Below are 52,598 nucleotides of genomic sequence, written 5' to 3' on the forward strand. Positions count from 1 at the left end.
CCCCCGGCCTCTCCGGTGCCCTGCTTGCTCTCGGGCTCTGCCTGGGCTGGTTGGAGACCCCTTGGGTGGGCTGGGCACTGGCCACGGCTTGCGGTGTGGTGTTCAGCGCCCTGACCATCAATCCGACCATGCTGCACAAGCCGATTGCCCTGTCGCTGGGCCTGATGGCCATCGGAGCCTTTATGGACTCGCGCCTGACGACCCAGTCCTATCCGGCCCAGCTGTTCTTCAGCCAGTCGCTGCTGGCCTTTGCCTCGGGCATGTTTTTGGGGCCGGCCATGATTTCCGGCATCGTTCAGGTGTTCCAGAAGGGCACCCACAACCTTGTCAGCTTCATCGTGCTGTTTGCCCTGTCGAACAATATCGCGGGGCTGGCCGGACAGTCCTTTGTCCTGACGCTTCAGGCCGTGCGTACCCGCTATCACCAGATCCATCTGGCCGAGGGCATGCTGGCGGGCAATCCAAACATCGAGCTTCGCCTCAAACAGCTGTCGGCAGCCTATGGCAGCGTCATCGGCGACAGCAGTGTCCGCACCGCCGAGGGCTATGCCCTGCTGCAACAGCAGATCAACCAGCAGGCCAATATCCTGGCCTACAACGACGCCTTTTTCGTCGTGGCCCTCATCGCCGCCGCCGGCTGCATCTGGACCACCATCCACCATTTCCGCACCCGACCGCCCGCGACACCGCCTGCGCCGCCCGCGCGGTCCTGATCGTCCGCCGAGAACCTCATGACTGACACGCCCCCCACCAACGATCAGCCCCAAGCCGCACCACCCGCACCGCCTGCGGCCACCCCTGCGCCGCCCACGATCAATGTGCCGCCGCGCAAGCGCATCCTGTTCGCCGTCGTCATGGCTGCGCTGGCGCTTGTAGGCATCGCGCTGATCATGAAGGCGTGGGCCTTGCCGCCGTTCAACAATGGCGTCCAGCACACCGACAACGCCTATGTACGCGGTCAGGTGACCACCATCGCACCGCAGGTGTCGGGGGCCGTGACGCAGGTTCTGGTGCAGGACTTCCAGACGGTGAAGGAAGGCGATCTTCTGGCCACCATCGACGACCGCATCTACGTCCAGAAGCTGGAACAGGCCAAGGCCGACCTGCACGCCGCCGAGGCCCAGCTGGCCAACTCGGCCCAGTCCCAGAACTCCGCCCGCGGCGGCGTGGCCCAGAGCCGCGCCAGCATCGCCAGCGCACAGGCCAATGTCACCAAGGCGCGCGCCGACCATGACCGCGCCCGTCGCCTGTTCGAAGGCGGTTGGGTCTCGCAGGCACAGGTTGATGTAACCCGCACTGCGCTGCAGGCCGCAGAGGCGCAATTGGCCGCCGCCCGCGCCAGCGAGGGCATCGCCGAGACGGGCGTGACCTCGGCCGTCGTCAATCGCGGCACGTTGGAAGCGGCCGTCGAAAGCGCCCGCGCCAAGGTGCATCTGGCCGAGATCGATCTGGCCAACACCCGTATTCTGGCCCCGCGTTCGGGCCGTCTGGGTGAGATCACCGTCCGCGTCGGCCAGCAGGTCCAGACCGGCAGCCAGCTGATGGCCCTTGTCCCGACCGATCTGTGGGTGGTCGCCAACTTCAAAGAAAACCAGATGCGCAACATCACCATCGGCCAAAAGGTCGAACTGGCAGTGGATGCGCTGGGCGGCCAGACCCTGACCGGCAAGGTCGAGGTCATCTCGCCTGCCACGGGTTCCGAGTTCGCGGTCATCCGGCCCGACAATGCCACCGGCAATTTCACCAAGGTGGCCCAGCGCGTTCCGGTGAAGATCAGCATCGATCCGGACCAGCCGCTGGTCCAGCGCCTGCGCCCCGGCCTTTCGGTCACGGCGCGGGTCAGCACCCGATAAGAGAAAGGCCCGATCATCCGATCGGGCCTTTTGCTTTTTGAGATCAACCCTTGGCCAGTTCGGCCAGAACCTCGTCCTGATGCTCGCCCGACTTGGGGGCGGCGGCGGGTTCGTTAAAGCGGCGGCCATCCATTTCAATCGGCAGGGACGGCAGGCGAACCACCTCGTCGTTCGGCATGGTCACGTCGACCAGACCGCCCGTGTTCAGGTGGGGGTCGTCGAACAGGTCCTCCGGTCGGGCAATCGGCGCGAACGGCAGACCGCTGGGCGACAGCATGTCGATCAGTTCCTCGCGGGTGTATTGGCCCACCACCTCGCGCACGACGGGCAGGATCTGGTCACGCGCCGCCACGCGGGCATTGTTGAGCGCATAGGCCTCGTTTGCCTTCAGCTCCGTCAGGCTGAACAGGTCACAGAACACCAGCCACAGCTTGTCGGTGACCACGCCGATGAACACGCCTTCGCCGTCCTTGGTCTGGAAGACGTCATAGATGGACCAGGCCGAGATACGCTCCGGCATCGGACGTGCGGCGGTTCCGGTGACAGCCTTCTGCGCCATGTGCTGGCCGACGAGGAAGGCGGTCGTTTCGTAAAGGGCGCTCTTGACCAGCTGGCCACGGCCCGTGCGGCGGCGCTCTTCCAGCGCGGCCAGAATACCGATCACGCCGAACATGCCGCCCGTCACGTCGATGACCGAAGCCCCTGCCCGCAACGGACGCCCCGCCGGACCCGTCATATAGGCCAGACCGCCCATCATCTGGGCCACTTCGTCCAGCGCCGTGCGCTGTTCATACGGCCCCGGCAGGAAGCCTTTTTCCGAGCAGTAGATCAGGCCCGGATTGACCTCGGACAGTTCTTCATAGGACAGCCCCAGACGGTCCAGCGCCCCCGCACGGAAGTTCTCGATGATGACGTCCGCGCCCGCGCACAAAGCCTTGGCCGTGGCCAGACCGTCCTCGGACTTCATGTCCAGACGGATGGAGCGTTTGTTGCGGTTGTACATGACGAAATAGCCCGCGCCCGACCCTTTCAGGTCGCGGGTCGCGTCGCCATTGGCGGGCTCGACCTTGATCACATCGGCACCCAGATCGGCGAGGATCACACCCGCCGCCGGCCCCATGACCATGTGGGTGAACTCGATGACCTTGAGTCCCGCGAGCGGACCTTGGCGAACGGCTTCTTTCATGACGCTTAACCCCTCAAAGCATCGGCCCGATGGGCCATAACTGTCCTAGACCGACAGCGATAAACGATCTAATGATATAATAATAGATCATTTGAGGGAGTAAGTGGTGGGGACCCCCATTCTTGTCAGCGAAGTCGGCCCGCGCGACGGTCTGCAAAGCATCAAATCCATCCTGCCGACCGAGCAGAAGAAGCGCTGGATCGACCTGCAGGTCGCGGCAGGCTTCAAGGAAATCGAGGTCGGCTCGTTCGTGCCTGCGCACATCCTGCCGCAACTGGCCGACACCGCCGAGATCGTCGAATACGCCCGCCAGATCGAGGGTTTGACGGTCGCGGTTCTGGTGCCGAACGTGAAGGGGGCCGAGGCCGCCATCGCCGCGGGCGCACACAAAATCTCCCTGCCCCTGTCGTGCAGCGAGACGCACAGCCTGAAGAACGTGCGCCGCACCCACGAACAGATGATCGAGGCGGCCACCACCATAGCCGAACTGATCAAGGCCCAGCCCGAAGGCAATCGTCCGCATTTCGAGGGTGCCCTATCGACCGCCTTTGGCTGCACCATCGAAGGCGAGGTGCCGGAAGCCAAGGTGGTCGAATTGGCCGAGCGTCTGATGAAGGCGGGCTGTGACGAGGTGGGCCTGTCGGACACCTCCGGCTATGCCCATCCGGTTCAGGTGAAGCAGCTGATCAAGGCCGTCCGCGCTGCCGTGGGCGACGAGAACCTGACGGGCCTGCACCTGCACAACACGCGCGGGCTGGGCCTCGCCAATGCCATGGCGGGTCTGGAGCTGGGCATCACCACGCTGGACTCCTCGCTAGGCGGCGTCGGCGGCTGCCCCTTCGCACCGGGGGCCAGCGGCAACATCGTCACCGAAGACCTCGTCTTCATGCTGGAAGCCATGGGCTACGACACCGGCGTCGACATCGAAAAAATGATCGAACTGCGCAGAGAAGTCGCCGCCATGCTGCCGGATGAAGAGTTCTACGGCTTCCTGTCAGAGGCTGGCCCGCCCAAGGGCTGGCGTGGGTTCTAAAACGCCAAAGGGGGCCAGATCGGCCCCCTTTTTTTCTGCCCGCTATTGCATCGCGCATAAGCTTTACCATATCGCCGATATTCAACAATTGACATAGGTGAAAATTGGCAACTTACATAGCTCGCATCGTACTGCACGACGCTAACATTGGGCACTATACTGAGCTACATGAGTCGATGGCTCTGAAACTCAGGGCCAAGCGCACCATCACATCCGGAAAGGGTGTTGAGTATGATCTCCCAGACGGCGAATACTACATCAAAACAAGCAAAGAACGCAGTGATCTGTGCAACGAGATCTACCAAGTCGCTGATGCAATCCGCTCTAAGCCGTGTGTTCTAGTTACGGAATCAAATGGCTCTTCATTCCGATTGAAAAAAGTGCCTGGTGACTCCTAAAGGTACACCCACGGCCTCTGCCCCTGATCGCCTGCGATGAAGGCGTCGATGGCTTCCTTGTGGAGCAGGGTCAGGTCCACGGCATCGTAGCCGTTGAGCAGGGCGATGCGGTCTTCTTCGTTATTGAGGGTGAAGCCGTATTCGCTGCCGTCGGGGGCCGTGACTTTTTGGGCTTCCAGATCGACGGTGACCTTGGCGTTGGCGGGGTCGGCTTCGACCTGTGCGGCGATCGTGGCGACCACATCGGCGGGCAGGATGACGGGGCACAGGCCGTTGCGGACGCAGTTGTTGTAGAAAATCGGGTTGAAGCTGGGGGCGACCACAGCGCGGAAGCCGTATTCGTGCAGCGCCCAGACGGCGTGTTCACGGCTGGAGCCGCAGCCGACATTTTCACCCGCCAGCAGGATGCCGACACCCGCATATTCCGGCTGGTTCAACACGAAGTCGGGCTTGGGGTCGCGCCCGCCCACGACGGTATAGCGCCAGCCCGCGAACAGGCCGTCTTTCAGCCCCGTCTTGGAGACGGACTTCATCTCGCGCGAGGGGATGATGATGTCGGTGTCGATATTGGCCCGCACCAGAGGGGCGGCCACGGCGGTCATGCGAACGAAAGCTTCCATGATCTTTATCCTTATGCGGCCAGTTTGCGCGGATCGGCGAGGCAGCCCGCAATGGCGGACGCGGCCACCACTTCGGGGCTGGCGATGTGGGTGCGGGTTTCCGGTCCCTGACGGCTCTCGAAATTGCGGTTGGTCGAGGAGACGACGCGCTCTTTCGGGCCAAAGCTTTCACCACCGGCGAAGAAGCACATGGCGCAGCCCGGCTCGCGCCATTCAAAGCCCGCTTCGATAAAGACCTTGTCCAGCCCTTCCGCTTCCGCCGCTTCCTTCACCAGACCCGAACCCGGAACGCAGATGGCGCGCACGCCGTCGGCCACCTTCCGCCCCTTCAGGATGGCGGCGGCGCGGCGCAGGTCCGACAGGCGGCTGTTGGTGCAGGAGCCGATAAAGGCCGAGCCGATCTTCAGGCCCTCGACCGGCTGGCCCGGCGTCACGTCCATATAGGTGACGGCGCGCTGGTGGATTTCGGCACTGGCCTCGTCGGCGTGCGGCACGATGCCGTCGATGCTGATGGCCTGTTGCGGGCTGGTGCCCCAGGTGATCATCGGGCCGACTTCCGATGCGTCCAGCACGATCTCCTTGTCGAAGGTCGCGCCGTCATCGGTTTTCAGCGTGCGCCAATAGGCGACAGCCTGATCCCACAACTCGCCCTTGGGCGCATAGGGGCGGCCTGCCAGATAGGCGAAGGTCTTTTCATCGGGGGCGATGATGGTGCTGAAACAGCCCAGTTCCGCACCCATATTGCACAGCGTCAGGCGGGCCTCGATCTCCAGCGCCTCGATGGCCGTGCCAGCGAACTCGACGATATGGCCCTGACCACCGCGCGAGCCGTGACGCGCCAGAAGGGTCAGGGCCAAGTCCTTGGCGGTCACGCCCGTACCCAGCACGCCGTTGACGGTGATCCGCATGGTCTTGGGACGGTTGATACGCAGGGTGCGGGTGGCCAGCGCATGCTCGGCCTCGGTCGAGCCAATGCCCCAAGCCAGAGCGCCCATTGCGCCTTGGGTGCAGGTATGGCTGTCGGGACAGACCACCGTCAGGCCCGGCAGGACGATGCCCTGTTCGGGTGAGACGACGTGAACGATGCCCTGACGCTTGTCGCCGATGTCGAAAATGGTGATGCCCTCGGCGCGGGCCGCCTCGCGGGTCTGGACGATGAACTCGCGGCCACCGGGCATGCGCGTGTCGTCATTGCGGCCCACATGGGTATCGACGATGTGGTCCATCGTGCCGAACACGCGGGCCGGATCGGCCACCTGACGGCCAGCCGCCCGCAGGCTCTTGAGCGCGATGCCGCCCGTGCGTTCATGCAGGAAGACGCGGTCGATGGCGATCAGCCCTGCGCCTGCGTCACTCATCTGGATCAGGTGCTGCGCCCAGAGTTTGTCGAAGAGGCTGCTGGGTGCCGCATTAGGCGTTGTCATACACAATGTCCTTGAAGCAATAAGGTCCGGTGCCGCGCGGCACCTTGATTGGATCGGGGAGAAGAGTTTTGAGCGAAGAGGCGATCTGGCCGTTTCCGGTCCCGCTGCACCTCGATCCGGCGCTGCCGACGCCGCTCTATCACCAGATGTATCTGGCCATCCGCGCCCAGATCCGGTCGGGCGACATCCCGCCCGGTTCCATGCTGCCGGGCGAGCTGCATCTGGCGAAAATTTTCAATGTCTCGCGCATTACGGTGAAGCGTGCGCTGAGCGAACTGGCCGACGACGGGCTGCTGGACCGCCAGCGCGGGCGCGGCACCGTGGTCACCAGCGCCGTCCCCTCGCCCGTAGTCAAAGGCGCGTTCGACAATCTGGTCGAGAGCCTGACGCTGATGGGTCTGGAAACCCAGATCGAGCTGCTGGAAGCCGACACCGTCAGCGCCGAGGGGGCCATCGCCGACCAGTTGGAACTGGAGGCAGGCACGCCCGTGCAGCGCTCCATCCGCCGCCGCAAACTTCAGGGCGAGCCGTTTTCCTATCTGGTGAACCACATCCCCGCCGACATCGCCGCCAACTGGAGCCGCGATGATCTGGCGGGCACCTCCATGCTGGTGCTGCTGGAGCGGGCGGGTTTCAAACCCGTCGATGCCGACCAGTGGATCATGGCCGTGGCCGCCGAACCCGCCGTCGCCGCCGCACTGGATGTCGAGGTCGGTACGCCCCTGCTGAAGGTGGCGCGGGTCATGCGCGATGCCAGCGGGCGCGTCGTCCAGCTGATCCACTCGCACTACCGTTCGGACCGTTTCCAGTACCACGTCACCACCCGCGAACGCCGGCCCCTCGCCGACGACTGAAACCGCGATCTATCGGCAGAAAACTTTGCGACCGACCGCAGTTCGTTCTTGCAATCCTGCCACAAGCCAAATGATATATGAATAGATCATTTTGATCTTGCGGCCGCCTCTGAGGGGAGGCTTGGCCGGATTGTTAACGGAGGGCTTTGATGACGTCTGACCTGTATTTCGAACCGACCATGGTTCGGGAAAACCGCACCGCGCGCGAGATCTATGAAAGCATCAAGGCCAACCCGACCCGCGCCCGTTTCGGCTTTGGCAACAAGCTGGCCGTGCTGAACATCGACTTCCAGCAGGCCTATACCCGCCCCGACCTGTTCCCCGTCTCGGCCTATGTGACGGACCCAGACCAGATCAAATGGGTGAACCGCATCTCGGAACTGGCCCGCAGCGCCAACATGCCGGTGGCGTGGTCGCACGTGGCCTATAAGGCCGACGGCGGTGACGCTGGCGTCTGGGGCACCCGCACCAATACGCCCGACAGCCTGCAGAACATCAAATACGGCTCGGAGCGCCACGCCTTTGATCCGCGCTGCGATATTAAGGAAGACATCGACCTTGTGTACACCAAGCGCATGCCCAGCATGTTCTTCGAGACGCCGCTGCGCTCCTATCTGCAATGGCATGGCGTGGACACGGTGATCGTGACGGGCGGCTCGACCTCGGGCTGTGTGCGCGCGACGGCGGTGGATGCCCTGTCCTACGGCTTCCGCACCATCGTTCCCGAGCAGTGCGTGGCCGACAAACACGAGAGCTATCACTTCGCCAACCTGACCGACCTGCTGCTGAAATATGCCGATGTGGTCGATGCGCAGGAAGTCGTGGACTGGCTGACCGCCCGTCAGGGCTGATCGGGTCCCGCTCCATCAAAAAACCCCGACCGGAACGATCCGGTCGGGGTTTTTCTTTATCGCCCCGGTTGGGAGGGCGGGACGATCGGGGAGAGCCTTATTTGGCCGCGTCGGCGATCTCGGACGCCGTGGCCGACCACACCTCGGCGTCACCGCCGATGGTGTTCAGGATGCGGCGCACCGCATGGGCGCGGAACGGCAGGCCCGAGACATAGGGCGTCAGGGTGAAACCGATGGAGCGGCCACCGAAGCGGTCCTTCTCGGACTTCAGATAGTCCACCGCTTCCAGCACCTGATTGGCCCAGCTGTCTTCGGACTGGCGCTTGTCGATCAGCAGGTTGCGGTCGTCGATCTCGTTGGACAGCGGCACGGCCTGCACCACGCCCGCAGGCGTCGTCATCTCGACCGGCACATCATCCTGTTCCCAGTCGAGGCAGATGTCGAAGCCATGGCTGCGGATGATTTCCAGCGTGTTGAACGACTGTTGACGGGCGGGGCTCATCCACACGCGCGGCTTCAGGCCGGCGGCGTCAAAGCGGGCGCGGACCTCGGCCACCCATGCCTCTTCGGTCTCGCGTTCCAGCGCGCCGAAATGGATGTGGTCGGTCGACAGGCCATAGGCGGCGATCTCGTGGCCGTCGGCGATGATGGCATCCACCAGCGGCTTCAGGCGCTCCAGCTGGTTGGCGTTGACGGGGAAGGTCGCCTTCACGCCCGCCGCCTTCAGCGCCTTTAGGATACGGAACACGCCGACGCGGTTGCCATAGTCGCGCGTCGTATAGTGGCGCAGGTCCGGATAGGGCGTGACCATGGCGCCGGGGTGTTTGAACGGCTTGCCCGACGGGGTCAGGGTGTGGTGCTCGATCGGCACCACGACCATGGCCGCCACGGCCTGACCGTTCGGCCAGTTCACCTTGGGCCGCTCGGCCTGCTGGCGCCAGCCGTACAGCGACTGGTCCATGCCATAGGCGCGCTTGGGATAGGTCAGATAGGATTCAGGCAGGCTCATTTTTACGCACCCTCCCCGCTAAAGCCCGTGCCGCCGGTGGCCAGACCGCGACGCTCGATGTCGGCCTTGGTCTGGTCCCAGTAGGTCTCGCGGTAATAGCCTGCGATCTCGGCGGCGGTTGTGATCCACACATCGTCCGAATGGCTGGTGATGTGTTTAAGCGCTTCCTCGAACGGACGCACACGGTGGCTCTGGCTGACCAGATAGGCGTGCAGCGGGATGCACATGACCGTGCCGCTGTCCTCGCCCTCTTCCAGCAGCTGGTCGAAGTGGCGCTTCAGGATGTCGGCATAGCGCCACGGGTCCATCGACTGTGCGCCATAGGTGATGACGTCGTTCACTTCCAGCGAATACGGCATCGACATCAGCTTGCCGGACTTGGTCTTCACCGGCTGGGGCTGGTCGTCCTGGAACAGGTCGCAGGTGTACCAGAAGTCCATGTCCGCGATCAGGTCCAGCGTGCGCTCGGTGTGCGTCAGGGCCGGAGCCAGATACCCACGGATGCGCTGGCCGGTCGCCTTCTGGATGGTGTCGATCGAGTCCTGGATCATGGCGCGTTCCTGCGCCTCGTCCATGCCGTAGGAGTAACGGGTGTTGTAGATGCCGTGCGAGAAGAACTCCCAGTTCCGCTCCACGCAGGCCTCGATGATCTCGGGGTGGTGGTCGATCAGGGCCGTCGACAGCGAGATCGAGCCGCGCATGTTGTGGCGGTCCAGCATCTCCATCAAACGCCAGTGCCCCACGCGGTTGCCCCAGTCGCGCTGCGAGTAACCCACGACGTCGGGCGACGGCTTGGGCCAGCCCGCGCGCTTGTCATTCTTGGGCGGGTCGAACTCGTAGTATTCGATGTTCGGCGCGATCCAGAAGGCCAGCTTCTTGCCGCCCGGCCACACGACCTTGGGACGGTCCTGATACGGCCAGTAATCGTAAAGGTTGGGATCCGCGTGCACGTTGCCCCTCCGCAACTCACTAAATGGTATATTTATATATCAATTGATGTTCGCCGACTGGCAAGCACCTTTTCGCCTGCCACAGCCCTGAACTTGCCTTAGACCTGCACCTGTTTGGCGGCGGCCCGTCCGGCCAGCTTGCCCAATGTGGTCGCCGTCAGAAGGCCGTGGCCCGCCAGATATCCAGCTGGACCGGAGCCGGACACGCCACGCGCCGCGCCGCCGCCTGCAAACAGGTTCGGGAATACGCCGCCGTCCTTGCGCTTCACGCGAGCCTCGGCGTCGATATCCAGACCGCCCTGCGTGTGGAACAGGGCACCGACCACCTTGGCCGTGCGATAGGGCGCAACCAGCGGCGGCTTGCCGGTAAAGTCGCGGCCGAACTCGTCCTCGATCTCGCCACGGGTGGCGGCGGCGGCCTTCTCGACCGTCTCGCGCAGGGCCTCGACGGGGGTGGAGGTGATGGCCGCCAGTTCCTCGATGGAGTGGGCCGTCTGCACCGCGCCCGCTTCCAGCGCGTCGCGGTAATCCTCGAACTTCATCATCAGTTCGTGCAGGCGCTCATCAAGGATCGACCACGCATAGCCACCCGGTTGGGCGTTCACCTTGGCCGCCTGTTCGGAATAGCCCTTGGTCTCGTCCGAGAAACGCTTGCCCTCGGCATTGACCTGATAGCCGCCTTCCATGATCAGCGGCCACAGGATCGGCACACCATAGCCTGCGGCAAGACCGCCGTGGCCCTGATAGCCGTCCATGTCGGCCAGCGCCGCGCCCAGTTCCTCGCCCCACAGGACGGCCTCGCCCTGATTGCCGGGGTGGCCGTGATAGGGGATGTTGTTGATCTCGGGGATGTAGCGGCGCACGAGGTCCGGATTGGCCCCGAAGCCGCAGCAGGCGAGGATCAGCGTCTCGCAGCCAATATCCTCGTGCGAGCCGTCGGGACGCTCGATCCGCACACCGACCACGCGGTCGCCCTCGCCCACGAACAGATGGCGCACGGTCGCCTCGGTCAGGATGCTGACGCCCGCATTCGACGCCCCTGCCTCCAGCGCCGCCTGAAGTTCCGCGCCCGAACGCTTGGGCGTGGCAAACATCCGCATGCGGCTGTGGCCCGGATAGATGTAGTCGTCGATCAGGATGAAGGGCACGCCGTGGCTGTCGCGCAGCCATGCGATGGTCTCGGCGCTCTCGGTGGCCAGAAGGCGGGCAAGGTCCACATCCACGCGCCCTTCCGTCTTCTTGATCATGTCCTGAACGAACAGTTCGGGATTGTCGTCGATGCCGACAGCGGCCTGTTCGGGCGAGCCCGGCGCGGGGATCATGCCGGTGGACATGCTGGTCGAACCCAGCGGGGTCGGATCACGCTCCAGCACCAGCACCTCGGCACCGCCATCCGCCGCCGCCATCGCCGCCGTCAACCCACAGGCCCCCGCCCCGACGACCACCACCGGGATCACATAATCAAACTCAGGCACGTCACGCAGGATGGTCATGGGGAGAAGGGCTCCAAAAACTGCACAGTGGAGCCGGTCCCAGCCAAGCCCCTGAAATCTCGGGTCAACCTTGCCAAAGCGCGTCGTCGGATTCCGCTGCCGCAAGTTGAATCTCCGCCCTGTGACCACGCACCTTTGCAGAAAAGAAAAAAGCCCGCCCCAACTGTGGGACGGGCTCCGACTGGCGGTCAGTTTCGGACTATTGGGACAGTCCGTCGTAAATCAGATTGGGCAGGATCGAGTTGTCCCACTCCGGCGAGCGCGGAGGCGTTCCGCCCATACGCAGTACAATCGTATTCTCCTCGGGCATCACATAGACGACCTGATTGGAGTTGCCGTCGAACAGGTAGATGTCCTTGGCCTTATAGGGCTGGCTGTGCAGCACGCCGCCCGGAACATTGGGGCCGCCAAAGCCGCGCCGTTCGGTGTATTCGCCGCCGATCCAAAGGCCGAGACCGTAATAGGGGTTGGCCTTGGTGGGGGTACGCATCTGGGAGACATATCCTTCCGGCAGAAGGCGCTGTCCTTCCCAGACGCCGTCCTGATGGATCAGGATGGCCATCCGCATCCAGCTTTCCGCAGGCAACAGGATGCAGCACCCCGAGTGTGCCGTGCCCCCCGGACGATTGACCCAGATGTCGCCGCCCTTGGCTTCGATGGGCTTCAACACCTCGGTCGATACAAAGTCGCCATAGCGGACGCCGGTCGCGCGCTCGATAACCACCGCCACCAGATCAGCCGTGGCGTTATTGTAATTATAGCTGGTGCCCGGCGCGTGGGTCAGCGGATATTCGGCAACGATGATCTCGTCATGGCGCGGGTGCAGATAGGTCCGCGACCAGATGTTGGACGGCTCGCTTGACTGGTTCTGGGCCAAAAAGCCTGCCGTCATATCCAGCAAATGGCGGACCAGAATGCCCTCGCGCTTGGAGCCCTTCCATTCCGGAATGAAGTCGGCGACGGGCTGATCCAGCGAGGTGATCTTGCCCAATGCGATCGCGCGGCCAATGGCCAGGGATGACAGAGGCTTGGCCATGGAGCGCGAGATAATGCCCGTGTCGGCATCCGCACCGTTGAAATAGCTGGCCCGCTCCAGCGCGCCGTCTTTCCAGACGAGGAAGGCTTGGGAGTTGTTGGCTGCGGCATAGGCCTCGGCAGCATCCAGCGCAGAAGTGCTGATGGTGGCGCTCTCGCGCACCGGCAGGCGGCTGTTTACGCCGGGGACCGCTTCCAGCGTGTCGTAGGAATCGCGCGGCGCGCCGAGATTGTCCTGAAAGCGACGCAGATAGACGGCTTCGTCATCCCATTGGGTCTGGGCGCAGGCCCCCGTCGAAACCATGGCCCCCAGCATCGCCAGTGACAGCGCGTGTAGACGCATCGAAAATCCCCTTCCCTCAAAAGTCGGAAGTCAGATTAGCCAGCCCGCAAGCCCTGCCGCCCACAGGGATCCAAATGTTCGCGTGACGGATGGTCATCCCAATCCGAGCTGCTGGATAATGTGATTGGGCAGGGCGGAATCTTCCCATTCCCACGAGGCTTGGCCCATGCGGATAATCACCAGACCCGCACCGCGCGACACATAGGCGCGCTGACCGCCCGCACCGTCCCACACCAGCATATCGTCCAGCCTATAGGGCTGAAGAACAGGAACCGACGGACCAGCCGGATCGCCATAATGACGTCGCGGTGCCCACGCCTGTCCTCTCCACACATGCAGACCATAGGGGGCGTGGGGCGAGGCTTGCGCCATCTGGTCCAGCCATTGCGGCGGCACGATATCATCGCGCAAGAATACCGACGCCAGCCCCAGCCAGTCACGCGCACGCGCATCGAGTCCCGCAAAGAAACGCGGATAGCCGTTGGCGCTTTCCAGCTCCAACCTTGAGCGCCCCAGCCCCAACGGTTGCCACAGCCAGTCCTGCAGAGCGGCGGGATAGGTGGTGCCCGATCGCTCCAGCGCTCGCGACACGGCGATGCCCAGTATCTGGCTGTTCACATTGGCATAGCGAAAGCTTGCGCCCGGCGTGTCGGCCAAAGGTGTTTCCAGCGCCGTCGCGGTGGCGTGAGGTCCTGAGACCATGGCCATGGCCTGCGGTTCTTGTCGCGCCAGCGAATACAGATGTAGTCCGCTACGCATCTCCATGAGATGGCGCAGGGTGATTTCTCCTCGCGGGTCCGACTGCCATTCGTCGATGTAGCGCCCCACCGGAGCATCGAGATCGGACACCAAGCCCTTGCTGATGGCCAATCCCGTCATCAAACCCAGCACGGTCTTGGCCATGGAGAAACCGGGCAGAAGAGACGAACTGTCGGTGCCGTCCCCATAGTGTTCCAGCAACAGCTTGCCGTCGTGCCAGACCAGTAGCGCCTTGTGTCCCGTCAGGGCGGACAGGCGCACCGCTTCCTCAATCGCTTCCGCAGAAAAACGGTTTTCCGCGACGAGGGCGCGATCAAACCCATAGCCGCCATCCAGCCACACCTCGGCAGAGGTGCTGGACGCATTGGCTGTCAGCGGTGGAAGCGCCGCGGCGCTGGCCAGCCCGCCGATAATCAGGCGGCGCGATGGATTTACGGATCGGTGCATCATAATGTCGATGGAAGGTCATGCCGCAGTCTTTGCCCCGACTTATTTGGACCTTGGCCGCCTGATGGATAGGCGACGGTACATACGACCAACCCGTCGCATCCTGCGCCAGACTCCCTTCCATCCAAGGGAGGCATGAATGGATCGCCGAAGTTTTCTGATTTCCACCGCCGCATTGGCGACATTGACCGGATGGACGCGGACCGCCGTGTCGGTCGGCCATCTGTATGTGACTCACCCTAATGGCCGCCCCCTGAATCTGCGGCTGCTCCTCCCAGCGCGTGACACTGGTACAGCGCTGCCCGTGATCCTGTTTTCGCACGGAGCGAACTCCGCCGCCCATCTCTATGACGAGGTCCTGCGACCGCTCGCGGAATGGGGCGCGTTGGTGATCGCCGTCGACCATCTGGATGCAGGGGGCACGCCGCCGCCCGACCGACTGCCCGCTGAAGGGCTGTTCCAAAGCCGGATCGATGATCTGAAGCTGCCATTGGAGAAGCGAGAGCTGATCGACGCCTATTGCGCCGCGCGGGGTCATCACGTGGACTGGTCCCGAGTCTGCGCCATGGGCCATTCATTCGGCGGTGCGGTCGCCCAAGGACTGGCCGGTGCGACCATGATCTATGGGCCGAACCAAGCCGCCAAGGCGCGCAGGGTCGCAGCTGTCTCGGCGCTGATCACCCTGTCACCACCCGGACCGAGGGCCGGACTGGTACCTGAGGATGCATGGAAGACCGTAGACGTGCCATCGGTCGCAGTCACAGGCACAAGGGACATCCTGCCGGGCTTTATCGACGACTGGCGAACGCACGTCGCGGGCATGGAACACGGCGCAGAGAACAATCGATGGCGTGTGGTTGGCGAGGGTGTCGACCACTACTTCGGTGGCCTGATCTGCCGGTTGAAATCAGGACAGGAAGCCGCCCAACAACGCTCTGCCATGATGCAGACTGTCGATCTTCTGAAGCAGTTTCTGGAGGCGTGGGTGGGGGGCCAAGAGCTGCCCACACCACCGCAGTTCAGCTTGCTGGATATACAACGCTATTGAGGCTCAGCAAAAAGCCCCTGCCGCGAGAGCGACAGGGGCCATTTCTTCAAGCCGGATCAGTTGATTAGAAGCTGGCCTTCAGGGTCACGCCGACGGTCCGACGCTCGCCGAGGAAGGGCACATAGCCTGCCGAGCGACCGCCACCGACGCCGATCGTGAAGATGGCGTTCGAGACGTATTGCTCGTCAAACAGGTTCTTCGCCCAGATCTGCGCCGTATAGCGACCAGCGGTCAGGCCAGCGCGGACGTTGATCAGGGTACGGGCCGGAGCCCATGCCAGGCTGAACTCGTCAACATACTGCTTGGAGCGATAGTCGGCGTCACCGCGAACGTACCAGTCCCAACCGTTCGACAGGGTATCGGAGTATTCCACACCCAGTTGGGCTTCGACTGCCGGGCTGCGTTCCAGCTGGTTGCCACCGATGCCGGTGCCTTGAGCTGCCGTCGGGCAGACCACGCCGTCACAGTTTTGCGAGTTGGCGAAACGGAACGAGACCGAGTCGTCGGTGTAGGTCGCATTGCTGTACGACACGCCGTAGTCGACGCGGATGTTGTTGGTCGGCATCCACTGACCTTCAACCTCGATACCCTTCACCTCGACGCCACCGACGTTCGACATCAGCGACGGCGACGGCAGGCCCGGAGCCACGCCGGTGTCGTGGCGGGCAGCGGTGATCTGCAGGTTCGACCAGTCGACGTAGAACAGCGAGACGTTCAGACGCAGGGTACGGTCGAAAAAGTCGTTCTTCGAGCCGATTTCGTAGGTCCAGTTTTCTTCCGGCTCATACGACTGCTGGGCAATGTTCATACCGTTCGGGCAGGTCAGCGCCGTCGGCGACGGCGGGCACTGCGAGGCGAAGAAGAACGGTCCACCGTTGAAACCACCGGCCTTCACGCCCTTACCGATCGAGGTATAGAGCACGTTGTTGTCCGACAGCTTGTAGTCTGCGGTCAGACGCGGGGTGAAGTAGGTGAACTCGCGCTCTTGATAGTAGCCGCGGTCGTTGTTGCGGTTCGCAGCGCTGGCGCGGAAGTCATTCAGACCTTGGGTTTCTTCGGTGTAACGGCCTTCCAGCGCGACCTTGAAGCGGTCGGTGACATTGTATTCCGCCGCAGCGAAATAGCTGATGCCTTCTTCGGTACGCAGCAGGTCGGTGAACTGCGACAGAACAACCATGTCGTTCATCGTGTTCTTCAGACCGACTTCGGTGCGGGCCTGTTCAGCGGTCTCGACTTCCCACATGTTGATACCAGCGCTCAGGCGCAGGCGGTCAAAGCCGGTGTAGACGAAGCGCAGGTCGTGTTGCTTGCCTTCCAGATAGCCGATCGGCTGGGAGTCCGTGGAGACCATGTTGACATAGCCGCCGTACAGCGCCTGATCTGCCGGGCTCATGGCAGCAAATGCAGCGTCGTCCAGCGTCGGGTGTTCCGGGTCATAACCGCCACCACCGCGCGACGAGACGTCGCCGAAGGTGTTGCTGTACTGGTAGGACACCGTCAGGTCGTCGGTCGCATAAAACTCGACGTTGGCGATCTTCACCTCGGCCATGCCGCGTGCGCCGTACTGACGCGGATCGACAACCAGACCTTCCTGACGGCTGGTGCCCGGAACCACGACCGGCGAGGTCGGCAGCACGCCGCACCACAGACGGTTTTCCGCACCGGTCGAAGCACCGATGTTCGGCAGCGACGAGCAGTTCAGCGAGTTCACCGTGCTGGTCGGCGACGAGGTACCCAGCACATAGTTCGGCTGGGTTTCGTTATCCATCTCGTTGCGGAGATAGGTCAGGCCGATGCTGATACGGTCATGCGGGGTGAACTTCAGCTTGGCCAGCCATGCGTCCTTGTTGTAACCGCCAAGGTTGCCGCGGGTGTTGGCACCGGCTGCGTTGGCCAGCGAGTGGTTGTTTTCCCACGTACCGTCAAACTCGCCGTGACCGTAGGCCAGCAAACCGCTCAGCTTGCCTTCGATCAGCGGGCCATCGACGCTGAAACCATAGTCCAGACGCTCGTCGCTGCCGACGGTGGTCGAGATATTGCCCGACCAGACATCGCCCGGCTCTTTCAGCACATAGTTCACAACACCCGAGAAGGCGTTACGGCCATAGGTCGCCGACTGCGGGCCCTTGATGACCTCGACGCGCTCCATCGACACCAGCGAGGCGTCCAGCATGTAGGAGCGTTGCAGATAGGCACCGTCCAGGAAGGTGGCGACGTTCTGGACCGGGTTGGTCAGGCGGGTTTGGGTCATCCCGCGCATGGTCGGGGCACCCAGACCCCCCGAGTAGTTCTCGTACGAGAAGCCGACGACCTGGGCGGCGACGTCTTCCAGACCTTCGACCGACTTGCGCTCCATGGCCTCGGCGCTCAGAGCGCTAACAGCAACCGGAGCATCCTGTGCACGTTCGGCGACCTTACGTGCGGTCACCACGATTTCATCAAGACGCGATACTTCTTCTTGCGAACCGGCATCCTGCGCCAGAGCAACGGTGGACACACTGCAAAGCAGTGCCGCCAGACCAACAGAAAACTGAGTTACCTTAGACATCGGCAGATCTTCCCCTTCTCGCCGCCTTACAGGAGCGAGATGAACATTGATCCGACCACCGCTGTTATTATTTGGCAGTTATTATCGGTGGTCGGATATTATTTTTCGGATTTTTGAAGTGGCCTATTCGACCAGCTTGGTATTGGCGCGAGCTTCGGCCAATTTCGCTTCGTTCAGGTTGTAAACGGACAACAAGATCACAGCGATGATGGCGCATCCCGTCGGGATGTAGCTGACGCCCAGCAGCGAGGCCTGACGCACGGCATCATAGTTTTCAGCCGTCACACGGGCAGCCTTGTCGAAACCGGCGATGCTGAGTGCGGCACCGACAGCTGCCGGACCGAGCGCATAGCCGAACTTTTCAACGAAGCTATAGAAGGCGGCATACAGGCCTTCGCGACGCATACCCGTACGGTGGGCATCCAGCTCCATCGCATCGTTCAGCATGGACATGCCGAACATCACGTTGGCCGAGAAGGCGACACCCATGATGATACCGCGCAGCACCAGGAAGTAGATCGGCTCGTCCGGCGTCGCCAAAATCCACGACATCGAGCCAATAGCGGTGGCAATGGCGCCAATCAGATAGCCCGCGCGCTTGCCGATCTTCTTGGACAGACGCGCAAGGAACGGCGTCAGAAAGATAGCAACGATCATGCTGGGCAGACCGATCAACGGCATCTGTGCCGGGCTGCGACCCAGCACCCCGATCACGAGGAAGAAGGTCGCCGCACCCGCCGATGCAATACCGATCAGCTGGACACCCTTAACACCCAGGATAAGCAGGGCCGGAACGTTCGACAGGAAGCTGGAAGCCTGAAGCTTCCACGGCAGAACGGTCTTCGACTTGACCTGGAACTTTGCATTACGCGTACCGCGCCATGCGATCAGCATGCTGACCAGAACGAGGAAGCCGTAGAGCACGCCCAGAACGCCATAGTCGAAAGCGTCGTTGATCGTGCGGCCGTCGGCACCCTTCTCACCCAGCCATGCCAGAATGAGGCCCGAGCCCAGACCCGCAACCGCACCACCGGCCGAGGCGAACATCACACGCCAGCCCTGAAGGTCAGAGCGCTCGTGATAGTTGTCGGTCATCTCCGGTGCCATCGCCATATACGGCACGTTGAAGGTCGAATAACCGGTCGTGTAGAAGATGTGGACGGTCAGGACATAGGCCCAGACCCAGATGGTGTCGCCGCGGAACGGAACGGTGAACACCAGCACCAGCGTTACCGCCGACAGCAGTGCACCCCACAACAGGAAGGGACGACGACGGCCCTGAGGTGACTGCAAGCGGTCGCTCATCCAGCCGGCGATAGGGTCGGAAAAGGCGTCGTACAGCTTGCTGATCATCAGCAGCAGACCGGCAATCCAGCCGGAGATGCCGACGATGGTCGTCAGGTAATAAAGGATCAGGCCCGACACACTGTTGGTGAGAATGGCAACGCCAAACGCACCCGTGGCCCAACTGAATTTGATACCAAGCGGTAGCCGCCCTGTATTGTCTGTCGCCGCAGGCGCAGATGGGGCAGCAACGGCGCCACCATCCAGGGTTTCGCTAGACATAATAAACGCTTCTCTTTGTGAGATAGTAAAACGGCAGGACCACGCGGGCCCTGCCGATCAGTGTCAGGTCAGTCACCGACGCGCAGGGCGCGCATGACATTGGTCAGGATCGCATCGCATCGCGCGTCGATCTTGGCCTGGGTTTCTGCCGACGGCTGGTGATCGTCGATGCCGCTGACATCGATGCCCTTGGACTGGAGGATTTCTTCCAGAACCAGCACGCGGTCGGTGATGACGTGGATTTCGCGGGCCAGCATGATGATGGCCTCGCCCAGATCATCGATCTGGTCCACGGTAAGAATGCGACGGCCGACGGGTTCGGAGATCGGACGTTCTTTGATTTGTACTTGGGTCATATCGCTTACGCAGGCTTACGGGCACGCAGGATGAACGGGTATTTGCGCGGCTCGAACGTGTAGGTTTCCACGTCCACGAAACCGACTTCCTCGGCGGCGGCCTTCACATCCATGGTGGCCGAGGCACGCCAGTAAGGCTCGCCGCCCCACTTCGCGGCCCAGTCGGCCTTCCAGGCTTCCATCTTGTCGAGATCGGAATAGCGCGGCACGTCGCTGGCGATCAGGTCACCGCCCGGCTCAAGCAGACGGAAGGCTTCTTCCAGCCACTGACGGATGATGCGCGGCGGCAGCTCGTGCAGCAGGATGTAGGAGGCGACCAGATCGAAGCTTTCGGCGTCAAAGCCGGTGTCTTCCATCGGGCGCACAAACAGCTTCCACGCATAGCCCTTGGCGTTGGCCGTACGGCGGGCATGCTCCAGCATGCGCGGCGACAGGTCGATGCCCCAAATCTCAGCGTCCGGATAGGTTTCCTGCAGAGCCTGGGTGAAGTGGCCCGAGGCCGCACCGCAATCCAGAATGCGCTTGTAGCTGTCCTTGGGAGCCTGCTGGGCGGCCAGACGGCGCTGGGCAAAGATATCGCCCGGGAAGCTCTTGGCCACCAGACGCTTGTGGACCAGTTCACCGTGGACGAAGCCGTTGAAGTCGTTGGCGTCCCAGCCACCGGTCGTGCGGTGGAACCAGACCTTGCTCCAGTACGAGGGCGGCTCGAAACCTTCGTTATAGTCGAGCGTGGCCGGACCGTCGTCCAGCGCCGTCAGCTTGGGCGCAACGACGTCGCGGATTTCTTCGAAAGCGTCCTGGCAGGCCTGACCGTGGTTCTTGGCGTGCCACTCCCCCCAGAGTTGGGACACCTTGAAAGCCTTGGAGTCGGCCATTTCCTTTTCGACCAGAGCATGGCGTTCATCCATGTCATCCGGCAGGGTCTCGGCCGTGATGCCCTTGGCGGCCATCTCCGCATCGGTCGCGCGCGATGCTGCGAAGCTGGCACGCGAAGCAATGGCCTGAAAGTCTACGAGGGCACGCCCCCTCTGGCGCAGATTAAAGTCAATCATTACTCCCGCCTCCTCCTAATTTCCCAGATTTCGAACTTCACTTGAGCCGAGGCGAGAGAACAGGGCTATCGCGTCGGTTTCTCGCAGCGTGGATAGTGGATCACCCATTCGTGACAGCACTGGCGTGGATTATCCGCTTGCGGAGTAATCCAAGACCCAGAAGAGCAGCGCCCAGAACCATGACACCGCCCAGTACGAAGGGGGCCTGCGGGGCGATCAGCGCATAGACGCCGCCTGCCACGAGCGGTCCCAGTATCCGGGCGCCGGCGGCTGCCGCCATGTTCGCCCCCATCAACTGTCCGGCAGTGCCGTCTGCCGCTTCACGCGACAGCAGGGAGGCCGCGGTCGGCATGGCGAGCGACAGGCCCAGCGAGGCCAGAGCGATGAGAGCAGTCATGGCCAGACCGCTGGGCGGCGCGGCCTGAAGGAAGAGCGCAAGCGCCGTAAGCACCAGACCCGTGATCAGCACCTTGTGGTCGCCAAAGCGGCGGACGGCACGCGCGGTCACCAACATCTGGACAGCCGCGCCCGCACAACCAGCGACCGCAAAGGCCGTGCCCAGTTCGCGAGGCTGCCAGTTGAAGCGCAACTCGGTCCACAGGCCAAAGACGGATTCGACACCCGCAAACGCCCCCATCACCGCAACGCCAATCAGGATCAGACCCAGTGCCGTGGGGGAAATGCGGAAGGCCGCCCCCTTGGTCTTGGCCTTTGCCGCGCCTTCGGTCTTTGCCGGACGGACCAGTGTCGCGATGAGCGCCAGGCTGAGGGCACTGAAACCCGCGGCCAGAAGGAAGCAGATACGGAAACCGGCCAGCCCCTGCTCCGGAGCGGCCAACAAACCACCCACAGCCGGACCGATGACAAAGCCGACGCTGGCACAGGCACTGATAATGGCCAATCGCCCCGTCAGCTTGTCCTTCTCGGAAAGGTCGATAACGAGCGCCTGCACCACGCCGGTGCTGCCCGCCGCGACCCCACAGATCACCCGCGCCAGCAGGCAGGCCTCATAGGTTGGTGCATAGGCCATGCCCAGATAGCCCACGACACCCAGCCCCAAGGTCATCAACAGAACCGGCTTGCGGCCGATCTTGTCGGACATCCGGCCCCAGACCGCCTCACCTATCGCTTGGCCGACCGAGAACAGGGCAAAGATCAGACCGACCTGCCAAGGCTGGATATCAAAGGCGCGGGCATAGGATGGCAACAGCGGGATCGCCATGCCGAAACCGATCGCCCCGATGGCGACGGTCATGAACAACGCAAACAGCGTCAGAAATTGGCGAGACGATGCAGCAGTCATCGAACAGTGCGCTCCAGAAATGAAGCGACCATCCAACATGCACCGAACGCGGTGGATAGCACCCGTGACGGCGCTATCCGCTGCGTGGTCAAGCCATTAAACGGCGCGCCGCAACTTCGCCTCTGGCAGGTCGTCGGAGGCGGTGGAGGAGAGGCTGCGGCTGATTTCGGCGGCGCAGCGTTTGACCTCGTCGCCGTAGCGGCGCAGGGCGTCTTCGGACTTGTAGGCGACCGAGAAGTAGACGAGGTCGATGGCCCCGACGACACGGCCGTTGGCGAAGACCGGAGCGCCGATGGAGGAGGTTTTGCCCGGTGTCAGGCTGAAACGGTTGCGGCCGCGTTGGGCCACGCCCTGCTCGCGGATTTCCTCGAGCATCACGTCCGACTGGATCAGCAGATAGGTATGCGGATCGATGGGGGTCTCGCCCGCCATTTCGATGGCTTCGAAGATCTCGGCGCGCTCGCATTCACCGGCAAAAGCCAGATAGGCGCGGCCACCGGCGGTCTCGAGCAGGGAGAAGGTGTGGCCCGGATAGTGGCGGTCCAGTACCTGTGACGTCAGGGCGTCGGTACAGTCGCGCACCATCATCTCGCCGCCATAACGGGTGGACAGCAGCACCGGCCAGCGGGTCAGGGCCGTCAGTTGTTCCAGATGCGGACGGGCCAGTGCCACCAGTTCGCTGTGCTCCTGAAAGCCAGCGGACAGGGCGCGGACGAAGGCGGTCGGGCGATAGCGTTTTCGGGCGGGTTCGCGCTCGATCAGTTCCTCATGCATGAGGGTCTGAACCAGACGGCATGCGGTCGGATAAGGCACAGCCGCCACGCGAGCGATCTCTGCCATCGACATTGAACCTTGACGGTTAATGGCACGCAACACAGCCAAACTACGGCTTACCGAGCGGATTGGAACGCCCTTTTCCATCACTCTACCCCGACTGAACAACGCGAACTCAACTTCGCCGAACAAGGTTGACTGTTCTTTGTTCTACGAACCAAGGCAGGAATACGACAATTATCCGCCAGACGGATAGTCTCGTTCAGCAAGTCGGTGAGATTTTGATCACTTCATCGTGCGCGGGTGACGCAGCGTATGGCGCGCACCGTGCAGAAGTTGTGGCAGCAGGAACGGATAAAGCGCCAGATTGTACCATTTGGCGGCCAAAGCATTTTCCGCTTCCGGCTCCAGCCGCTGGCCCCATTCAAATCCGATGGGCGCAGGCAGGTATGAGCCTTCGCCGTATTGGGAAAGGTTCAGCGGCGCGGCTTCTGACCGCATGATGATCAGGTCGGCCCCCGCTTCGATATAGGCGGCGGCGCGGTCGATGATGCTGGTGGGTGAATGTTCCGGCTCGATCTCGACCACCGCCCCGATCAGGCAGTAGCGACGGGCGTCCAGCGCGGCCTTCAGCTTGCCGATCATTTCTGCCACGGCAAAGCGCGGGCCTTCCGATCGGTCGCGGCGGCGCAGGGGGCGGTCCGAGATCTGAATGACAGATGCGCCTGCAAACTCGAACGACCGGACGGTGGCGGCCACATGGAGCGCATTGCCAAAGCCGTCAGCAGCATCGGCGATCAGGGGCATCTCCCCCGCATCGCGGACCATATACAGCGCCTCGGTGATGGCTTCGGGTGACAGCAACTGGGCGACCGGTCGGCCATAGCGCGACAGGGCCAGCGCACTGCCCCCGACGACCAGAGCGTCATAGCCGGCGTCCAGCGCCATGCGCGCGCCGAAATGGTCGAAACATCCGGCTGCCGAAATCATCGCCGACCTGTTTTTCGCCCTGTCCTGAAGACGGGTCTCCAACAGGTGGATATGGCTGGGAGCGATCATCAGGCGTTCGGCTCCGGTGTCTTGTTCTTGTCGGCGTCCATCAGGGTTTCCAGACGGAAGGCCGGATCGAAACGGCGGCCCTGCTCGGCAATCTCCGACAGGCCCAGACGCTCGTTCAGAGCACCGAAGGTCAGCAGTTCATCGGACAGGGCGGCGGTTGACCCATCGCGCTTGAGAACGGCCAAAAGCCGCTCGGCCATGGCCGCAAAACCGCGCACCAAAGAGCCGGACGAGATCACCAGCCCGTAGCCCAGTTCCGAAAGCTCGCTTGCGCCGAGTGCGGGCGATGAACCACCCTCGATCATGTTGGCGACCAGCGGCACATCGGGGAATTCGGCAGCGATGCGCTGATAGTCCTCAACCGAGCGCGGCTGGTCGATGAACAGGGCATCGGCTCCGGCCTCGACATAGAGGTGGGCGCGGGCGAGTGCGGCATCCAGCCCTTCATGCGGCAAGACGTCGGTACGGGCGATGACCAGGGTGGTTGCCTCCCGACGGGCATTGACCGCCGCGCGGACCTTTTCGGCCATGGTGGCGGGGGTCACAAAGGTCTTGCCGCTGAGGGCGCCTGCGCGCTTGGGAAAGGCCTGATCGTCGATCAGGACGGCAGAGGCACCGGCACGCTCCAGAGCGCGAACTGTATGTTCGACATTGATGGCATCGCCAAAGCCGTTGTCCGCGTCCACGATCAGCGGCGTCGACAAGCGCTCGCGCACGCGGCGGGTGACCTGACACAGCTGGTCTAGAGAAATCAGGCCGATGTCCGGACGGGCCAGCTGGGTATAGCTGATACCGCTGCCGGAAATGAACATGGCCTCAAAGCCCGCCTGCTCGATCAGCAGGGCCGACAGGGCGTCGAACGCCCCCGGTGCCAGCAGGGCAGGCTTGCGGCGCATGCGACGCTTGAGCAGCAGGCCGGAGGTGCCGGGCGCAGCGGTATCCGTCACCGGAACACCGTCTATGGTCGCCATGGATAGTCGCGGCAATCCCGCTACTCCTCGTTACGCTCGTCCAATAGCCGGAGGCACTGCAAAGCAGTGCGACACCGAGCGGGTCGAGATTGATACTGTGCGTCACACTACTGGTCGCGTAGGTACGGAACGTCCCACAAGGGCAGCCCCTCAAGCTATCGCCTGTCAGATAGATCTTCGGAGCAAGAATACAGCGTTCGTCGAACAGACTTAAAGCCGTATATCTGTTTTTTGCGTCGATGCGGCAACCCCCTTTGGTCTCTCCACAACAGCGAAGACTTCAGTTTGCCCTGGGCGGTGCCTTGTTCATGCAAGGTCTGGATTCCACGGCTATTGTTCCGGCCTTGCCCCGCATTGCCGCGACCTTTAACGCGCCCGAATTGGCCCCGCATATCCTGCTGGCGGCCTATTTCATCGGCTGCGGGGCCAGCCTGCCTGTGATCGGCTGGGCAGCGGACCGTTACGGGGCGCGCAAAGTCCTTCTGGTGGCGATTGCCCTGTTTGTTTTGGCGGGCATCGCCAGTGCGCTGGCTCCCAATCTGGTGTGGCTGACGGCGTCGCGATTTGTGCAGGGGGCGGCGGCGGCGACCCTTATGCCCGTGGCGCGGATGCTGGCAGTGCGCACGGCACCCCCACAGGCGCTTCTCGGAATCATCACGGCCCTGACGGCACCCGCCATGGCGGGCCAGACGATTGGCCCAGCCGTGGGCGGATTACTGGCGGCCTATGACGGGTGGCGGGGAATATTTCTGGTAGGCGTGCCCTTTGCCGTGGCCAGCCTTGGCATTGTCGCCTTCATCACGCCCGACGTGCGGCGCGAGGATGCGGGCCGGCTGGACTGGGTCGCCATGATCATGGGCTTTCTGGCCATGGCTTTTGCCGTGGTGGGACTGGGGGCCATGCGCGAGGACGGGCCGCCGCTCTATGTGTCGCTGGTCTTTGTGGCGCTATCGTTCGGATTGGGTACCGCCTTTGTCCGGCGCAATCTGTCGTCCCCCTCGCCGCTGATCGACTTTCGCGTGCTGCTGGACCCGACCTTCCGGCGCTGTTTCAACGGCGGTCTGTTGTTCCGGCTTTTGGTCGGGGGGACGCCCTTTGTCCTCGCCTATCATTTCCAGTCCGGCTTGAAGCTGGACGCCCTGACCGCAGGCTTGCTGATCACGGCGTCGGGGGCCGGTGCGCTGCTGGTCAAACCCTTTACGGCGCGGCTGATCGGGCTGGGCGGATACCGCAATACCCTGTTGTGGGCAGGGGCCTGTTCGGTGCTGCTGTTTGTGGTTCCGGCCTTTGCCACGCCCGCTTGGCCGCTGGCCCTGATCGCGCTGGTTCTGGTGGCGGGCAGCTTTGTGCGCTCGCTCCAGATCACCACCTTCGGCACCCTCTGCTATGCCGATCTGCCCACCCGTTCGGCAGGGTCTGCCAGCGTCCTCAGCAGTATCGCGCAACAGTTGTCGCACGCGCTGGGCGTGGCCTTGGCCGCAGGGGCCATGGCGGGCGCAACCGTGATGGGGGCGCAGCCGTCAGTGACCAGCCTGTTCGGCTATGTGGCCATCGCTCTGGGAGCCAGCCTGTGCCTCGTGGTCTTTGTGCGCCTGCCCCGCGATGCAGGGGCGAGCCTGCGATAGTTCAGGCAAAGAAAAGCCGCGCCAGACGAATCCGGCGCGGCCTCTCGCACCCTCAAGACAGGCTTAGCGGGCGGCGGGCTTGGCTTGTTCGTCGGCGATATAGGCCCGCATCTGCTCTTCCAGCGTGGTCAGCGGCACCGCCCCCATGGCGAGGATGCGGTCGTGGAAGGTGCGCTTGTCGAACTTTTCTCCCAGCGCGGCTTCGGCCTCGGCGCGCAGACGGCGGATGGTGATCTCGCCCAGCTTGTAGGCCAGCGCCTGACCCGGCCACGAGATGTAGCGGTCCACCTCGGTCGCCACTTCGTGCTGTGACAGGGCGGTGTGGCTGGCGAGGTAGTCGATGGCCTGCTCGCGGGTCCAGCCCTTGGAGTGGACGCCGGTGTCGATCACCAGACGCGCGGCACGCCACATCTCATACGACAGGCGGCCGAAGTTCTCATAGGGCGTGCGATAGATGTCCATCTCCACGCCTAGCCATTCGGTATAGAGGCCCCAGCCCTCGCCATAGCCCGAGAAATAGGTGCTGCGGCGGAAGGCGGGGATGCCTTCCTGCTCCGCCGACAGGGCCGCCTGCATGCTGTGGCCCGGCGCGCATTCGTGCAGCGTCAGGGCGGGGATGTTGTACAGCGGGCGGCTGGGCAGGTCATAGGTGTTCATCTGGCACGACCCCAGACCGCCACGCCCCGCCGTATAGAAGGGTGCGAGCGCCTCGGGCACCGGAATGATGGTGTAGGGGCGGCGCGGCAGCAGGCCGAAGTTTTCCGCCAGCTTGGCATCCACGCGCTTGGCCACCCATGCCGAGGTCATCAGCAGTTCGTCCGGCGTCTTGGCCACGAACTGCGGATCGGTGCGCAGGAAGGTGATGAACTGTTGCAGGGTGCCGTCAAAGCCCGCCTGCTTCATCACCTCGTGCATCTCGGCCTCGATGCGCGCCACTTCCGACAGGCCGATGTTGTGGATCTCGTCGGCGGTCAGGTTGGTCGTGGTGTATTTGCGGATCTGCTCGGCATAGAAGGCCGGACCGTCCGGCATGTCATGCGCCGCCAGGGTGGTGCGGGTCTGAGGCACATATTCGTCGTTATAGAAGCTGAGAAGCTGGCGGTAGGCGGGGATCACCTCTTCCAGAATGACACCGCGCGCATCGGCCCGCAGACGTTCCTGCTCGGCGGCAGGAATGGTCGCAGGCATGGACCTGAAAGGCGCGAAGAAGGCATTCTCGTCCGCCGTGTCGGTGATGAAGCTGCGGATCGAGCTATCGCGTCCCTCGGCGGTCACACGCGGGACGCTGAAACCACGGGCAAGGCCCGCGCGCATGTTGACTGTATGCTCGCCGAAATAGCGCGGAATGTCGCGCAGGACGGCAATGTGCCGCTCATAGTCACTGACGGTACGCAGACCGCCAGCGCGGTCCAGATAGGTCCAGAAATTGCTGTCGCTGTTGAAAGGCATCTCCCATTCGCGGGCGCGGCCTTCGATCAGCGTGTGCTCCAGATTGGTGCGAAGGACCGCGGCATTGATGCGGTCCTCGTTGGAAAGCTGATCCAGCGGGATGGTGTCCAGCTCGGCCAGCACGCGGCGGGCGTGATCGACGCGGCGCTGCTGAGCCTCGACATTGACCTCGGGCAGGCGGGCGCTGCGCTTATAGCCGCCCTGCCCGTCCGGCTCACTGCCATTTTCGCGCTGGTTGAAATCCCAGTCGCCTTCGTACAGCGCCTTCAAACGGGCCGAGGCGTCAGCCTGTACCGTCGCCGCCGTATCCCGAGCCATGGCGTGTGCGGACCAGCCTCCCGTCGCCAGTGCCAATACAGATGCCGACGCCAGCGCCTTAAAGGCCAATGAAACGGACATGGTTTTCCCCTCGGTTCCCCAAATACAGCTGTCGCACGCAGTTACGCAGACTTGGGCGGCAATGCAAAAGGGCACCCGGATTTTCATCCGGATGCCCTTTGTCAGGTCGGGGTCGCTGTAAGCTTTTAGCTGGCCGGAACAGGAACCGGAGCAGCCTTGCGCTTACGCAGCCACAGGATGCCCGCGACGGCCAGCGCCGCCACCACCAGAAGGCCGATACCGACCACCGGACGGAAGGCGATCCACGACACGGCGATCACCACAAGGCTGACGGCCACGCCTAGCAGGCCGGCGATAAGGCCGGTGCCCATGCGGACGATGCTGCCGATGAAAGGCACCACGTCGCCCAGCACGCCCAGCGGAGCCAGAACCATGCCGATGGCGGCGATCATCAGTGCCACCCCGACGCCGCGCAGGATCCACGTCATCGTCTGGTTGGCCTGTTTGGCCGATTGGAACATCTCGGCAGCCGAAGCCGTGCCGGTACGGACCATCAGGATGCTGCTGCCGGTCTTGGCCGGAAAGGCGGTCAGATTGCCTTGGGTCTGAGCCGCAACGATGCTGAGGACGGTGTTTTGCGGAACGACACGATAGGTCACGCGCATGTCGCCGACCTGCGGGGTTGCAGGGTTGGCACCGACATAGACCAGCTTGTCCTGAACGGTAGCGGTCTTGCCCAGAGCCGTGCCCATGGCCTGAACCTGTTCGGCGCTCGGGACATAGGGGGCGTCGGCGGACAGGCGGCTGACGACATCCTGCGAGGCCTTGAAGGCACCGACCGAGGTGGACGGGGCGGCGAACTCGGCACCCTTCAGCGTGGCCGCCGGATTCTGGTGGCCCTGCTGCTGGTTGAAGCTGGAGGAATCCTGCGGGGTGTTGGTCCATTCGGTGGCATAGCTATAGGTGGTGACGGTCTCCTGACCGCCGCCCAGCTTGGTGCGGGTTTCCGACTGGCTCTTCTCGACCCACTGGAAATATTCGACCGAACGGGCCAGCAGCAGGCCATCGGCGGTCACGCCCAGTTGGTCGTCCACGCGCTGGCCCTCGGCCACAGCCGGAGCCGACAGATGGATCAGCTTGCCCTCGTTAGCCGGATCGACGCGGTCGGCGGCGACCGGAAGCACAACCTTGGCCCCTTCGTTGTTGGTGCGGATCGACTGGATGGAACGGCCCTCGTTCCACGACAGCAGGATGATGCTGCCGAGGATAAGCGCGAACCCGACCAGAACCCCTTTGATGGCTCCGCCCAGACGCGAGAACCACGAAGTGTTCGTGGTGACGGTAACCGGATCTTGCGACATGATTTTCAGCCCCTTGCCAATAGTGTTGCCCCGCCTGCGGTGCAGACGGGGCATATTCTGTGACGCGTGAGGATTACGGGGTTTCGGTGATCAGCAGGGTGGCGCGGGCGGTGTTGTCGCCGATCACGCCGACCCAGATGTCATAGGTGCCGCTCTGCGGACGGTTGAAACGCACCTCGGCGTCCAGATCGCCAAAGCTGTCGTCATCGCAGTACCAGCGGCCATCCGGACCGTTGATCACCAGGGTGGTGTCAGCGCGCGAAATGGTGCGGAACACCAGCGGGAAGCTGCCGGCGCTATAGGTCACTTCGAAATCCGGTGCGTCGCCGATGTTGCCAAGGCACGAGCCCGGCAGGTCCGAACCGTCGATGTGGCCACCGGCGGTGATCTCAACGCTGTACGGGTCCGGCGTGAATCCCGAGCTCAGACGGATTTCGCCAAAGGCGGCGGTGCGGTGAGCCGACTGTGCCATTGCCGGGCCAGCCACCAGAAGCGCTGCCGTTGCAGCCAGTACGAAGGTCTTTTTCATCATAAAGGTCCTCATCAAGGCGCACGAAGCGCTGTCCAGGGGCTTGGCCGGTCCATCCCGGATGTCGCCTGAAGCGCCTTTTATGAGGCAGGCCCTTAAGAGTTTAGCACCACGGATATGGGGGTAAGTCCCCCCAAGAGCGTTGCCATAACAGGGTCTCCCATAATATTACTTTGCAGCGATCAGTGATTTGTGGGGGATTGCATGGCACTGAGTTTACGGGGATTTCCCGCAAAGGTTTCCTCGGAAGCGACAGTGACCGCATCGGCCCGCTGGAAAGGCCTGCTCAAACTCGGGCTCATGATCCTGGTGGCGCAGGCCATATTCTGGGGCCTGTTCAACGCGCCTTGGGGCAGCACCTCGGCTATGCGCGACCTGAATTTCCTGAATTTCAGCGCCGTTGAACTGGCAGAACTGCCCGCTCCGACACCGCAGGCCGCCGCCAACGCCACCTATGAGAAGATCAATCTTCCGTACACGGACTGCTGCGATCCCGCCTATCTGTCCCTGCGCCTGACGTTTCCAGTAACGGACGTGCCGCAAGCCGGACTGGGTGTGATCGCGTCCCAGCAGGTGGACAACTTCATCTTCGTGCTCAACGGCTCGATCGTTCACCAACAGGGCCGCATGACGTTTGGCGAACAGACCTTTCACGGCCAGCGCCCCTATCTGATCCACCTGCCCGAGGGTCTGCTGAAAACGGGCGACAATCAGCTGACCATCATCACGGTCCGCCACGGTTTTCCCTATACGGACCTCGGACCACCGCGCATTGCCGAATATACGCAGGTGCGTGACGCCACGGCCCTGCGCTTCTGGCAGTTCTATGACTACCGCCTGCTGTGCGGTGTCCTGACATTCATCCTCGGCCTATTCGCCCTGATTATGATCTTCCGCGCACAGGAAAAGCTGTTCGCCGGATGGCTTCTGGTGCTGTGCTGGTCGTGGACCGCTTATTCCGCCTATGGGCTGTGGCTGGATATTCCGGTCAGCGGCATCGGGCGGATGGTGACCTTTTTCACCATCACATCGCTGCTGACCGTCAGCCTGATCGGCTTCATCGACGCATGGACCCGACGTCCTGTCTTTGCCGCCCATGTCGCCCTGATGACGCTGTGGCTGGGGTATTGCGGCTTTACCGTCTATGCGCTGAACCACCTGCCGATGCCGCAGGGCTTCGACATCATGGATCAGGCGTCGCAGTGGTTCGGCTTTATCGGCGGCTGTCTGGTGCTGGTGCGGTTGCTCTGGCATTTCGCCACACAGGCCGAGGACCGTGTGATCGAAGCCGCCCTGCTGTCCATCTGCGCGGTCTGTAATGCGCTGGACGGGATCGGTGCCAAGTTCGGACTGAACGTCGGGGGCTATCTGCTGGAATCCGCCGCAGTCCTGCTGCTGGCCTTTGTGATCGCCTTCCTGCAGCGCAACTTCCACCTGTTCCAGTCGGCGATTGCCCTGAACAAGATGCTGGAAAGCAATCTGCGCAAGCGCGAGGCCGAACTGGCCAAGGCCCACGACCGCGAGCGCCTGTTGATCGACCGACAGGCCCGTAACGAAGAGCGCCGCCGCCTGATGCGCGACATGCACGACGGCGTGGGCGGCCAGCTGGTCGGCCTGTTGCTGGAGGTCCGTCGCGGAGCCATCGACCATCAGCGCATGGCCGAAGGCCTTCAGGTGGCGATGGATGAAATCCGCCTGATGATCGACTCTGTCGACGCCACCGGCACCACGCTGGACACCATGCTGGGCGTGTTCGAAAGCCGCCTGCGCCCTCGTATCCAAGGGACCGGCATCGACTTCATCTGGACGAACACGGTGGACAGCGCCATCGACATGCCGCCGCCGACCGTCCTTCAGGTTTTCCGCATCATGCAGGAAGCCGTGACCAATGCCATGAAGCACGCCGAGGCCAGCGAGATCTGCGTGGATGTCGCCACGGAAGACGACACTCTGGTCATCCAGATCAGCGACAACGGCACCGGACTGGGGCCATCGCCCGAGAAGGCTGCACTGGATGGCGGGCACGGGCTTGGCAATATGCGCGCCCGCGCGATCGATGTCGGCGGCCAACTGGAATGGCAGGACAACGCCCCGGGCACCCGTGTGGTGCTGAAGGTTCCGGTGTCCGCAGCCGTGACCACCGAACAGGCCTGAGAATAGGATTTCCTCCCTCCCCATGATCCGTATCGGTATCCTTGAAGACAGCGTCCCTGTGCGCGAGCATTTCATCCATATTCTGGGTCTGGCCGAGGATATGGAGGTATACGGCGTCGCCACCTGTCTGGCCGAGCTTCCGGCTGTTCTGGACGCCAAGCCGGACCTGATCCTGACCGACCTCGGCCTGCCCGACGGCAGCGGACTGGACCATATTCAGGGGATGCGCGATCGAGGCATCGCCAGCCTGGTCATCACCGCCTTTGGCGACAAGGAGACGGTGCTCAGCGCCCTCAACGCCGGGGCCAATGGCTATTTGCTCAAGGATACCGAGGACCATGCGGTGCTGGAGGGCATCCGCGTGACCCTGCAGGGCGGTGCCCCCATCAGCGCCAGCGCCGCCGCCTTCCTGTTGCAAGAGTTGCGACGCCCTGCCGAGGCCGCGCCTCAAGCCAAGCCCGAGCCCGCCGCAGAGCGGCTGACGCCCCGCGAGACGGAGCTGCTGACGCTGTTCTCGCGCGGTCACAGCTATAAATCCGCCGCACGCGAACTGGGGATTTCGCCGCTGACGGTCGGGGACCACGTGAAGGCCATCTATCGCAAGCTGTCGGTGAACTCGCGCGGGGAAGCCGTGTTTGCAGCCGTCCAGCGCGGCCAGCTTCGCCTTTAACCCCATATCTGTGGTGATGCGTTACGGCCCGACTGCCCCCTAGTCTGGGCGGACGTTAGACCTGTTGCGGATCTTTCTATGCCTTTGACGTCCCTGCCCTCATCTTGGCTCAAGACCCTTTGCCTGGGCCTTGCCATTCTGTGCGCCAGTGGATGCGATCAGCTGGAAGGTTCGATCCCGCACAAGTCGGGCAATGGGCGGGCCCATTCGCCGCAGCTGGCAATCGAACCCGTCGACAGCAATGGCCGATACCTGACCCAGACCGCGCCCCTGTTCTCGGAGCCGGACCTGAAGTCCACGCCGAAAGAGGCGATCTATACCCCCGCCACCGGCACGCGTGAGCGCTCCGAACTGATGGACGCGATCCGCGCGGCGACCTTCAACGATTTCGGGACGGTTGTAGTGTTCCGCGTCTTCAATCTGCGGGCCGACGGGGAATGGGCCTTTGCCCAGCTGGAGCCACAGCATCCGGATGGCCGTGCGCTACAGCCCCAGTCCACGCCATTCTACCTTAACGGCAACAAGGACGGCGATACCAACGGCCTGCGCGTCGATGTCATCTGGCGCAAACAGCACCGCCGCTGGGAGGTCCATGCCTTCAAGATCGGGGCCAGTGACGCATGGTGGCTGCGTCACTGCGGAGACGGCCCCGGTCAGGTTATTCCCGGCTGCTAATCGGCCAAGGTCTTGGACATAAACCACGTCCCCTGTTCCACGCCGTGGAAGCGGATGGTGCGGCTTTCCTGAACAACATAGCCCTGTCGCTCGTACAGGCTGCGGGCACGCGGATTGGCTTGGAACACCGTGAGGGTGATGGTGCCCTGGGTGCGCGCCTCGGCCTGTTCAAGCAGGGCGCGGCCCAGCCCCTTGCCTTGGTGGCGGGCCGCAACAAACAGGTTCTCGACGTGATGGCCGTTCATCTCGATAAAGGCCGCCACCACGCCATCGACCAGCGCCACCCACCGCCACTCGGCGGCATCCAGCGGCGTCTGCGGGGAAAAGACATGACGCAGTTCCGGCATGGCGCGGCCATAGGATGTCATGGCCGCCTCTGCCGCGATCGCCCGGCATGCCGCATCGTCCTGCGGCTCAAAAGTCCGAAACTCGATCATTCCCCACCTGCCGAGAGCACTGCCTTACGTCCGCGTCGATATCCGGCCAGAGCCAGTGCCAGCAAGGCCAAACCTGCGATCCAGCCAATGGCGGACTGAAGCCACGGATAGATGGCTGCGGTCCCCTTGGTGGGCAGGTCCACGGTCCACAGGGCGTCCTGCCCCCGACGGGTCTGTTGTTCAAAGACGCTCAATCCGCGCGGGTCGCTGACAATGTTCAGGCCGTCATTGACCACCCGCACCATATAGGCCCCGTTTTCCAGACTGCGGAAGGTCGCCATCTTGGAGTGCAGCGGCGTCATGCCGGGGCTGTCCCACGACGGATTGATCAGGATATCCACGCCCGCACGGCCCGCCTGTGCCAGCAGTTCGGTGTAGTCGAAGTCATAGCAGATGGCCCAGCTGATACGGCCATATTGGGTGTCCACATAGGACAGCTTCGCATCTCCCTTGATCGACGCCTCTCCGGGGGTCGGGTGGGATTTCAGATAGCGGTCATGGATACGGCCCTGATCGTCGATGACGACAATGACGTTCTCGGCCAGCGGATTGCCTTCGTGCATCACGGCCATGGCAGCGAAAATCCACACGCCACGTTCACGGGCCACGCTCTGGGCACGGGCGACGAGACGGTTTTCCTCGGTCGCCGGAACAAGGGCATTGCCTTCGCTCCATGCAATCAGCTTGGCCCCTTGGGCGGCGGCCTCATCGGTGCGGGCCAGCAGGGTATCAAACAGGGCGTCCGCCTTGCCCGTCACAGCGCGTAGCTGCTCGCCGTCCAGCACCTTGCCATAGCTGAGCGGTCCCCACGTTGCATCGAAGGCTTCGAGGTTATCGACCACCACGCCGGCGACGCGCACCTTGGAAGCGTCCGCCGCCATCGGCTGGGCCAGACGAAGCCCCGACAGGACAAGGGCCAGTGCTAGCACTCCGGCAAAGACGCCGATAGAGCGAGGCATGCGGCCCCTCTGGTCGATCAACTGGTTGGCGATCGACACCACCGCGGCGACGACAAAGGCGCTCCATGCCAGACCGAAAACGGCATGGCCCTGAAGCAGCAGGTCAAAGCCGTATTGCGAATAGGCCAGTGCGCCCCACGTGCCCACACCCGCCAGTCCGAACAGGGCCTCGGTCACCACCCATGCCAGCGGCAGCACCAGCCATCGCAGACCCGCCCACAGCTTTGGCGACACGATACGGTCGATGATGAAGGGGATAAAGGCGACCACGCCCACAGCCACCGGCACCACCGTGACCTTCCAGCCGTTCAGCGGCAGAACCCCCATCCACCCCACATAATAGGCCAGCGCCCACGCCGCGCTGCCCAGCAGCAGCGACTGCCACCCCTGCGTCATGCGCACATAGCGCTGGGTGAAAAACAGGGCGATCCACGGCGCGATGATCAAGGTCTCGTTCCCGATCATCCGCGTCGCTGCCAAGGCCCCCGCCATCAGGAAGCCCAGCGCCCAGAGATTGGCTTTCGTCACACGCATCCTCAGTCCCTCCGAAAGTGATGGCGGGGCTGTATTGCGCTTTTGACGGAACAGCAGTTGATTTACGCGAACCCAGCTTCGCTATTCGCCAACCGTACGCACCGGATCGTTCATGCCCGTTCACGAAGCGCCAAATGGCCATCGCGCCCGCGTGACCCCCGAACGTATCGCGACCGAAATCTGTTTTGTGGTCGGCATCGCTCTGGTGCTGGCAATGCTGCGGCCGCTGGGCGTTCTGACGGACGAGAGTTTTGGCACGCGCCTGTTCTACTGGGGGCGCAGTCTGGTGGCGGGCTATGTGATCCAGCGCCCGCTTTTGTGGCTGGGCAGCACATGGCTGACCCGCGCAGGGCGGCCGGAATGGCTGGGCTGGGCGCTGGCGATTGTGGTGGGCAGCGTGCCGATGTCGCTGTGGCTGTGGTATCTCGGCCCGTCGATCAATCTGTCGCGGCCTTTCCCCAGCGAGGCGCTCTGGGCCGAGACGGCGGGGCAGTACATCCTTGTCGCCGGACTGGTCGCGGTCTGCCTGTGGTTCGTACAGGACATTGCCCAGGCGCGCGGTAACAGCGCCCCGACCGCGCCGTCACTTGCAGAGCCATCAGAGCGACACGTCCCGCAACGCCCCGCCCTGCTGGACCGTCTGGAACGGACCAACCACCAGACCCTGTGGGCGCTGGAGGCCGAGGACCACTATGTCCGTGTCCATACCGATGCGGGCCATGAACTGGTGCTAATGCGACTGGCCGACGCCATCGCCGAGACCGCACCTGTAGAGGGCCAGCAAGTCCACCGTTCATGGTGGGTCGCCAAACAGGCGATCAAGGCCGCCGAAATGGAAGGCCGGACCCTGATGCTGAAGCTGGAAAGGAATATCCAAATCCCCGTGGCCCGCAACCGCATCAGCGCCGTGCGCGACTGGTTGAAGCCCTAACGGCCAAGATAACAGCCATAGCCAAGCTTGTTGCACTGCAACAATTTCGCTTGCATATCGCCATAATCTCACCCCAATCTGGACGCGTACATTTTGCGGAGGGGACATGGCATTCGACGAAATGCTGGGTTTAGGCGACACCCCGCGCGAGGCCTATCGCAAGGCCGCGCAGTGGTTGAACAACGCGCCCCCCGATCTTTTAAGGGCGCGCTCCAAACAGGCCGAACTGTTCTTCCGCCGCATGGGCATTACCTTTGCCGTCTATGGCGAGGCGGAATCCAATGAACGCCTGATCCCCTTTGACGTCGTGCCCCGCATCATCGATGCGGCGGAATGGAAGGGTCTGGAAGCCGGACTGATCCAGCGCGTCTCGGCCATCAATGCTTTTCTGAAGGACATCTATGGCGCGCAGGAATGCCTGAAGGCGGGCATTCTTCCGGCAGAACTGATCCTGACCAATCCGGCCTATCGCCCCGAGATGCAGGACCGCCGACCGCCACAGGATATCTGGGTGCAGATCGCGGGCGTCGATCTGGTCCGCACCAGCGAGAACGACTTTCACGTGCTGGAGGACAATGTCCGTACACCGTCGGGCGTGTCCTACATGCTGGAAAACCGCGAGATGATGATGCGGTTGTTCCCCGACCTCTATGCCGAATATTCGGTGCGTCCGGTCGAGACCTATACCGACATGCTGCTGGCCAGTCTGAAGGCCAGCGCACCGTCATCGGCGGGCAATGATCCGACCATCGTGGTCCTGACCCCCGGTCCGTTCAACTCGGCCTATTACGAACACTCCTTCCTTGCCGACAAGCTGGGTGTCGAACTGGTGGAAGGCAGCGACCTGTTCGTCGATGACGACAAGGTCTTTATGCGGACCACCCAAGGGCCGCAGCAGGTGGATGTCATCTATCGCCGCGTGGACGATGACTTCATCGATCCCCTCACCTTCCGACCGGATTCCGCTCTGGGCGTCCCTGGGCTGATGGCGGCCTATCACGCGGGCAATGTGGCCCTGACCAATGCAGTGGGCACGGGCGTGGCCGACGACAAGGCCGTCTATACCTATATGCCCGAGATCATCCGCTTCTATACGGGTGAAGAGCCGATCCTGAAGAATGTGCCGACGTGGCGCTGCCGCGAGCCGGAGGCCCTACGCGAGGTTCTGTCGCGACTGGACGAACTGGTGGTGAAGGAGGTCGGCGGCTCTGGCGGATACGGCATGCTGGTCGGCCCCGCCTCGACCAAGGCGGAGATCGAGGCCTTCCGCGCAAAGCTGGTCAGCAATCCGGACGATTTTATCGCCCAGCCGACACTGGCCCTGTCCACGGCCCCGACGCTGGCGGGGGACAAGCTGGTGGGGCGTCACATCGACCTGCGCCCCTTTGTCCTGTCCAGCCCGCAAGGGGCGCGCGTGGCCCCCGGCGGCCTGACCCGCGTGGCATTGAAGGAAGGGTCATTGGTGGTGAACTCGTCCCAAGGCGGCGGCACCAAGGACACCTGGGTTTTGGAGGACTGACATGCTTTCGAGAACAGCAGACAGCCTCTATTGGACCGGCCGCTATATGGAACGCGCCGACTATCTGGCGCGGATTCTGGAGGCCACCCTCCGCCTGGCCGCCATCCCCACCAAGAGCGGCGTGGACAACCAGATCTGGACCGCAGCCCTTGCCACCTCCGGCGCGGTCGGGCTGGAGAATGTAGACCTCAGCGACGGCAAGGCCGTGCGCGAATATCTGGCGCTGTCGCCGGACAATCCGTCATCGATCCACTGTTGCCTGACCAAGGCTCGCACCAATGCACGCTCGGTCCGTACGGCCCTGACCGTCGAGTTATGGGAGGCGATCAACGGCGCGTGGAACGGCCTTGGCGAGCAAGGCACGCCGAGCCGCAGCGACGAGTTCATCGACTTCCTGCAATGGGTAAAGTCCACCACCCTTGCCGTCGAAGGGGCGACCTCGCGGACCATGCTGAGGAATGACGCCTATTGGTTCCTGCGGCTGGGGGCGGCCATCGAGCGGGCCGACAACACGGCCCGCCTGCTGGATGTGAAATACCACCTGCTGCTGCCGGACGGCGAGCGCGTGGGCGGCCAGTTCGACTATTTCCAATGGACGACCCTGCTGCGCGAGGTCTCGGCCCTGACGGCCTATCGCTGGGTTTACCGCGATGATGTGAAGCCGTGGCTGGTGGCCGATCTGATGGTGCTGAACCGCCAGATGCCGCGCTCTTTAGCCAGTTGTCAGGCGGCCATCGTCCGCTATCTGGAGCGCATCGCCGCCGACTATGACCGGCGCGGCCCGTCCCAGCGTATCGCCTCGGCCCAGCTGGAACAGTTCGAGGGGGCCGACATGTCGCGCATCTTCCAGAGCGGCCTGCACGAATACATCCAGAACTTCCTTGCCGAGAACGGTCGCCTCAGCATGGCGATCAGCGAACAGTATCTGAGCTAGGCCATGCTGATCCGTATCGACCACACGACCACCTATCTCTATCAGCGCCCGCCGCGCTTCATCGTGCAGACCCTGCGCCTGACGCCACGCGCCAGTGCGGCCCAGCACATCCGCAACTGGGACATCGAAACCAATGTCGATGCCCGCCTGCGAAAGGGCGAGGACGCGTTCGGCAATATCACCCACACCCTCTATGTCGATGCGCCGTGCGAAAAGCTGTCACTGCGCGTCAGGGGCGAGATCGAGACCAGCGACACCGCAGGCGTGGTGCCTCAAACGACAGAGCGCCTACAGCCGCTCGTCTATCTGCGCGAAACCCCGCTGACCTGTGCCGACGCGGGCATCCGCGAAATGGCCAAGGCACTGGGCGGCCCCGTAGAAGAGGGCGCGCATCTGGATCTGCTGCACCGGCTGAACCAGCACATCTATGGCCGACTGAGCTTCGAAATCGGGGCCACCACGGCCGCGCATACGGCGTCCGAGGTTCTCAGCCTCGGCAAGGGCGTCTGTCAGGACTACGCCCATCTGTTCATCGCGGCGGCGCGCGCCCTGCGTATCCCCGCCCGCTATGTTTCCGGCCACATGGTCCGCGCTGACGGCGTAACCCAACAGGAAGCGGCCCACGCCTGGGCCGAGGCCTATGTCCAAGGCCTTGGATGGGTCGGGTTTGATCCCGCCAACGGCGTCTGTCCGACCGATAGCTATGTTCGCGTGGCTGTGGGTCTGGATTATCTGGGAGCGGCCCCCGTTCGCGGCACCAGCTATGGCGGCGGACGCGAAGTCATGGATGTCCATCTGGACGTCCGCGACGCCCGCGCCCAAAGCCGCCAGCAACAGGGGCAATAGGCCGATCCGTCAAAGGTTCAGCTTCCAGAGAATCCCGATAGCCTAACAGCCGATGACAAACCGACGGAGCCAAACCCCATGACCTACTGTGTCGGCCTGATGGTTGAGGACGGTTTGGCCATGATCGCGGACACCCGCACCAATGCGGGCGTGGACAACATCTCGTCCTATCGCAAGCTCCATGTGACCGAAGTCGCGGGCGAGCGGGTGCTGGCGGTTGCGACCGCTGGCAACCTGTCGGTGACCCAGACCGCCATGACCATGGTGCGCGAAGGCATCCGTATGCCCGGCTCCGAGGAAACAGAGACCCTCTACACCGCCCCCACCCTGTTTCGGGCGGCCCAGTTGATCGGTCATGCCATCCGCACGGTCCGCGAGCAGATTGCCCCCTCGATGGAGGCCGACAATCTGATGGTGGACGCCAGCGTCCTTCTTGGGGGTCAGATCGGTGAGGGGCGGGTCGGCCTTTATCTGATCTATTCGCAGGGCAATTTCATCGAGTGCCAACCCGATACGCCCTATCTCCAGATCGGCGAGTTCAAATACGGCAAGCCGATATTGGATCGCGCCCTGCGGACGAACACGCCCCTGCCCGAAGCGGTCAAGCTGGGCCTGATTTCCTTTGACTCAACCCTGCGCTCGAACGTCTCGGTCGGCCTGCCGATCGATATGATCGTCATCCGCAAGGATGCCTTGCACGGCTCGCACCGCCGCCTCGAAGTGGACGACACCTATTTCCGCGATCTCGGTGCCCGCTGGTCCCAAGCCATGGCCGAAGCCCACCGCGCCATGCCCTCCCCTCCTTGGCTGGAAAAGTGAGACACTGAGGCCAGCTCGGGCAACACGTCGCTATCTAGACTCCATACCGCTTGTTACCGCCCGATGTGATGCAGTACCGACCACCACGAGGTCCGATGCAGACTCTGCTACCTGAACATGGACAACCGCCAGCATCATAACGCGGTGTCTGGCGCGGTGTTTGACTTGGCCGACTACGGCTCCTGGTGGCAGATGATCGATTATTCGAAGTTAGCCCCCGAACTGTGGTCGTCCCTGAAGACGCGACATAATCTGCGCTCAAATACCGTGAACTCACCCAGCAAACATGTGGCGACGTTACACGAGTCCAGTCGCCATTACGCTCGTCCGTGACGACCGAAACGCCTCGTTGTAATCGGCTCACCACAACAGAATGGGCAAACGGTTCAGCCCGGCAATTCAAAACATTTGCATTGACGTAAAATGTATCCGCGCGTGCCTCGTGTGCCCATATCGCAAATACCAAGAACACTATAGCTGAAATAAGTGCTTTCACAGCCAGCCCCCGCTACACCAGTTCAAGGCAAATCGCCCCCTTAAACTCTATACAATACCAGAAATGTATCAGAACTCTTAGACGGGAACATCATCATGCTTTTAGCGCTTCAGGTTCGCAAGTTCATACGGGCTTATCTCATAGCGGCCGAACTTGATGCAGCCACTCTCGCCTAAGCTACACTTTTAGATAACCACGGTACCATAACTTGGCCATAAATCTCGTTGGCTATGTTGGGGGACCGTTTTGGAAATCGCACAAGAACCGCACAACAAGCATGGCGTTCTATCCGCCCACGCAGCCCCCTGCGTTAAGGCTAGCATTGCTCCTAGCTTCACCTACGCTTCTTATCAAAATGCCGTTCCTGTTGTGCGGTCGATTGAAATTGAAAACTGCACCGAGAGGTCTTTCGAGGACTGCAAACTTGAGCTCATCTCGACACCGGCGTTCCTGAGACCCAAGGTTTGGCAGATCGATCGCCTTATCCCCGGCGACGTGATTGCATTGTCAGATAGGCGCGTGGAACTTAGCGCCGATTATCTGGCTGGCTTGAATGAAGCAGAGCGCGGCGAAATCACCCTGCGCCTGACATGCAAATCTGAGATATTGCATGAACAGACCTTCCCCGTGCGTCTGCTTGCGCGCGATGAATGGGGCGGTGTGAATGACATGGCGCAACTGCTGCCCGCCTTTGTCATGCCCAATGATCCGGCCATCTCGGGGGTGCTGAGAAAGGCGGCAGAGCGGCTGGCGGCCCACGGCCTGCCCAGCGGCCTTGACGGCTATCAGACCAACGATCCCAAACGCGCCTATATGCTGACCGCTGCGGTCTATTCGGCAGTGACCAGCATGGGCATCTTTTATGCCGAACCCCCTGCAAGTTTCGAGCATCGCGGCCAGAAGGTCCGCCGGCCCCTGACGATCGAACAGGAAAAGCTGGGCACCTGTCTCGATACCACGCTTCTGTTCGCCTCCGCGCTGGAGGCCACCGGCCTTCATCCCGTTGTGCTGATGTTCCACGGCCATGCCGCCGTGGGTGTGTGGCTGACCTCCAAAACCTTCGCCAACTCGATCGAAACGGACCAGATGGAGGTTCGCAAGGCGCTCGCCTCGCGCGAGCTGATTGTGTTCGAGACAACGGGCGTGACCCACCGCCCCGCCATGACGTTTGAGCAGGCACAGCGCGCGCTGGACAATCGCATGAGCGAAGAAGCCGCCAGTGCCTTCGTGGCATCCATTGATGTGCGACGCGCACGCAGTGGCGGGATTACCCCCCTTGCCTCGCATCAGCCGATGGCTCGCGCCATGCCGGAAGCCGATGACACAGCCGTTCCTGTCAGCGACCTTCCGCTGCCTGCAGCGCCGACCTTTGATCATCTTGCCGCCGATCAGGTCGAGCAAAAGCCCACCACCGCCTCGGGCCGCATTGACCGTTGGCAGAAGAAGCTTCTGGACCTGACGCTGCGCAACCGTCTGCTGAACTTTCCGGAAACGAAGAAGACAATCCCTTTCATCTGCCCGGACGTAGCCTATCTCGAAGACCGTCTGGCGGGTGGTGCGGCGGTTCAGATCATCTCCCTGCCGGAACAAAATCCTCTGGGAGAGCGTGATGCCGATCTCTACCGCGAGGTTCACGGGCGCGACTTACAACGCCACTTTGCCGCCGAGGCATTGCAACGCGATGAACTAGCCTCTCCGTTGGACGGGCCGCAACTCAACGCGCGCCTGATCGACCTGCACAGACAGGTCAAGAACGACATGGCCGAAGGGGGCGCAAACACCCTGTTTATGGCCATCGGCTTCCTGCGCTGGAAACGTAAGCCAGAAGACCAAAAGACCTATCGCGCCCCGCTGTTGCTCGTACCGGTCAAGTTGGAGCGCCGAAGCGCGAGCGCGCCTTTCCGTATCCGCTTCCACGAGGATGAGCCACGCTTCAACTCGACCCTGCTCCAGTTCCTGGAGCGCGAATTCGAACTAAAACTGCACCACCTCGCTGATCTGCCGATGGACGACAACGGCGTGGATGTGCCCCAGCTTCTGGCCGCCGCACGTCTAGCCGTTCGCGATGCGTCGGGTCTGGAAGTCGTGGACGAAGCCGCACTCTCGACCTTCTCATTCGCCAAATTCCTGATGTGGAAGGATCTGGTGGAACGGACCGATGCGCTTCGTCAGAACCGCGTCGTCAAACACCTGATCGATACGCCCGACAAACCCTTTGAAAATGGCGGTGACGGGTCTGGCACCTTCATTGACGAGAACACGCTCGACCAGACCTATGATCCGGCCGATATCGTCTGCCTTCTGCCGTCGGATTCATCGCAGACCGCAGCCAGCCTTGCCGCAGCCCAAGGGCGCGACTTCGTCATCGTCGGCCCGCCCGGCACGGGCAAGAGCCAGACCATCGCAAATATGATCGCCAACTGTCTGGCGGTCGGGAAATCGGTGCTGTTCGTTGCTGAAAAGACTGCCGCGCTGGACGTGGTCTATCGCCGTCTGCGCGAGCATGGTCTCGGCGATTTCTGTATCGAACTGCACTCGAACAAGGCCGACCGCCGTCAGTTCCTGTCTCAGCTCAAGGCGGCATGGGAGAACAGCGTCAAAACTGACGCCCAAGAATGGATCACGATCAACGAGCGCCTCAAGGTTCGCCGGGATCACTTGAATGCCTACGTCACGGCCCTCCATCATACCTATCCCAATGGCTGGACCGCCTATCGTGCGCTTGGTCTAAAACTGCGGGACGAGGACGTCTACGCTCCCGTGCTGGACTGGCCGAAGCAGCAGAGTATCGACGCGGTCACACTGGCCAAGCTCGAGGACATCGCCGATCAACTGGGCAAGGTTTACGCCTCCATCGAGCGGCACCCGTCGCTGCATCTGGTCGACATTGCCGAATGGACCAGCGGCAAGCAGGAAGCCCTGTTGGCGTCGGGTCGCGGTCTGCGTACGGCGGCGGATGTATTGGCAAATGCGCTGGACGCTTTCCGCCAGTCGTTGGGCCTGTCCGCGACAGACAATCCGGTATCAACCGAACTCAAGGCCTGCACAGCTTTGGCGCATGCCCTTGTTCAGGCCGAAGGCCATGATGTGTCCATCGCCTTCCATCAGGCCTACGGGCGCTGCGCCGAAGACCTGAAAAATCTCGAAGCCGCCATCGGCATCTATCGCGATAACGAAGCACAGATGGGGGCGCGCTTTACGCCCTCGTCGCTGGCCGCCATAGATCTGGATCGGCTGGACCGCGAATGGCGCGAAGCCTCTGCCTCCTTCTGGCCGATGTCCGCACTGGGACGCCGCAAAATCACCCGCCTGCTGCAATCCTATGCCGAGAGCGGAACCATCAATCCGGACACCGATTTGGGACGGCTGCGGGTGATGCGCGACCAGTTGGGACTGATCGAGGCCAATAGCCTGAATGGACTGCCTCTGCCTGTCCGGGGCCTCGACACGTCGATCGAGGAGGTTGCCCATCGGCTCCAGCTCGCCGCCAGCCTGCGCACGGCCCTGCGTCTGCCGGGGCGTGAGACTGCCGATATATCCGCCCTGATAACCCGCCTCAGCCAGTGGTTGGGATCTGAACACATGGGCGACACCGTCGTCCCCGTAGCCAAGCGCCTGATCGCGGCGACAGAGGCCTTCAACCTCGCGCTGCAAGACTTCGCCGCCCTTGCCGAGCGTACGGTGCCGTGGGGAGATACCCCCGACGGGCTGGCCCTTCTATCTCGACAGTTGGATGAACTGGACCAGCAGAAGCGTCTGCTGCGAAACTGGTCCAGCTGGTGCCACACCCGCCGTCAGGCCGTGGCGCACGGCCTGTCCAGCGTGGTCGAAGCGGTGGAGCGCGGTGACATCCCGCCAGAAGAAAGCCGTGCCCGCTTTACCCTGGCCTATGTCCGGTGGTGGCTGCCCCAAGTGATGGACAGTGTGCCCGAGCTCAATAGCTTCAGGCGCTTCCAGCACGAAAACATGATCTCGGAGTTCCGCGAGATCGACGACATGGTCCGCAAACACGCGGCCCAGCGCGTTATCGCCGCCCTCAACCGCGACCTGCCACCAGTGCAAAGCGTGCCGCGCAACTCCGAATTAGGGCTGCTGCGGCATCAGATGGAACTGCAACGCCCCAGCCAGTCCATCCGCGACATGATCAGCCGTATGCCGAACTATTTCGGCAAACTCGCCCCCTGTATGCTGATGTCGCCCCTGTCGATCGCCCAGTACTTCCCGCCGAACCAGACACTGTTCGACGTGGTGATTTTTGACGAGGCGTCACAGATCACGACTTGGGATGCCGTCGGGGCCATCGCACGCGCCCGACAAACCATCATTGTCGGCGACCCCAAACAGCTGCCGCCCACCAACTTCTTTGGCAACAACGATGGCAATGCAGATGGATCGGTAGCCTTCTTCGAAGAAGATCTCGAGAGCATTCTCGACGAGGTAAAGGCGTCAGGCATCCCTGTACGTGACCTGCGCTGGCACTATCGCAGCCGCAGCGAATCGCTGATCGCCTTCTCCAACCATCACTATTATCAGAACCGGCTCGTCACCTTCCCGTCACCACAGGTTGATGACCGCGCCGTGCAACTGCGCAAGGTGCCGGACGGCATCTATGATCGCGGCAAATCGCGGACAAACCGTGTCGAGGCCCAGGCCGTCGCCGACGAAGCCGTCCGCCGTATGCGCTCATGGCTGTCATTACCGGAAACCAGCCGCCCGACGCTGGGTGTCATCACCTTCAACGTCCAGCAGCAGAGCCTGATCATGGACCTGCTGGACGTGGCGCGACGTAAAGAACCGGAACTCGAATGGTTCTTTGCCGAAGAACGGGTCGAGCCTACCATCGTCAAGAACCTTGAGAATGTTCAGGGCGACGAGCGCGATGTGATCCTGTTCTCGATCACCTTCTGGAAGGATGCCGCCGGAAAGCTGACGATGGATTTCGGCGCACTCAACAAAGAGGGCGGCGAGAAACGCCTGAATGTGGCCGTGACGCGTGCCCGACAGGAACTGATCGTTTTCTCCGGCTTCACCGCCGACCAAATCGACATCACCCGCACCAAGGCGCTGGCCGTCCATCATCTGAAGACCTTCCTCGACTATGCTGAACGCGGCGGCATCGCCCTTGCGGCCCAAGCCACAGAGTCTATGGGCGGGTTTGATTCACCGTTCGAGGAAGCGGTGGCCGCCGAACTAGAAAAACGCGGCTGGATTGTCGTGCCTCAAGTCGGCATGTCCGGCTTCCGTATCGACCTCGGCGTGCGTCATCCCGACCTGCCCGGTGCCTATCTAGCAGGTGTGGAATGCGACGGCGCGACCTATCACAGCGCGGCCACAGCCCGTGACCGCGACAAGGTGCGCGAGCAGGTTCTCAGGGGGCTGGGCTGGAACATATTGCGAGTCTGGTCCACCGATTGGTGGCATGACCACGCCGCCTGCGCCGAGCGTCTGGACAAAGACCTGCAGGACCTGCTGGCTGCATGCCGTGACCGCCGCGCCGAAGACACCCGGACCACGGCGCACTGGGACATGGGTCACGAGGTCGAGGACATCGTGGAAATCCGCGATGATCCGCTTCTGCTTCCCGATGTGCCCGCAGGTTTTGAGCCCGAGCCCGACAAGGTCACGGACAGCCCCGTGGACGAACCCCACAGCGCCGCGCCGGCTGCCCCATCCACGGATGCGCCGGTCTATCGGCTAACCGACCTTTCTTCCTTCAATGCCGATCCGGACAGCTTCTACGACTTTGTGTATCGCCCGACGCTGCAAGCGATGATCGATGCGGTCATGGCGACCGAGGCCCCCGTCCGGAAAGACATTCTGTGCCAGAGGATCGCTCGGACGCACGGGTGGCTGAAAACGGGCTCAAGGATCAGAGAGCGCATCGAGATGCATCTGAAGGCCTGCGACCTCACATTTGAATCCAGCGGGGAATTCGTGTGGGCCGCTGGAAGCGTGTCCGATCTCGTCCCCTACCGTCAGCCTGCCGGTGACAACGCGCGTCGTTCGGTTGCGGATATCCCATTGGCCGAACTGGCGCACGTCGTTGTCACACACCGCGATCTGCTGGAAGAGGCGGACCCGACACGCGAACTGGCCCGCCTGCTGGGTCTGGAGCGTCTGGCGACGCCATCGCGAGCGCGGCTAGATGAGGCTATAGAGCGTGCGCGCGCACACCTCGCTGCCCAACTGCCAGAGTAGCCATGTTCAGGTTTATCCACTCAAGCGACCTTCATCTCGGCAAGCGGTTTGGCAATTTCGAAGGCGATCTGCCCGGTCGTCTGCGCGAGGCACGCCATGCGGTGCTGGGCAAGCTGGCGCGCCATGCGCGCGAGCAGAACGCCCTGACGATCCTGCTGGCCGGTGACACCTTCGACAGCGAGACGCCCGCGCCCGATGTCCGACATCAGGCGATGACGGAGATGGCCCAGCACGAGGACGTCAACTGGATCATACTGCCGGGCAACCATGACTCGCTTCAGGCCAGCGAGCTTTGGCAGCGCATGGCGGGTGATGCTCCCCCTAACGTCATTCTGGCGGTCGAGCCGTCACCGATTTCAGTCGGGCCTAACGCCTATGTGCTGCCCGCGCCCTGTACCTTCAGGCGTCCGGGCCGTGACCTGACCGAATGGATGGGCGAAAGCGGTCTGGACGATAGCGCCCTGCGGATCGGGCTGGCCCACGGCGCCATCCAGAACTTTACCGAAGATGCCTCGACCCACGACGTCATCGCGCCGGATCGCGCGCGCCAGTCGGGGCTGGACTATCTGGCGCTGGGTGACTGGCACGGTGCCATGCAGGTGGACGATCGCACCTACTACAGCGGCACGCCGGAGCCGGATCGCTTCAAGCACAATCGACCGGGCGAGGCCTTTGTGGTCTCCATCGCCGCGCGCGGGGCAAAGCCGGAAATGACGGCAGTGCCCACCGGCACGTTTGACTGGCGCAGCCATGATCTGCACCTGATGACGGCCAGTTCGGCCTCGGCGGCATTGGACGCCATCCTGCCGGAGATGGGACAGCGACGTCACAGCCTATGGAAGGTCAGGGCCAGCGGCCACACACGCGTGGCCGAACACTCGGCCCTGCTGGACCGCGCAGAGCAGACGCGTCACGACTTCGCATGGTTCGACCTGTCACTGGACGGCCTGGAGGTCGAATATGATCCATCCGATCTGGACAGTATCGAGCTGTCCGGCGCCCTGCGCGAGGCGGCCAACGCCCTGATGGCCGATGTGAACAATGCGGCCCTGTCCGCACAGGACCGCTCTGTCGCGGGATCGGCTTTGTCGCGGCTGTACCGCCACCTTCAGGAGACATCGAAATGAGGCTCGATGCCCTGCGCCTTTTCAACGTCAAACGCTTTGACGGACATGGCGTCTCCATCGAAGGACTAAGCGATGGCGTGAACGTCCTGGCCGCACCGAACGAGTTCGGCAAATCGACCAGTTTCGAGGCCCTGACCGCCCTGTTCTTCGCCAAACATTCCAGCCGTTCGGCGGATGTGATGTCGCTTCGTCCCTACAGCGGCGGCTCCCCCCGTGTGGAAGCCGACATCACCACGGCCAAGGGGCGCTATCGCATCACCAAACAGTTCCTCGGCAAGGCGGTGGCCCAGGTGGTCGATCTGGACAGCGGCCGCCTGATCGCACAGGCGGACGAGGCCGAGGGCTTCATCGGTGAACTGCTGGGAGACGCCACCAGCGGACCTGCCGCGCTACTTTGGGTCAAACAGGGCGTCACCGGTTTGGAAAACCGGACTGACAAAGAAAATAGGAACGAAACCTCCGCCCGCACCGACCTGCTCCATTCCGTACAGGGCGAGGTCGAAGCCATCACCGGCGGGCGGCGGATGGCCGAAATCCAGTCCACGACCGAGGCCGCTCTGAAAGAACTGGTCACGGCCACGGGACGCCCGAAGGTCGGCGGCCGGTATCATGCCGCACTCGATAAGCGTGACCGGCTTCGGTCGGAGATCGATAGGCTGAGAGAGGATGTAGACGCCCTGCGCATCGCGCTCGACCAAAGAGCCAGCCAGAACCGTCGCCTCAAGGAGCTCAACAGCCCTGAAGAGGTTGCAGCGCGTGACGCGGCACTGGCCACGGCCCAAAGCCAATTCGAAGCCGCCAAATCGCGGCATGAGGTTCTGGAACGCCTGAAGGCCGAGCTGAAGCTGGCACTGACCAATCGTGACGCGGCACAGCGCGAACTGGATCAGTTCCAGAGCGCACTGGAAGCCTATGCCACCGTCGCGCAAGAGCTGAAGACGCTGGAACCGCTTCTCGTCGAGGCGACCCGCCATCGCGAAGAAGCCAAGGACGCCGAGCACCGCGCCCGCGAAGCCGCAAGCGCCGCCGAAAAGGCCGAAGCCGACGCGCGGTCCGCTCTGGAAAAACATGATCTTGCCCAACGCGCGACCGAGGCCGCCAAACGTCTGCAGGCCCTGAAGGACAGTCTCGACAAAGCCCTGTCCTCACGCACCGCGATCGAGGCGCTGAGGGCCGACCTGTCGGCCAAGACCGTTCCCGACAGCGCGCTGGCCGAGTTGCAGGAGTTGGAGAACACCCTGCTCAAACTGCGGACCATCCGCGACAACGCCCGTCCGTCCGTCATCGTCGATTACGATAGCGGTGCCAGCCAGCGGATCCTGATGGACGGCGTCGCGCTCGAACCGTCGCAGGAGCGCCACTACTCCGGTCGCACCGCCCTGACCGCGCCGGGCATCGGCACCATCCAACTGCGCTCGAACAGTGTGGACGATGCCGCCGAACTGGGCACCTGCGAAGAAAAGCATCGCCAGCTGCTGACCGCGCTGGGCACCGAAAGTCTGGCCGCGGCGCGTCTGCGACAGGATCAGGCCAGAGACATCATGGGCCGCATCGAAACCGAGACGGCGCGTCTGGGCGCGCTGGCTCCCGACGGTATCGAGGCCCTGCAACAGGAGGTGTCAGCCTGCGAACTGGCCGCGCAGGACCTGCCCGAAGACCTGCCTGAACGCGACGTCCTGGAGGCGGAGTTCGAAGCCGCCAAAACAAACCGCCACACCTGTATCGAAGCCCAGAAGGCCAGCAGTCTGGCACTCGACAGCGCCACCAACCGCTATGTCGAAATCGCCACCCGCCACAGCCCGCTGGACAGCCGGTTCAGGCAGATGGGCGAGCAACTGGGTGCGCCCGAAGAGCATCCGGCAAGGCTGGAGCAACTGAGAGCCGCCCTTCTCGCCGAGCAGACCCGCGTGGACGAGGCAGAAGCCAAGGTGCGCGAGGCACAAAGCTCGGCGACCGACTTCGAGTTCGCCCAAGCCAATCTTCAGCGCGCCCAATCGGTAAAATCGGCTGCCGAAAAAGAGAGCAACCAGCTTCAGGTCGAGATCGCCAGCCATAACGCCCTGATCAAGGCCCGTTCAGACGAAGCCGTCGAGGAAAAACTCAACGAGCGGCGCGAAGAACTGGAAGCCGCCGAACAGGGTGTGGACGCGTTCGAGCACGAGATCGCCATTCTCCAACGCCTGTTAAGCGCTCTGGAAAGCGCCCGTCAGGAAGCCAAGGACCTGTACCTTGCGCCGGTGATGGAAGAACTGCGCCCCTTGCTCTCCATGCTGTTCGAGGACGTGGCCATCACCTTCGACGACCAGACCCTGCTGCCCGAAAGCCTGATACGAAAAGGTCAGGACGAGGCCGTCGACAAGCTGAGCGGCGGCATGCGCGAGCAGTTGTCGATCCTCACGCGGCTGGCATTCGCCCGCCTGCTTGCTCGCGATAACCGCCCCATCCCAGTCGTTCTGGACGATGCTCTGGTCTACTCTGACGACGACCGCATCGAACACATGTTCAACGCCCTTCACCGGCAGTCGAAGGCGCAGCAGATTATCGTCCTCACCTGCCGCCAACGCGCCTTCCAAAAATTGGGCGGTAACATCCTGGCTTTTACGCCTTGGGAGGGCTGAGACCTGTCTCCGCCCAGTTCTAAGTAGGCAAGGAACAACACGCTCTATTTTCGTGATCCGCGGATTACCAGACAGCAAAAAGCCCCGCGGTTGTGCGGGGCTTTTTTGCGAACTAACCTTTGGGTGCGGGAGTAGGATTTGGACAGGCAGCACTGACCCTATACCGTTCGAATTTACAGCCAAAGTTAGGGCCTCGTCTGAAATATCAGCACACGCAAATGTATGTTTAGCCGCCTGAAAGCCAACTGCATGCGACCACATACTTCTTAAAATTGGAGTTTCGCGACTGCATGTTAAACAACGGGGAGGTCCTGCCGTCAAAATGTTCCTCCCCGTCTCTGGATATCCTCCAACAAAACGTACAGCGGTGCTGGCCACACGACACCTGCGTCCGCTGCTTTAGTTGCGAGGGCCGTTACGTGTTGGGCACTGATTGGCCCTTCAGAGGAAAGGGCCGCATATGTGGAGTTCATACAGCCAAGATGCTGCAACACCTCTCCACGTGCCTTTCGTACAATCCACCAAACTCTTGGTAACCAAATCAGCCCCCATCCAGCATTGAGGACAAGGAGCACAACCAAGCCGTATGCGATGATCCATAGCCATCGCAAAGGGAAAATACCTAGAACGCTCGCGCCCCAGAACAATGCGAATACAAAAAATGCCATTATAACGTTCAGAATATTTCCCGAAAGCCAGTCCAGTATAGGCCGACGATTTAGAAGGCGTGGTGCTAAAAATGGAATATGGGGAGCGTGCAGTACGAGGTTGGCATACTGCGAAAATTCGAGGGCTACTAATAAATCCACAAGCAATCGATCTACCGTTGCTGTTTTAACAGCCCCACGGATATAGCTTCCAACTATCTGTTCGACTTCCGGACGGCTAATCTCCGGATAAGATTTTTGTTTCACTTCTGCCAAAAGATTGTGCCGATGGGATAGCAACCGCTCTTGCTCATCAGGCCTAACCATAAAGCTTCTGAAAGCGTCCAAGATCGGCTCACATGCTCCGCGTAGATGCCGTAGAAATTCATTTTCTTCTAGGTAACCCGCATTTGCATTGGGGTCGTAGCCCGCAGCCACTGCTTGTTCAGCGGCCTCTACGGTTGCCGCGTTGATCAGGCGCATTACGGTCGAATATTTAGGAACGTCCTTTTCAAGAAGATCGTCGGCCACGTGCTGCACGAACTTCCGTCTGGATGCGTTCACTTCGTAACTCAGCATGAGCCCCCGCTATTTTATAGACGTCACAGGCTTTGCAATATCGTTGAATTTTTAATGAAGAGCCAGCGCCCTCATTGAAGCGCTTAACACTACAACAAGCGTGCGCAGTTAATTGCACATACAAAAACTGACCGCAGAGTTATCTCATGCGGTCAGTGATAATGCTGGGTGCGGGAGTAGGATTTGAACCTACGACCTTCAGGTTATGAGCCTGACGAGC

At 62.4% G+C, this 52,598-nt stretch carries 39 protein-coding genes and 1 pseudogene; 18 read left to right on the plus strand and 22 right to left on the minus strand.

What is annotated here, in order from left to right:
* Nucleotides 1-713 (plus strand): annotated as a pseudogene (locus Q0Y42_RS05420) (MFS transporter); the annotation flags it as partial.
* An 18-nt stretch (nucleotides 714-731) separates the two neighbouring features.
* Entirely contained in the window at nucleotides 732-1,853 is a 1,122-nt protein-coding gene (locus tag Q0Y42_RS05425; RefSeq protein WP_297800999.1) for an HlyD family secretion protein, read from the plus strand.
* 43 nt (nucleotides 1,854-1,896) lie between these two features.
* Here the strand turns inward: Q0Y42_RS05425 and Q0Y42_RS05430 are convergent, their stop codons facing one another.
* Nucleotides 1,897-3,039 (minus strand): CoA transferase, encoded by a 1,143-nt coding sequence (locus Q0Y42_RS05430; RefSeq protein ID WP_297801001.1) that lies wholly within the window; start codon nucleotides 3,037-3,039, stop codon nucleotides 1,897-1,899.
* 106 nt (nucleotides 3,040-3,145) lie between these two features.
* On the opposite strand from Q0Y42_RS05430, the gene Q0Y42_RS05435 reads away from it, so the two are divergent.
* Entirely contained in the window at nucleotides 3,146-4,072 is a 927-nt protein-coding gene (locus Q0Y42_RS05435; protein WP_297801003.1) for a hydroxymethylglutaryl-CoA lyase, read from the plus strand.
* A gap of 394 nt (nucleotides 4,073-4,466) precedes the next feature.
* Here Q0Y42_RS05435 and leuD read toward each other — a convergent pair whose 3' ends face one another.
* Both leuD and leuC read right to left on the minus strand, forming a co-directional pair.
* Nucleotides 4,467-5,090 carry a 3-isopropylmalate dehydratase small subunit gene (leuD, locus tag Q0Y42_RS05440; RefSeq protein ID WP_297801005.1) on the minus strand — a complete coding sequence of 208 codons (624 nt, stop codon included), beginning with the start codon at nucleotides 5,088-5,090 and terminating at the stop codon, nucleotides 4,467-4,469.
* Nucleotides 5,091-5,101: 11 nt separating this feature from the next.
* Nucleotides 5,102-6,514 carry a 3-isopropylmalate dehydratase large subunit gene (gene leuC / locus Q0Y42_RS05445; RefSeq protein WP_297801007.1) on the minus strand — a complete coding sequence of 471 codons (1,413 nt, stop codon included), beginning with the start codon at nucleotides 6,512-6,514 and terminating at the stop codon, nucleotides 5,102-5,104.
* Between the two features lie 68 nt (nucleotides 6,515-6,582).
* On the opposite strand from leuC, the gene Q0Y42_RS05450 reads away from it, so the two are divergent.
* The gene (locus tag Q0Y42_RS05450; RefSeq protein WP_292051351.1) at nucleotides 6,583-7,368 is read left to right on the plus strand and encodes a GntR family transcriptional regulator; all 786 of its coding nucleotides are present in this window, start codon (nucleotides 6,583-6,585) and stop codon (nucleotides 7,366-7,368) included.
* A gap of 149 nt (nucleotides 7,369-7,517) precedes the next feature.
* Nucleotides 7,518-8,219: an isochorismatase family protein gene (locus tag Q0Y42_RS05455; protein ID WP_297801009.1), complete on the plus strand. Its 702-nt coding sequence runs from the start codon at nucleotides 7,518-7,520 to the stop codon at nucleotides 8,217-8,219.
* 97 nt (nucleotides 8,220-8,316) lie between these two features.
* On the opposite strand, the gene Q0Y42_RS05460 is transcribed toward Q0Y42_RS05455, so the two are convergent.
* The 5 genes from Q0Y42_RS05460 to Q0Y42_RS05480 form a co-directional block, all read right to left on the minus strand.
* A complete protein-coding gene (locus Q0Y42_RS05460) occupies nucleotides 8,317-9,228 on the minus strand; it encodes a polysaccharide deacetylase family protein (protein ID WP_297801011.1) in 912 nt (303 codons plus the stop codon).
* Nucleotides 9,229-9,230: 2 nt separating this feature from the next.
* Nucleotides 9,231-10,178, minus strand: a complete 948-nt coding sequence (locus tag Q0Y42_RS05465) for a polysaccharide deacetylase family protein (RefSeq protein WP_297801013.1) — start codon at nucleotides 10,176-10,178, stop codon at nucleotides 9,231-9,233.
* A 98-nt stretch (nucleotides 10,179-10,276) separates the two neighbouring features.
* A complete protein-coding gene (locus Q0Y42_RS05470) occupies nucleotides 10,277-11,671 on the minus strand; it encodes an FAD-dependent oxidoreductase (RefSeq protein ID WP_297801015.1) in 1,395 nt (464 codons plus the stop codon).
* Between the two features lie 199 nt (nucleotides 11,672-11,870).
* On the minus strand, nucleotides 11,871-13,049 hold the full coding sequence (locus tag Q0Y42_RS05475; protein ID WP_297801017.1) for a serine hydrolase: 1,179 nt from the start codon (nucleotides 13,047-13,049) through the stop codon (nucleotides 11,871-11,873).
* A 93-nt stretch (nucleotides 13,050-13,142) separates the two neighbouring features.
* Entirely contained in the window at nucleotides 13,143-14,255 is a 1,113-nt protein-coding gene (locus tag Q0Y42_RS05480) for a serine hydrolase (RefSeq protein WP_297801020.1), read from the minus strand.
* Nucleotides 14,256-14,559: 304 nt separating this feature from the next.
* On the opposite strand from Q0Y42_RS05480, the gene Q0Y42_RS05485 reads away from it, so the two are divergent.
* Complete coding sequence (locus Q0Y42_RS05485; RefSeq protein ID WP_297801022.1) at nucleotides 14,560-15,303, plus strand: alpha/beta fold hydrolase; 744 nt, start codon at nucleotides 14,560-14,562, stop codon at nucleotides 15,301-15,303.
* Nucleotides 15,304-15,367: 64 nt separating this feature from the next.
* On the opposite strand, the gene Q0Y42_RS05490 is transcribed toward Q0Y42_RS05485, so the two are convergent.
* The 8 genes from Q0Y42_RS05490 to Q0Y42_RS05525 all read right to left on the minus strand — a co-directional run bounded on the left by Q0Y42_RS05490 (nucleotide 15,368) and on the right by Q0Y42_RS05525 (nucleotide 24,932).
* Nucleotides 15,368-17,851: a TonB-dependent receptor gene (locus tag Q0Y42_RS05490; protein WP_297801024.1), complete on the minus strand. Its 2,484-nt coding sequence runs from the start codon at nucleotides 17,849-17,851 to the stop codon at nucleotides 15,368-15,370.
* 123 nt (nucleotides 17,852-17,974) lie between these two features.
* Complete coding sequence (locus Q0Y42_RS05495; RefSeq protein WP_297801026.1) at nucleotides 17,975-19,417, minus strand: glycoside-pentoside-hexuronide (GPH):cation symporter; 1,443 nt, start codon at nucleotides 19,415-19,417, stop codon at nucleotides 17,975-17,977.
* 68 nt (nucleotides 19,418-19,485) lie between these two features.
* Nucleotides 19,486-19,773 (minus strand): hypothetical protein, encoded by a 288-nt coding sequence (locus Q0Y42_RS05500; RefSeq protein WP_297801029.1) that lies wholly within the window; start codon nucleotides 19,771-19,773, stop codon nucleotides 19,486-19,488.
* A gap of 5 nt (nucleotides 19,774-19,778) precedes the next feature.
* A complete protein-coding gene (locus tag Q0Y42_RS05505; protein ID WP_297801031.1) occupies nucleotides 19,779-20,825 on the minus strand; it encodes a class I SAM-dependent methyltransferase in 1,047 nt (348 codons plus the stop codon).
* A gap of 100 nt (nucleotides 20,826-20,925) precedes the next feature.
* Entirely contained in the window at nucleotides 20,926-22,128 is a 1,203-nt protein-coding gene (locus Q0Y42_RS05510) for an MFS transporter (RefSeq protein ID WP_297801033.1), read from the minus strand.
* Between the two features lie 96 nt (nucleotides 22,129-22,224).
* Nucleotides 22,225-23,049, minus strand: a complete 825-nt coding sequence (locus Q0Y42_RS05515) for a helix-turn-helix domain-containing protein (RefSeq protein ID WP_297801035.1) — start codon at nucleotides 23,047-23,049, stop codon at nucleotides 22,225-22,227.
* Between the two features lie 138 nt (nucleotides 23,050-23,187).
* Nucleotides 23,188-23,961 carry an isocitrate lyase/phosphoenolpyruvate mutase family protein gene (locus tag Q0Y42_RS05520; RefSeq protein ID WP_297801036.1) on the minus strand — a complete coding sequence of 258 codons (774 nt, stop codon included), beginning with the start codon at nucleotides 23,959-23,961 and terminating at the stop codon, nucleotides 23,188-23,190.
* Nucleotides 23,961-24,932, minus strand: coding sequence for an isocitrate lyase/PEP mutase family protein (locus Q0Y42_RS05525; protein WP_297801038.1), 972 nt, complete (start codon nucleotides 24,930-24,932; stop codon nucleotides 23,961-23,963). Before Q0Y42_RS05525 ends, Q0Y42_RS05520 begins: the two co-directional genes overlap by 1 nt.
* A gap of 308 nt (nucleotides 24,933-25,240) precedes the next feature.
* On the opposite strand from Q0Y42_RS05525, the gene Q0Y42_RS05530 reads away from it, so the two are divergent.
* Entirely contained in the window at nucleotides 25,241-26,557 is a 1,317-nt protein-coding gene (locus tag Q0Y42_RS05530) for an MFS transporter (RefSeq protein WP_297801040.1), read from the plus strand.
* Nucleotides 26,558-26,620: 63 nt separating this feature from the next.
* On the opposite strand, the gene Q0Y42_RS05535 is transcribed toward Q0Y42_RS05530, so the two are convergent.
* The 3 genes from Q0Y42_RS05535 to Q0Y42_RS05545 all read right to left on the minus strand — a co-directional run bounded on the left by Q0Y42_RS05535 (nucleotide 26,621) and on the right by Q0Y42_RS05545 (nucleotide 30,235).
* The gene (locus Q0Y42_RS05535) at nucleotides 26,621-28,405 is read right to left on the minus strand and encodes a DUF885 family protein (RefSeq protein WP_297801042.1); all 1,785 of its coding nucleotides are present in this window, start codon (nucleotides 28,403-28,405) and stop codon (nucleotides 26,621-26,623) included.
* Nucleotides 28,406-28,530: 125 nt separating this feature from the next.
* Nucleotides 28,531-29,706, minus strand: coding sequence for a TMEM43 family protein (locus Q0Y42_RS05540; RefSeq protein WP_297801044.1), 1,176 nt, complete (start codon nucleotides 29,704-29,706; stop codon nucleotides 28,531-28,533).
* A gap of 73 nt (nucleotides 29,707-29,779) precedes the next feature.
* Nucleotides 29,780-30,235, minus strand: a complete 456-nt coding sequence (locus Q0Y42_RS05545; RefSeq protein WP_297801046.1) for a peptidase S1 — start codon at nucleotides 30,233-30,235, stop codon at nucleotides 29,780-29,782.
* Nucleotides 30,236-30,490: 255 nt separating this feature from the next.
* On the opposite strand from Q0Y42_RS05545, the gene Q0Y42_RS05550 reads away from it, so the two are divergent.
* From Q0Y42_RS05550 to Q0Y42_RS05560, 3 genes are all read left to right on the plus strand, one after another.
* Nucleotides 30,491-32,389 (plus strand): ATP-binding protein, encoded by a 1,899-nt coding sequence (locus Q0Y42_RS05550; protein ID WP_297801048.1) that lies wholly within the window; start codon nucleotides 30,491-30,493, stop codon nucleotides 32,387-32,389.
* 22 nt (nucleotides 32,390-32,411) lie between these two features.
* Nucleotides 32,412-33,059 (plus strand): response regulator transcription factor, encoded by a 648-nt coding sequence (locus Q0Y42_RS05555; protein ID WP_297801050.1) that lies wholly within the window; start codon nucleotides 32,412-32,414, stop codon nucleotides 33,057-33,059.
* Between the two features lie 78 nt (nucleotides 33,060-33,137).
* The gene (locus Q0Y42_RS05560) at nucleotides 33,138-33,734 is read left to right on the plus strand and encodes a hypothetical protein (RefSeq protein ID WP_297801052.1); all 597 of its coding nucleotides are present in this window, start codon (nucleotides 33,138-33,140) and stop codon (nucleotides 33,732-33,734) included.
* Here Q0Y42_RS05560 and Q0Y42_RS05565 read toward each other — a convergent pair.
* Nucleotides 33,731-34,171, minus strand: a complete 441-nt coding sequence (locus Q0Y42_RS05565) for a GNAT family N-acetyltransferase (protein ID WP_297801053.1) — start codon at nucleotides 34,169-34,171, stop codon at nucleotides 33,731-33,733. The genes Q0Y42_RS05560 and Q0Y42_RS05565 overlap by 4 nt on opposite strands.
* On the minus strand, nucleotides 34,168-35,664 hold the full coding sequence (locus Q0Y42_RS05570; RefSeq protein ID WP_297801055.1) for a nitrilase-related carbon-nitrogen hydrolase: 1,497 nt from the start codon (nucleotides 35,662-35,664) through the stop codon (nucleotides 34,168-34,170). Before Q0Y42_RS05570 ends, Q0Y42_RS05565 begins: the two co-directional genes overlap by 4 nt.
* Before the next feature lie 112 nt (nucleotides 35,665-35,776).
* Here Q0Y42_RS05570 and Q0Y42_RS05575 point away from each other — a divergent pair, with 112 nt between their 5' ends.
* The 8 genes from Q0Y42_RS05575 to Q0Y42_RS05610 all read left to right on the plus strand — a co-directional run bounded on the left by Q0Y42_RS05575 (nucleotide 35,777) and on the right by Q0Y42_RS05610 (nucleotide 51,152).
* A complete protein-coding gene (locus Q0Y42_RS05575; RefSeq protein WP_297801057.1) occupies nucleotides 35,777-36,595 on the plus strand; it encodes a LytTR family DNA-binding domain-containing protein in 819 nt (272 codons plus the stop codon).
* 106 nt (nucleotides 36,596-36,701) lie between these two features.
* The gene (locus Q0Y42_RS05580) at nucleotides 36,702-38,114 is read left to right on the plus strand and encodes a circularly permuted type 2 ATP-grasp protein (RefSeq protein WP_297801059.1); all 1,413 of its coding nucleotides are present in this window, start codon (nucleotides 36,702-36,704) and stop codon (nucleotides 38,112-38,114) included.
* 1 nt (nucleotide 38,115) lies between these two features.
* A complete protein-coding gene (locus Q0Y42_RS05585; protein WP_297801061.1) occupies nucleotides 38,116-39,048 on the plus strand; it encodes an alpha-E domain-containing protein in 933 nt (310 codons plus the stop codon).
* 3 nt (nucleotides 39,049-39,051) lie between these two features.
* Entirely contained in the window at nucleotides 39,052-39,894 is an 843-nt protein-coding gene (locus Q0Y42_RS05590) for a transglutaminase family protein (protein ID WP_297801063.1), read from the plus strand.
* Nucleotides 39,895-39,972: 78 nt separating this feature from the next.
* On the plus strand, nucleotides 39,973-40,713 hold the full coding sequence (locus tag Q0Y42_RS05595; protein ID WP_297801065.1) for a peptidase: 741 nt from the start codon (nucleotides 39,973-39,975) through the stop codon (nucleotides 40,711-40,713).
* A gap of 1,015 nt (nucleotides 40,714-41,728) precedes the next feature.
* Nucleotides 41,729-47,407 (plus strand): DUF3320 domain-containing protein, encoded by a 5,679-nt coding sequence (locus tag Q0Y42_RS05600; protein ID WP_297801067.1) that lies wholly within the window; start codon nucleotides 41,729-41,731, stop codon nucleotides 47,405-47,407.
* 2 nt (nucleotides 47,408-47,409) lie between these two features.
* Nucleotides 47,410-48,534 carry a DNA repair exonuclease gene (locus Q0Y42_RS05605; protein WP_297801069.1) on the plus strand — a complete coding sequence of 375 codons (1,125 nt, stop codon included), beginning with the start codon at nucleotides 47,410-47,412 and terminating at the stop codon, nucleotides 48,532-48,534.
* The gene (locus tag Q0Y42_RS05610) at nucleotides 48,531-51,152 is read left to right on the plus strand and encodes an AAA family ATPase (protein WP_297801071.1); all 2,622 of its coding nucleotides are present in this window, start codon (nucleotides 48,531-48,533) and stop codon (nucleotides 51,150-51,152) included. Before Q0Y42_RS05605 ends, Q0Y42_RS05610 begins: the two co-directional genes overlap by 4 nt.
* A 317-nt stretch (nucleotides 51,153-51,469) precedes the next feature.
* On the opposite strand, the gene Q0Y42_RS05615 is transcribed toward Q0Y42_RS05610, so the two are convergent.
* Nucleotides 51,470-52,330, minus strand: coding sequence for a hypothetical protein (locus tag Q0Y42_RS05615; protein WP_297801073.1), 861 nt, complete (start codon nucleotides 52,328-52,330; stop codon nucleotides 51,470-51,472).
* Nucleotides 52,331-52,598 lie beyond the last annotated feature (268 nt).

The sequence above is a fragment of the uncultured Brevundimonas sp. genome (genome assembly GCF_947305955.1).
GTDB lineage: Bacteria > Pseudomonadota > Alphaproteobacteria > Caulobacterales > Caulobacteraceae > Brevundimonas.

Excerpts from the sequence above, each read along its gene's own strand:
- Q0Y42_RS05425 (WP_297800999.1), top strand. The coding sequence starts at position 732 with ATGACTGACACGCCCCCCACCAACGATCAGCCCCAAGCCGCACCACCC.
- Q0Y42_RS05430 (WP_297801001.1), bottom strand. The coding sequence starts at position 3,039 with ATGAAAGAAGCCGTTCGCCAAGGTCCGCTCGCGGGACTCAAGGTCATC.
- leuD (WP_297801005.1), bottom strand. The coding sequence starts at position 5,090 with ATGGAAGCTTTCGTTCGCATGACCGCCGTGGCCGCCCCTCTGGTGCGG.
- leuC (WP_297801007.1), bottom strand. The coding sequence starts at position 6,514 with ATGACAACGCCTAATGCGGCACCCAGCAGCCTCTTCGACAAACTCTGG.
- Q0Y42_RS05455 (WP_297801009.1), top strand. The coding sequence starts at position 7,518 with ATGACGTCTGACCTGTATTTCGAACCGACCATGGTTCGGGAAAACCGC.
- Q0Y42_RS05460 (WP_297801011.1), bottom strand. The coding sequence starts at position 9,228 with ATGAGCCTGCCTGAATCCTATCTGACCTATCCCAAGCGCGCCTATGGC.
- Q0Y42_RS05470 (WP_297801015.1), bottom strand. The coding sequence starts at position 11,671 with ATGACCATCCTGCGTGACGTGCCTGAGTTTGATTATGTGATCCCGGTG.
- Q0Y42_RS05475 (WP_297801017.1), bottom strand. The coding sequence starts at position 13,049 with ATGCGTCTACACGCGCTGTCACTGGCGATGCTGGGGGCCATGGTTTCG.
- Q0Y42_RS05480 (WP_297801020.1), bottom strand. The coding sequence starts at position 14,255 with ATGCACCGATCCGTAAATCCATCGCGCCGCCTGATTATCGGCGGGCTG.
- Q0Y42_RS05490 (WP_297801024.1), bottom strand. The coding sequence starts at position 17,851 with ATGTCTAAGGTAACTCAGTTTTCTGTTGGTCTGGCGGCACTGCTTTGC.
- Q0Y42_RS05495 (WP_297801026.1), bottom strand. The coding sequence starts at position 19,417 with ATGTCTAGCGAAACCCTGGATGGTGGCGCCGTTGCTGCCCCATCTGCG.
- Q0Y42_RS05500 (WP_297801029.1), bottom strand. The coding sequence starts at position 19,773 with ATGACCCAAGTACAAATCAAAGAACGTCCGATCTCCGAACCCGTCGGC.
- Q0Y42_RS05505 (WP_297801031.1), bottom strand. The coding sequence starts at position 20,825 with ATGATTGACTTTAATCTGCGCCAGAGGGGGCGTGCCCTCGTAGACTTT.
- Q0Y42_RS05510 (WP_297801033.1), bottom strand. The coding sequence starts at position 22,128 with ATGACTGCTGCATCGTCTCGCCAATTTCTGACGCTGTTTGCGTTGTTC.
- Q0Y42_RS05515 (WP_297801035.1), bottom strand. The coding sequence starts at position 23,049 with ATGGAAAAGGGCGTTCCAATCCGCTCGGTAAGCCGTAGTTTGGCTGTG.
- Q0Y42_RS05520 (WP_297801036.1), bottom strand. The coding sequence starts at position 23,961 with ATGATCGCTCCCAGCCATATCCACCTGTTGGAGACCCGTCTTCAGGAC.
- Q0Y42_RS05525 (WP_297801038.1), bottom strand. The coding sequence starts at position 24,932 with ATGGCGACCATAGACGGTGTTCCGGTGACGGATACCGCTGCGCCCGGC.
- Q0Y42_RS05530 (WP_297801040.1), top strand. The coding sequence starts at position 25,241 with ATGCAAGGTCTGGATTCCACGGCTATTGTTCCGGCCTTGCCCCGCATT.
- Q0Y42_RS05535 (WP_297801042.1), bottom strand. The coding sequence starts at position 28,405 with ATGTCCGTTTCATTGGCCTTTAAGGCGCTGGCGTCGGCATCTGTATTG.
- Q0Y42_RS05540 (WP_297801044.1), bottom strand. The coding sequence starts at position 29,706 with ATGTCGCAAGATCCGGTTACCGTCACCACGAACACTTCGTGGTTCTCG.
- Q0Y42_RS05545 (WP_297801046.1), bottom strand. The coding sequence starts at position 30,235 with ATGAAAAAGACCTTCGTACTGGCTGCAACGGCAGCGCTTCTGGTGGCT.
- Q0Y42_RS05555 (WP_297801050.1), top strand. The coding sequence starts at position 32,412 with ATGATCCGTATCGGTATCCTTGAAGACAGCGTCCCTGTGCGCGAGCAT.
- Q0Y42_RS05560 (WP_297801052.1), top strand. The coding sequence starts at position 33,138 with ATGCCTTTGACGTCCCTGCCCTCATCTTGGCTCAAGACCCTTTGCCTG.
- Q0Y42_RS05565 (WP_297801053.1), bottom strand. The coding sequence starts at position 34,171 with ATGATCGAGTTTCGGACTTTTGAGCCGCAGGACGATGCGGCATGCCGG.
- Q0Y42_RS05570 (WP_297801055.1), bottom strand. The coding sequence starts at position 35,664 with ATGCGTGTGACGAAAGCCAATCTCTGGGCGCTGGGCTTCCTGATGGCG.
- Q0Y42_RS05575 (WP_297801057.1), top strand. The coding sequence starts at position 35,777 with ATGCCCGTTCACGAAGCGCCAAATGGCCATCGCGCCCGCGTGACCCCC.
- Q0Y42_RS05580 (WP_297801059.1), top strand. The coding sequence starts at position 36,702 with ATGGCATTCGACGAAATGCTGGGTTTAGGCGACACCCCGCGCGAGGCC.
- Q0Y42_RS05585 (WP_297801061.1), top strand. The coding sequence starts at position 38,116 with ATGCTTTCGAGAACAGCAGACAGCCTCTATTGGACCGGCCGCTATATG.
- Q0Y42_RS05590 (WP_297801063.1), top strand. The coding sequence starts at position 39,052 with ATGCTGATCCGTATCGACCACACGACCACCTATCTCTATCAGCGCCCG.
- Q0Y42_RS05595 (WP_297801065.1), top strand. The coding sequence starts at position 39,973 with ATGACCTACTGTGTCGGCCTGATGGTTGAGGACGGTTTGGCCATGATC.
- Q0Y42_RS05605 (WP_297801069.1), top strand. The coding sequence starts at position 47,410 with ATGTTCAGGTTTATCCACTCAAGCGACCTTCATCTCGGCAAGCGGTTT.
- Q0Y42_RS05610 (WP_297801071.1), top strand. The coding sequence starts at position 48,531 with ATGAGGCTCGATGCCCTGCGCCTTTTCAACGTCAAACGCTTTGACGGA.